We start from the raw sequence: 55535 nt of genomic DNA, 5'->3' as shown, positions 1-55535 counted from the left end.
CAGCGTGTCGACCGACAAGCTCGACGGCATCGAGTCCAAGACCACCACGACGGTGGCCATGGACTTCGGCCGGATCACGCTCGACCGGAGCCATGTGCTCTATCTGTTCGGCACACCCGGCCAGGAGCGCTTCTGGTTCATGTGGGACGAGCTCTCCCAGGGCGCCCTCGGAGCCGTTGTGCTCGCCGACACCCGCCGACTCGAGGACTCCTTCTCGGCCGTGGACTTCTTCGAGCGGCGCGGCATCCGATTCGTCGTCGCCGTCAACGAGTTCGACGGCGCCTACCGCTATGAACCGGAAGAGGTACGGGCCGCGATCGACCTCAAGCCGGAGGTGCCGGTCGTCCTGTGCGACGCACGTATCGCCAGCTCGGGGATAAGGACACTGGTCACCCTCGTCCAGCATCTGCTCACCACCGTCCCGGCGCCGGCCGCGCCGGCCCCGAGCTACGGAGCACATACATGACGTACGACCCAACCGGCCATCTGCTGCTGACCCCCATCGACCGCGAGGCGCCCGTCCGCGTGCAGCGGCTGCGCCAGCTCGGCTTCGGGGACCGGCCGGACCCCGCGTTCGACGAGTTCGCGCACAAGCTCGCGGAGGTGACCGGGGCGCCGTACTCGATGGTCAACTTCATTGACGAGAACCAGCAGTTTTTCGCCGGTCTGCACACCCCCTCCGGGACGCACGCCGGCAGCGATCCGGGCGCGGCGGCCGGGGGAGGGGACGGCGGGGTCAGCCGTTTCATGGCCCGCGACCACGGCTACTGCCCGCATGTGGTCGTACGGCGCAAAGCCCTCGTCCTCGAGGACGTCTGCGACTATCCGAGGTTCGCGGGCAATCCGGTCGTCGACGAGATCGGCATCCGCTCCTATCTCGGGGCGCCGCTGATAGACCGGACAGGGATCGCCCTGGGCACGATCTGTGTTGTGGACACGGAGCCGCGGCCGTGGGGGCGCGCGGGTCTGGAGACGATCAAGTCGCTGGCGGCGGAGCTGATAGAACAGATCCACCGCCGGGAGGACGGCAGGATCTAGGCACTTCCTAGGAACCCAGGCGCTGGGTACGTCCTTCGGGCGGGACCTGGAGCGCCGGACGGGGGCTTGAATTTCTGCCTGGTGGGCGGAAATTCAAGCCCCCGTCGGCGTCTGAGGCGCGGGGTCCGGGGCGGGAACCAAGGGGTCAGACCGCCGGTTCCAGTCTCACTGCCTCGGACAGCCGGTCCGACCAATCGCCCTTCTCCGTACCCAGCGCCACCTCCGCGAGGCGCAGGAGCTGGATGTCGGAGGTGCCCGCGGGGGCGAACATATGGAGCGCGTCCCGCAGATACCGTTCGATGGGACGGTCGGTGAAGAGCCCGGCCGCGGCATGCACCTCCATGGCGCTGCGCGCGGTGTCGATCGCCGACTCGACATTGACGAGCTTCGCGTTCATCAGCTCGGCGTCGCACGGCAGACCCCGGTCGAGCAGATTCACGGCGTGATACGCGGCGAGCCGGGCAGTCATCAGCCGCGACTGCATTTTCCCCAGCTTCAGCTTGATCGTGGGCAGATGGTGCAAGGGGTTGCCGTAGCGGTGGCGCTCGGCGCAGAAGCGCGAGGTCTCCTCAAGGATCGCCTGATGGATGCCGAGTGAGACGGCGGTGAGGTTGGCCCGTCCGTACAGGACGCTGGAGGAGTACGCCACGGCCAGGCCGTCACCCTCCTCGCCGAGCCGGTTCGGCGCAGGCACGCGGCAGTTGTTGAAGTGAAGTTCGCCGAAACTGAAGCCGTGCAGCCCCATGGTGGGCCGCTGCTCGCCGACGGCGAACCCGGGCCGGTCCGATTCCACGAGAAAGGCCGTCAGCCCCTTGGAACCGGGAGCGGTCCGCACCACGACTCCGTGCAGATCGCCGACGTGGCTATTGCCCACATACACCTTTCGGCCATTGAGAATGTAGTCGTCGCCGTCCCGTACGGCCGTGGCGCTCATGCCCAGCACGTGGCCGCCGGACTCGGGTTCGGTGACGGCGATCGTCGGCAGACAGTCGCCTGAGGCGATGGCGGGGAGCCATGTCTTCTTCTGCTCGTCGCTGCCGAAGTGGACAATTTTGGCGACGCCGAGCTGCGAGGCCTGCACCATCGCGCCCATCGCCCCACTGACCCTGGACAATTCCTCGATGATGATGGTCTTGGCCAGATGCCCGACCCCCATGCCTCCGTGTTCCTTGCTGATCGTGGCGCCGAGCCAGCCCTGCCGGGCTATCAGCCGGGACAGTTCGCGGTGGACCGACCGAGCGGTCTCCATCGCCGGGATCCTCGGACGTACCTCGGTCTCGGCGAACTCGCGCACACGATCGCGTAATTGGTGATGAAGTCGACTGGCGAAATATCCGTCCATCGCGAGTCCTCCTCTGCGAAACGCCTGCTCGGGCAGTTGTTCGAGCAGGTGGTGCATCGGCAGTGGTCTCGTCCCGAACAGGCCGACCACATCATGGTGTTGATCGTTTTTCGGCGGCACAAGATCGATACCAACTTTGGCTGAAACGAAGGCCGTTGACGTTTGGTTGAGGATGTGTATCGCGTGGTACGGGCTTGTCCGGTCCTGTCGTACGGCATTCCCCCTGTACCTCTTTCTGCCACATGCCAACGGCAAAGGTTTGGTGGGCACATGGCACTGAGGGACAGGTGTGAGTCCGAGATATGCGCATCTGGGACATCCTGGCGCACCGGAAGAACCTATACGGCACGGACTTGGGCCGAAAAGAACGCATGTGGGCACCGTGGGCGGGCGCGGGGGTCCGCAGTGCCAGCGTACTGGGGCGCTGACCGGCGCACGAGGCATGTAAGGGGGCGCACGGGCGCACGCCCTGCGCCCTCGTGGCGTGGGGCGCCGTTTCGGACGGTGCTCCAGTCGGGGCGCGGGGGTGCCTGCGGTGCTTTCCCCTGCCCGGCCTCCCTTCTACGGCCTGGCGGCCGTGGGAGGTGCCCCCACGCAGTGGTCCGACCGCGAGCCCGCCACGCCCCCTTGCGCAGCGCATCCGCCTCGTCCGGGTGGCGGGGCACATGGGCCGTCCAGCCGTCGAGGGTGTCGAGTGCAGCCACGTCACCGGCGGCATATGGGTGAGACCGCCGCCGCTCAGAGGTCGGGCTTCACCTGGTCGAAGGGTCGCCCGACCGGCACCATCAGCCGGTGCAGGTTCTGGACGTCGTGGTCGGAGGTGACCACTGTGTTTGTCATGTCACTCACCGTGCGGCCTCGACTCTGATCGAGGTCGAGCCCGCCCAGGTGAAAGCGGTTCGTGACCACCGGTCGAAGTGCGGTATTGTTCTCATGCGCGTTCGGCCGGGGGAAACCCCAGGTCAGACGGGCACCGGGACGTGGCGCAGCTTGGTAGCGCACTTGACTGGGGGTCAAGGGGTCGCAGGTTCAAATCCTGTCGTCCCGACCAGCGTTTATGCAGGTCAGAGGTCGTATCGGAGTCTTCCGGTACGGCCTCTCCGGTTTTCCGGGCAAGCCCCCTTCCTGGCATGGGCATCGCCATCGGCCGGGAACCGGCCTCGCCTCGCCCCGCAACGGCCCTCGTGGCGCCTCAGACGATCGCCGGCGGCGCGATCACGATCATCCTCGCGATCCTCGCGGACCGTACTGACCGAGGGGCGACCGAGGGACCCTTTCGGGCATGGCAGGGCTGGGGCACGATGGCCGGACGAACAAGCGTGCCCACCGCCCAGATCCCTCCCGACCCGGAGTCACCCGGAGGCGCCGCATGCCGAGCAAAGATCACGCCAGGCTCGACGGGCTGCAACGCGATCCCTATGCGCTCTACGCGCAGGCACGCCGGACCGAGGGCCTGACCTTTGTTCCCGAGCTCGACGCCTGGCTCGTCGCCCGGGACGCGGATGTACGTGAAGTCCTGCGGCGGTCCGAGGAGTTCTCGTCCGTACGCGCCCTGCTCCCCGATGTGATGCCCTCGCCCGCCGCCCTGGAAGTGCTGTCCAAGGGCTTCGGCAAACGGCCCACCGTCGTCTCGACGGACGGTCCGGCCCATCAGCGCCACCGTGCCCCGCTCAACCGCGGCCTGTCCGCCGGGCGGATCGCCGCGCTCGTCCCGTACGCAGCCGAGTGCGCCGGGGCGCTCGTCGACGGTTTCGCAGGCGTCGACGGCTTCGAGGCGAACGGCCGGGTCGAGCTGATCGCGGCGTACGCGCGTCAGTTACCCGGCCAGGTCATAGGCCGCCTCATCGGCTTCGACCCGGTGGATGTTCCGCTCGCGGTGCACGGCGGCTACCGCGCCGAAGAACTGCTGTTCCGGCCGATGGACCCAGACAGGCAGATCGCCGCAGCCGAGGACATCGTCGCCCTCCAGAAGATGCTGGACCACTACATACGCGAGCGCCGGCAGGGCCCGCGCGACGATCTGCTGACCGGGATGGTCACCGCGCTCGCGCCCGGAAGTGGCGAGCTCACTCTCGATCAGCGCCACGAGCTGGTGTCCAACCTCCAGAACTTCCTGATCGCCGGGCATCTGACCACCACGGCCCTCATCGGTTCGACGCTGCTGCATCTGCTGCGCGACCGGCGGCAGTGGGAACTGCTGTGCGCGGAGCCGGAGCTGATCCCTGCCGCGGTCGAGGAAGCGGCGCGGTACGACACCGCGGTCCAGGGCTTCCGGCGTACGACCACCCGGCCTGTCACCATCGCCGGTACCGATCTCCCCGCCGGGGCCACGGTGTTCGTGGCGTACGGATCGGCCAACCGTGACGAGGAGCGCTACGACCGGCCGGAGGTCTTCGACATCACCCGGCCGCTCTCACGGCAGCATGTGGCCTTCGGCCATGGCGCGCACGGCTGCCCCGGATCTCAGCTGGCCCGCGAACAACTGCGCCTGACCCTTGAGTTGTTCGCCCGCCGGCTCCCCGGTCTGCGGCTCGACGAGGACAGGCCGCCGACCGTGATGCGGCCGACGCTCATCCACCGTTCGCCAGAGGCGCTGCATCTCGCCTGGTGAGGTTGCGCGCAACCGCGGCGAGTATTGCTCCGGATCGATGGGTGCTGGGCGCAGTTCAGTGCGCGGCAGGCCTGGTCGCGGGCTGGAGCCTGAACGAGATTGCCTCCATCAGGCCCCTGCGCCGGGTCTTCTGGACGGCGGCGATCCGCCAGCGGCCGTCCTCCCCGCGGACGACGGTGTATGTCGCGAGTTTGCCGAGCCTCTTCGCTTCGCCCTTGTGCACGTCGCCGCGGGTGAGGACAACGGCGGTGTCGGGACCGTAGAGGCGGATGTCGACAATCTCGATGGTCAGCCGGGTTCCTTTGAGGAAGCTGTCGAACAGGGCCTGGTGGGCGCGGCCGATGTCCTGGCCCCCGTGGTAGGCCGTGCCGACGAAGGTCACGTCGGTGGCGTCCGCGGTGAACTGCTCGCCGTAGGCGGTTCCGTCGCCGCGGTTCCAGGCGGCGCGGCTTTGCTCGAGGAGCGCACGGATCGCGCTGTGGTCGCGGTCGTCGCCGCGGCCGTGGTCCACGGGGATGTTCGTGGTCGGGGTGACGGTCGGTCCGGCGGCCTGATCGGACGGCACGGTGCTGACGGCAGTCATGGTTCACCTCTCGTGGTAACTTCTTTGAAGAAGTTTCTTCCTTGAGGATTTCTCTTCCTTGGAGAAGAGATTAGGGAACGGAGGAGCCCGTGTCAACGCCGGCCATGCGACCCGACGCGAGCCAGATCTACCGCCAGTATCTGAGCGCGGTGATGCTGCACGGCCACGCGAGCGCCAGAGCCTGTGACCTCGGGGCCACCGACCTGTACGCGCTCAACATCCTGCAGCTGGCGGGGGCGATGACCCCCGGTGAACTGGGCGCTCGCACCGGACTGACGACAGGGCCGACCACCCGGCTGATCGACCGGCTGGAGCGGGCGGGCTACGTCCGCCGCGCAGCCGATCCCGGCGACCGGCGCAAGGTCATCGTCGAGCCGGTCAGCAGCCCCGCCGACCTCGACCGCGTCATGGCTCCCGCCCGGCAGAAGATCGGCGAGATCCTCGGCGGATACTCGCCCGAGCAGCTCGACGCCCTTTTCGACTACTTCGCCCGCGCCGCCGAGGCCTACCGGGAAGCAGCCGAGCAACTGCGCACCGAGGGCAGCGCCGACAGCTGAACCCCGCGGCGAAGCAGGGCCGGGGACGGGAGTCCGTCAGCCGCGCCGCAGCAGATAGGTGTCCATGATCCAGCCCTTCCGTGCCCGCGCCTCGGCCCGCAGCTCCTCGATCCGCCCGGACACCTCCGCGAGTCTGCCCGAGACCAGGATCTCGTCCTCCGTGCCCACGTAGGCGCCCCAGTAGATGTAGAGGTCCTGGTCGAGATGGCGGGTGAACGCCTGCCGCGCGTCGAGCATCACCACGACGTCGTCCACGCCCTCCGGCCAGCCCTCGGCGAGCCGGCGGCCCGTGGTGATCTGCACCGCGCGGCCCACCCGGTTCAGGCCCGTGCGATGCCGGGCCAGCAGTGACGAGACGCTGCTGACGCCGGGCACCACCTCATGGTCGAAGGTGACCGTGCCCCGCTCCAGGATCTCCTCGAGGACAGCGAGCGTGGAGTCGTACAGCGCGGGATCGCCCCACACCAGAAACGCACCGCACTCCTCATCACCCAGCTCCTCGGCGATGAACCGCTCGTACAGATCGGCACGGCGGCGGCGCCAGTCGTCGACAGCGGGGGAGTAGTCCGATGTTTCCCGGTCCCGCTCCGGGTCGCGCGCCTCGATCAGACGATAGGCGCGGTTCTCGACATGGGCGTCGAGAATGTCCCGCCGCAGCCGGATCAGATCCGACTTCTCCTCGCCCTTGTCGAGGATGAAGAACGCATCCGCCTTGTTCAGGGCCTTGACCGCCTGCAAGGTCAGCTGGTCGGGGTCGCCCGCTCCGATGCCGATCACATAGAGCTTTCTCACCCCACCGATTATGCGGGACACCCCTCGTCCGGCTGATCGCGCAGGCTTCCGAGGGCCGCCGGTCGCGGCATATCCTCCGACCATGCGTGTCGCACTCTTCGTCACCTGCGTCAACGACGCGGTGTATCCGGCCACGGGCATCGCGACCGTCAGACTCCTGGAACGGCTGGGTGTGGAGGTGGACTTCCCGGCCGGGCAGACCTGTTGCGGACAGCCGCAGTACAACACCGGCTACCGGCGGGAGACCGAGCCCCTGGTGCGGCGCACGGCACAGGCCTTCCAGGGTTACGAATATGTCGTCACGCCGTCGGGGTCGTGCGCGGCGATGGTGCGCGAGCACTATCCGAAGTTCGGGGAGACGGCGCTCCCCGCCCGTACGTACGAACTCACCGAGTTCCTGGTCGACGTCCTGGGTGTCACGGATGTCGGCGCCTTCTTCCCGCACACCGTCACCTACCACCCCACCTGCCACGGATTGCGGGCCCTTGGCCTGGGGGACCGGCCGCGCAGACTCCTCGAAGCGGTCAAGGGCCTGGAGCTGCGGGAGCTGCCCGTCGCGGAAGAGTGCTGCGGCTTCGGCGGAACCTTCGCCGTCAAGAACGCCGACGTCTCCGCCGCCATGGGCCAGGACAAGGCCCGCAACGCGCTGGCCACGGGCGCCGATGTGCTGTGCGCCGTCGACAACTCCTGTCTGATGCACATCGGCGGCATTCTGCGCCGTCAGGACGCCCCGCAGCGCGCCCTGCACATCGCCGACATCCTGGCCTGCACCGAGGAGGAGCCCCTTCCGTGAGCGGTACATATCTCGGTATGCCGTCCTTCCCCAGGGCCGCCAGGGACGCCGTCCAGGATGTGACGCTGCGCGCCAATCTGCGCCACGCGACCCACACCATCCGCGACAAGCGGGCAAAAGCCGTGGCGGAGCTGGAGGACTGGGCGCGGCTGCGCGAAGCGGGCAAGCAGATCAAGAACCACACGCTCCGCCATCTCGACCGCTATCTGGAGCAGTTGGAGGCGTCGGTCACCGCGGCCGGGGGCACCGTCCACTGGGCGGCCGATGCCGCCGAGGCCAATCGCATCGTCGCCGATCTGGTCAAGGCGACGGGCCAGAACGAAGTCGTCAAGGTCAAGTCGATGGCCACCCAGGAGATCGGCCTCAACGAAGCGCTGGAGGCCGAGGGCATCGCCGCGTACGAGACCGACCTCGCCGAACTCATCGTGCAGCTCGGCCACGACCGTCCGTCGCACATCCTCGTCCCGGCGATCCACCGCAATCGCGGCGAAATCCGCGACATCTTCCGCAAGGAAATGGGCAGTTGGGGCAGAGCGGCCCCGGAGGGACTGACCGAAGCTCCCGCCGACCTCGCCGAAGCAGCACGCCTGCATCTGCGGGAGAAATTCCTGCGCGCGAAGGTCGGCGTCTCCGGCGCCAATTTCATGGTCGCCGAGACCGGCACCATCGTCGTCTTCGAGTCCGAGGGCAACGGCCGGATGTGCCTGACCCTCCCCGAGACCCTGATCTCCGTCGTCGGCATCGAGAAGGTGGTCCCCACCTGGCGCGATCTGGAGGTCTTCCTGCAGACCCTGCCACGCTCCTCGACCGCTGAGCGCATGAACCCGTACACGTCGATGTGGACGGGAACCGCCGACGCGGACGGACCGGGGACCTTCCATCTGGTCCTGCTCGACAACGGCAGAACCGATTCGCTCGCCGACGAGGTCGGCCGCCAGGCGCTGCGCTGCATCCGCTGCTCGGCCTGCCTGAACGTCTGCCCGGTGTACGAGCGGGCCGGCGGCCATGCCTACGGCTCCGTCTACCCCGGCCCGATCGGCGCCATCCTCTCCCCCCAGCTGCGGGGAATCCAGAGCGAGATCGACGCCTCGCTGCCGTACGCGTCCTCGCTGTGCGGCGCCTGCTACGAGGTGTGCCCGGTCGCCATCGACATCCCCGAAGTCCTTGTCCACCTCCGGGAGAAGGTCGCGGACCAGGGCGGCAAGGGACACCGCGTGGAAAGGGCGGCGATCAAGGCGGCGGGCTGGGTCCTCGACCATCCGGCCGCGCTCGCCGCCGGGGAGAAGGCCGCCGCCAGGACCCGCAGACTGCATCCGAGGACACTCCCGGGCGCAGGCCCGTGGACCGCGGCCAGGGAACTGCCCGAGCTGCCGGCCCAGTCCTTCCGTGACTGGTGGAAGAAGAACCGGACGAACGGGAAGAAGAACCGCACATGAGCGCCTCACGCGAGAGCATCCTCGCCCGGGTCCGTGCGGCCGTGGCCGACGCCCCCGAGACGCCCGAGCCCGCCCGCGACTACCTCACCACCCACACCCCGGACGATCCGGCCGCGATCCTCGATCTGCTGCACGAGAATCTCGCCGACTACCGGGCGATTGTGCACCGTGCCACGGAAGACGAACTGCCCGCCCTCATCGCCGAGTTGCTCGACACGCACGGCGCGAGGTCGGTCGCCGTACCGGAGGGGCTGCCCGCAGCGTGGCTCACGGACACGAGCGCCGAACCGCGCACCGACGAGGGTCCGCTCACTGCGTACGAGCTCGACGCCATCGACGCCGTGGTGACCGGCTGCGCCCTGGCGATCGCCGAGACCGGCACGATCGTCCTGGACGCGGGACCCGCGCAGGGACGCCGGGCGCTGACGCTCGTTGTGGACCTGCACATCTGCGTCGTACGAGCCCCCGGGCAGGTCGTCGCCTCCGTACCGCAGGCCATGCCGCGGATCGACCCGACGCGCCCGCTGACCTGGATCTCCGGTCCCTCGGCCACCAGTGACATCGAGCTCGACCGGGTCGAGGGCGTCCATGGTCCCCGCACGCTCGAGGTCGTGCTGCTACGGGACTGAGGTCAGCCGGGGAGCCTCCGCGACGGCGTCCACCGGTCCGTCGAGCCGGGCCGCGAGCCCCCGAGCCCAGGCCGTCAGACCGGCCACATCGATGGCGTACGGATCGCGATAGCCGGAGATCCGGTCCGCGCCACGCAGCAGCAGCCGCCCGCCGCCCGCCGCATTGCCGCGCGCGGCATGCGTGAGCCCCACCGCCAGCTGCGCGAGTCCGCGCCACAGCTCGCGCTCCGCCTCGGGCCCGGTCTTCCAGGCGTCCTCGAAGACCTCGTGGGCGTGGAAGGGCATGCCCGCGTCGAGCAGCCGCTGCGCATCGGCGAGGCTCTGGCCGGCGGTGCGGACGATGCCTTCAGGCTGACGTTCCACTCCCTCTGCCCCGTACGGGAGGGGGCGCCCCAGCCCGTCGCGAGGCCGTGCGTTGCGGGCGCGCCCTTCGGCGTCGCGGTCCCTGCGTGCCTTGTCCACGTATCGATTGTCCCCCCGCGCGGGAGCGGCAACGGACGGCAGGGAGTGAGTTGGACGTGGCAACCCAGTGGCATGAAGGCACGCACCACCGAGGACCGCACGCTCCCCGCACGCGCCCCGGACTCGCGTGGCCGGCCCTGCTCGATCGCCGCCCGCTCCAGGCCGTCGGCGAGAAGTGGTCGCTCCTCGCGGTGCGGGAGATCAGCTTCGGCAACCGCCGCTTCGCCGCGATCGCACGCGTCACCGGCGCTCCCCGCGATGTCCTCACCGCGCGTCTGCGTCATCTTGAGTCCGTCGGTGTCCTCACCCGGCGGCAGTAAAGCGAGTACCCTCCGCGCTTCGAGTACCACCTCACCGAGCCGGGGAGGGACCTGCTCGTGGTGCTGACCACGCTGCGCGCGTAGGGCGACCGGTGGCTCGTCGACGAGCCACCCGCCGTCTTCGGCCACTCCTGCGGCGACGAGCTGGACCTGGTCCACAGCTGCCGCCACTGCGGCCAGGAGGTCATGCCCGAGGAGCTACGACTCGATGTGCGCACGCCTGGCTGGAATTCGTCCGGACCAGTCGACTCCCCGACGTCCCACTCGGCGGCCGGGAGCGAATGACCGCAGGCCGCGCGTCGGGCGGTCCGGCGCTGTGAGGTAGTGTTCTCCTGCGCGCTCAACCGGGAAACCGGGAGGAATCGCGCAACGGGACGTGGCGCAGCTTGGTAGCGCACTTGACTGGGGGTCAAGGGGTCGCAGGTTCAAATCCTGTCGTCCCGACGGTGCAACAGGGCTTCGAGCCCAGGTCAGGGCCTTGTTTCACTTCGGTGAAACAGGGCCCTCGATCGTTTCCGGGGCCGTCGTCTCAGCGCCTCGCGGGGCAATAAGCCTTGGTCGCACGGCTGGAGGACCGACAGTTGTCTTCTGTGGACGCTGTACGCGAATGACCCGACGAAGGCGTCTCTGCCGGCACCTTCGGCGGCGTTCCCTCGATATCGTGGCGGCGTACCGTGGCAGCGTGGCAAACGAAGATCTGGGACGGACCCTGCGCCGCCTGCGCCGTCTGGCCTCCCTGACGCAAGAGGAACTGGCCGAGCGCTCCAATGTGTCCGTCGATGTGATCCGTCAACTCGAACAAGGGCGGAAGCACTCGGCACGCCTCCCCACGCTGCACGCGTTGGCGAACGGCCTCGGTGTGGAGCTGACCACGCTTCTGGGCGACCCGCCTGCGGTGTCCTCCACAGGCGAGAACGACGGACCGCGCTTCGTAGCGGTGCGCCGCGCCATCATGCCTGTGCTCTGGGGGCCGGAGCCGCAGCCGCCAGGGCCTGACTTCTCGCTGGACCGTCTCCGCGAGCAGATCGCGGACGGCTGGACGCAGTACCACGCCGCCGAGTTCGACACGGTGATGAAGGCGCTGCCGGACTTGCTCTCGGATGCGCGCACTGCCACGGCCTCGGGCAACGACGACGACCGCAGGGCCGGATTCGCAGCCCTGGGCAAGGCGCTTCAGCTCGCCGGACACGTCGCCGTGCGGATGGGCAAGACGGACCTTGCGCTGACGAGCCTGGAGCGCGCCATAGACGCGGCGGGAGAGTCCTCCGATCCACTGCTTCTACCGATGATCGTGAACTCCGCGGCGTGGACCTACCAGCGGCAGGGGCGCCTCGAAGACGCACTGAGCATCGCCCTCCGTGCCGCCGACGACATGGTCGACGCTGGTCGTGACGAGACAGCCGACGGCCTGAAGGTGTGGGGCGCGCTGACCATGAGCGCCGCCACGTCGGCCGCGCGAAGCGGCGACTACGAGCGCGCGGCGGCGATGATGGAGACGGCAGAGAAGGAAGCCGCACGAGTCTCGAAGCTGCCCGAGGGCAGCGACAACCGTATGGTCAGCGTCTTCAGCCCGTCATCGGTCCGCATCGAACGCGTCCGGCTCGCAGTCCAGTACGGGCACCCGCAGGACGCCTTGGCGCTGGCCAAGGGGATGCGGCTGAGCAAGGACACCCCGCCGTCCTGGCGGACGTGGCTGCTGCTGGACGTGGCCCGAGCCCACACGGACATCGGGGACGCGGCCGGAGCAGTGAAGACCCTGGAGTCCCTGCGCCGAGTGGCGCCGACGTGGATGCAGCACCACACATTGGCCGTGGCCATCGTGCGCGATCTGTGGGCGCTCCCCAACCACCCGCCGGGACTCCGGCCGTTGGCCGAGTTCCTGGGGGTTGGCGAATAGCGGGGTGAAAGTGGGACGTTGCGCCCCTGTCAGCGTTCCCGGCATGTCGCTTACATGAACGGACAGCGCCCCGGCGGCCGTGCGACCGGCCCCGGGGCTCGGCCGATCTGAGGAAGCAGACCGACATGCCGCAACCTACAACCCGGGCCCGTCCGACTGGGCACCCCGGGTACAGCGAGACCCTGCCGCGAGAGCCCGAGAGCGCCGCCACCGCCCGGCGCCTGGTGCGCGTCGCCCTGTCCGTCTGGGGACTGGACGACCTGGCCGAGGACGGAGCCCTGATCATCTCCGAGCTGGTGTCCAATGCCGTCCAGCATGCGCGGAGAGAATCCATCCGGGTCGTCATCGACCGCCCGGGGACGGCATGCGTGCGTATCGGCGTCGTGGACCTCTCGAAGGTGTCTCCGGTACGCAGGGAGACGAACACCGGGGACGAGGACGGTCGCGGCTTGGCCCTCGTGGGGACGCTGGCCAGGGACTGGGGAACCGAGCAGCTGCCGTGGGGCAAGCGGGTGTGGGCCGAGCTGGGCGGGGAGGTACGAGGATGAGTACGCGCTCAGTGATCCGGCACGAGGCGTGGACCCTGGAGCCCGACCGTGAGCCGGACGCCGAGCAACGACGTACGCGATGGAGTGCGCGGTGTGCGGGGAGTGCTCGGACGCCACCGAGGAGTTCGCCGACGGGCAGCTCTGGGTGCTGAAGCACTACGGCAGGAACCCCTCGCACCACTCCTTCCGGGAGCGGATCACGCGCCCGTGGCATACCTGGCGGCACGAGTGAGTTGACCGCGACGAGGTCGTGCCGGAGGAATCCGGCACGACCTTATGCGTTGGTTCAGCGGAAGTCAGGGCGTACTCCAGCGCAGCACCGCACCCAGTCCGCCCGCCGGACCGTGCATCCCCTGAGGCACGAGCAGCACCTCTGCGTCGGCCGCCGCGGCCGCCCGCAGCAGCGCGTCGTCCGCGCGTGCCTGTACGGGCTTGGCGACGCCCATCGCCTGTGCCTGGCCGCGCTGTACGGCAACATCGTCCACGCCGGGGCCGATCCAGACGTCGCGAGCCGCGTCCGACGCGTCCTGCGCGAGCAGGAGCGTGGCCACCTGGTGGCTGCGGGCCGCGTCCACCACTGCCGGAACCCCTTCCGCGGCCTCTCCGCGCCCCGTGTCGACCGAGGCTGTGCGGTGCTCGCCCGGGCGGCCGCGGCCGATACGGAAGCGCTCCAGGGCCCTCTGGAGCCGGTCGCGCGCGTACGCCTCGCAGGCCTCGGCGATCTGCCCGTCGAGCACGCTCTTGGAGGCGCCCGGCGACCTGCTGCCGCTCTCGGCCTCCACGGCAGCGGCCCGGATCTGCTCGGGCAGCCGGTTGTGCACGGCCCTGCGCTCGCGGGTGTCTCCGGTCAGGACCAGCAGCCGGGCGTCGCTTTCGCGCCACTGCTTCGCGATCTCGCCCGCGATGATGTCGGCGGTTTCGTTCCAGCTGTTCTCGACCTTGTTCCGGTAGTGCCACTCGTAACGGTCGGCGGGAATGCTGCGATGCCCTCGGCCCCGCCACTCCTTGCCGTTGGCCTGGCCCAGGGTCTCGCGGCGGAGTGCGTCGCGCAGTTCCAGATCGGCGCCGGTCCGGTCGATGTACGCGACCAGGCAAGGGGGTTCGTCGCCACGCAGGCCTGCGAGCGGCGCGACGTGGGGCAGGATCGACCAGCTCGCCTCGGTGTCGGGGGGAGAGACAGCGAGCCGTAGGTCGAGCACGACCTCGGCGCCGGCGGCGAAGATCGCCCGGCCGGGGGGCGCCCAGGACACCGGCTCGTGAGAGAGCCTGTCGATCACCGCCCTGACGGTGTAGGCGTCGGCGCCCGCGTCGATGAGCTGCGCGGCGACATAGCGCTCACGGAGTTTCTGGACCTTCGCGGCCTCCTCGGTCGCGCGCGAGGTGTCGATGTAGACGGAGGCCCAAGGGCCTGGACGGTCGAAGAGCGGCTTGAGGAAAGCGAGTTCCATGATCTCCCCCAGGCTTGGGAGGGTAATTGTTACCAGGTTACGACGATGTGCCCAAAGTGCCCTGCGGAATCGAGCAAGTTGAGGCGCATCCGGGCAGCAACCCGCCCGGGCCGGGCCGGCGAAACGGTGCCGTCCCCGGCGATCGGGCGGTGGTTGCAGTGCGTAATGGTTCGGATTGCGAGCGTGTCGGCGCGCTGCTTCGCTGAGGGCGTGAGCGGCTGACGGCCTGTCCTTGGGGCAGGTCGTCAGCTGCCGCTTTGTACGCCTTCGACTCGGCCGCCCGGTCGGCATGTGTCCGTGCGGACCATGGCTCGCCGCCGAGTTGCGGGTGACCGGCCCGGGGCTTGGCCGGGGATACTCCGCCGGGCTGTGGGAACCCGGCGTCCGAGTCCCCTATGGGCGACGACGCGCGAAAGGACGTGAGCCCCATGAGAGTGGCGTTTCTCATGGCCCCCCAGGGGGTCGAACAGATCGAGCTGACCGAGGCGTGGCAGGCCGTCCTCGAAGCCGGTGGAGAGCCGGAGCTGCTGTCGACGAAGCCCGGGCGGGTGCAGGCCTTCCGTCACCTCGGCAGGGCCGACACCTTTGCCGTCGACCGGACGGTCGCCGAAAGCAGTGCAGAGGACTACGACGGCCTGGTGCTTCCCGGAGGCGTCGCCAATCCTGACGCACTGCGGATGGACGAGGCGGCTGTCGCGTTCGTCAAACGCTGCTTCGGCCTCGCCAAGCCCGTGGCCGCGATATGCCACGCCCCCTGGACGCTGGTGGAGGCGGATGTGGTCCGCCGTCGGACGCTGACCTCGTGGCCCAGCCTGCGGACCGATATCCGCAACGCGGGCGGGATCTGGGTCGACGAGGAGGTCGCGGTCTGCCGCGCCGCCCCGGCAACGCTGATCACGAGCCGCAAACCGGCCGATCTGAAGGCGTTCTGCGCGGCGTTTGTGCCGGAGTTCGGCGGCTGAGCCGTGGAGCAGGTGGCGGAGCGAGCAAGATCCACCAAATTGTCACGCTAAGTGTTCAGTTGCGTACTTTGAGCGATGGGCGCAATGTGGTTACGGCATTCCACGCCACACCCGAAAACCCGAAAGGACATGACATGGGTAAGGCAAAGGCCAAGGCCAAGCAGGTCAAGGGTCGGATGAAGGAAACCACCGGCAAGGCCATGGGCGACCGCGGCATGCAGGCGGAGGGGCGTGGCGAGCAGATCGCCGGCAGGACCCAGGAGGCCGTGCAGAAGGCCGCCGACCAGACGAACAGGCCGTCCACGAACAGGCCGTCCGGACGGTAAGTCCGCGGCCAGGTGGACGGGCTGCCCCGGGGCTACGGTCCCGGGGCAGCCCGCTGTAGGGCCACGCCATGCCTGACCAGGGCATATGGCAGCGCGGGAGGAGGCCTCCCGATCCGGGGCCCCGCGCTCAGGAAACCCGCCTGTCCTCGCGCAGCGCCGGTTGGAGCCTGGTCACCAGATGGAAGAACTCGGCCTCGTTGCCCGCCATGCCGAGAGCGTCCAGCGCCTCGTCCGCCTCGGCGATCGGGGCGGTGAGCAGCGGGAGGGTGAGCAGCGGCTGTTCCGTCTCGGAGAGGACGGCCCGGATGGTCTGCAGCAGTCGTACGTACGCCTGTGCCGCGGCGAGCTCGGATTCGGTCATGTCGGTGCCCCCTTGGAAAGGTGTCGGACCGTCAAGCATCTCGCGAGGCACTGACAATGCCCTCGGGGCAGTTCACGGCATGAGTTCCAGGGGGTCGTACTCGTGGGGCCGGTCGCCCACCCACTCGATCCAGGTCGGGTCGTCGAGCAGACTGTCCGCGTCGGGGAGCCCGGCCCGGCGGAGGAACTCCAGCAGTTGGTCGTCGGAGTGGGCGAGCCCCATGATCTGATCCCGCACCGTGACCCGGCGGCCGCCCGACGGGGAGATCCTGTGTACAACGATCGGTGGGTGTACGGCCATGTCTCCAGCGTCCGTCCATCATGGCCCGGCGGCATCCGGACACCATGCATCCTCGCGCACCCCGGGGGCGCGCCATGCGTCCGCCTGTCGACGACTGCCGGGCGTGGCCGTCGCACTGCACGCCCGCGGGTCTCGCGCAGCCCGCATGGCGGCCCCTCAACGCACTCAACTGCCAGGCCCAGCACCGCCGTTGGGGCACAGGACCCGGCAGGGTGAGATTCCCAGGACATCGCCGGTGTCCGCCGTTCGGTGATGAACCGCGCCGGGCGACGGACCGGTTCGCGCTCTCAGGGCAGCTTCCCGGCGGCAACGAGCGCAGCACTTCTCCGCGTCGAACGTCATGTCCGATTTCCGCCAGCCCCGGCCCCGCACGGTGCCCATACTGGCCGTATGACCAAGGAGGACAGCAGGTACGAGGCGGTGAGCAGCAGGGACGCCCGGTTCGACGGGGTGTTCTTCTTCGCCGTGTCCACCACCGGGATCTACTGCCGCCCCAGCTGTCCCGCGATCACGCCCAAGCGCCAGAACGTGACCTTCTACCGGACGGCCGCAGCCGCCCAGGGTGCCGGATTCCGGGCCTGCCGCCGCTGTCGCCCCGACGCCGTGCCGGGCTCCGCCGAATGGAACGCCCGCGCCGATGTCGTCGGCCGGGCCGTGCGGCTGATCGGCGACGGGATCGTGGACCGGGAGGGCGTCGCGGGCCTGGCCGACCGGCTGGGCTACAGCGCCCGCCAGGTACAGCGCCAGCTGAACGCCGAGCTCGGCGCGGGCCCCATCGCCCTTGCCCGGGCCCAGCGCGGCCACACCGCACGCGTACTGCTCCAGACGACCAACCTGCAGGCGGCGGAGATCGCCTTCGCCTCGGGATTCGCGAGCGTGCGGCAGTTCAACGACACCATCCGCGAGATCTACGCGGCCACCCCCAGCGAACTGCGCTCGACCCGGCCCGGCCGCGGCTCGCGCTTCGGCCCCGTCGCCCCGGCCAACGGCGCCGCCGGAGTGCCACTGCGGCTTGCCTACCGCGGTCCGTACGCCTCGGCGGAGGTCTTCGACTACCTCGCCGCGCGGGCCGTCACCGGTGTCGAGGAGGTCGTCGGCGAGCGCGGCTCCCGAAGCTACCGGCGTACTCTGCGGCTGCCCGGCGGATCCGGAATCGCCGAGGTCGGTGAACAGCCGGGCGCGGGCGGCTGGTTGGAGTGCCGGCTGCACCTCACGGAACTGCGGGATCTGACGACCGCCACCCAGCGGATGCGCTGCCTCTTCGACCTGGACGCCGACCCCTGCTCGGTCGCCGAACGCCTCGGCACAGACCCGGCTCTGGCTCCCCTGGTCGCGGCGCGCCCCGGCCTGCGCGCGCCGGGCACGGCCGATCCGCACGAGCTCGCGGTACGGGCCGTGCTGGGCCGGCGGGAGCTCTGCGACGAGATCGTCGCGGCGTACGGACAGAGGCTGCCCGAGCCGAGCGGCGGGCTGACACATCTCTTCCCCCGCGCCGAGGACTTGGCGGCTGCGGAGCCCAGGGGGTGTCTTTTGGATCAGGCCGGATCAGTGAGCGGGGTCTGGCGTGGTGCATCGCAAGGCGGAGGAAGGAGCCCACGCGGAGCGTCGGCGACTGACGACAACGCAGCGAGGTGCCGTGCCAGGGCACGCGAGCCCGGCAAGATCCGAAAGACACCCCCTAGCGAGCTGCGCAACCTGGCGACCGCCCTCGCCGACGGCTCGCTGATCCTCGACCCGGGTGCCGACAGGGACGAGGCAGAACGGCAGCTGCTCACCCTGCCGGGCATCGGCGCGGGGACGGCGGCCTATATCCGCATGCGGGCGCTGGGGGACCCGGATGTGCTGCTGCCGGACGACGCGGCGGTGCAGGCGCAGACGGGGGATGTTCGGAGCTGGCGGCCGTGGCGCTCGTACGCGATGCACCACCTGTGGGCCGGGGCGGCCGGAAACTGACCCACTGCCCGCTCGGGGACCGAGCAACGGCCGGCGGCGTGCGTCAACGGGGAACGAAGGCGACCCGGAACATCTTGGGCCACCACTTGCCGGTGAGCAGGAACTGGCCGGTGCCGGGAACGGCCGCGATGCCGTTCAGGACATCTGCTCGGTCAGCCTCCTCAGTCGTGAGCAGCCCCGCGGCGTCAATTTCCCCGGTGACCAGTCCGGTGTTCCCATCGATGCGCATGATCCGGTCCGACGGCCAGACGTTGGCGTACACGAGCTCACCGACGCATTCGAGCTCGTTCAGGCTCCCCACGGGGCGCCCACGGGCGGTGACCACAACCTCTCCTGTTTTCGCGAGTGTCCGGGGGTCCCGGAAGGTGAGCCGAGAGGAGCCGTTGCTCGTCACCAGCCGGTCGGGATGCCGCTGGTGGCACAGGCCCCAGCCTTCGTCCCCGTACGAGACCCTGCGCAGCTCGGCCAGCGTCCTCGCGTCCCGTTCCACCGCCAGGCCGTTCCGCCAGGTGAGTTGCCACAGCGTGGGGCCCATGACGGTGATCCCCTCGCCGAACAGCGGCCGGGGCAACGTGGCGCGGACTGCCGGAAACCCGTCGAGGGGACCCGCCCGGACCGAGGACTGTCCGACCACGCCCGTGCTCTCGTACAGCGTGCCGCCTTCGGTCATCTCCAGGCCCTGGGTGAAGGCCTTCGGGTCGTGGGGCAGCGTCTCGACGACCTCGGCCCGCAACTGCTCGGTCCCTGTGGTGGCCCGCCCAGCTGTGCCCCGGCCGACCACCCCGGCTCCGTTTCCCGTCGCACACGAGGCGACGAGCAGTCCACTGACCAGGGCCGCGACCACGTCCACGACGGGGCCCTTCGATGCACGACGCATGAGGCACGCCCGACCGGTTCTACGAACGTGTCTTGGACGGCACCCGCGCTCCGGGCTGTTTGTCGGCCGGCCCTCGGCCGGGGACCACCGCCGCCAACCGCGACGACACCAGCGCGGAGAGCCGGGCTGTCGTGTCCTGCTTGGGCCGGTAGCTGTAGGCGTAGGCGTGTGCGTCGCCCTCCCCGCGGACCGGAGCGGCGTTCAATACGGCTCCCAGCACAGGGACATTGACCCGTTCGAGCATGCGCAGGGCGTCGGTGACCTGACTCCGGTTCGTCCGCCCGGCGCGCGCCACGAGCAGGTAGCCGTCGATGGCGGGTGCCATCGCTGTGGTGTCGGCGAAGGGAAGTACCGGAGCCGTGTCCACCACGACATGGTCGAACTGCCCGGCAAGAGTGCGCAGCAGGGAGGCGAAGTAGGTGCTTCCGAGAAGCTGCGTCGGGTTGGGAGGGATCCTCCCGCTGGCGAGCACCGAGAAGGTGCCGGCCGACTGGAGTACTTCATGCAGTTCGGCCTGGCCCACCAGAACTGTGGTGAGCCCGGCGTCCCTGACCAGGCCGAGGGCCGGAGCGACCGATGGACGGCGCAGGTCGCAGTCGATCAGACATACCTTTGCCCCTTCTTCGGCCAGCGTGGCAGCCAGGTTGACCGACACGCTGCTCTTCCCCTCACGGGGCAGCGGGCTCGTGACAGCGATCACCTTCGGCCGCTTGTCCACCTCCGCGAACTGAAGGTTGACCCGAAGCTTCCGGAAGCCCTCGGCGCGAGGACTGTGCGCGTCGTCGCGCAGGGAGATCGGTTGCCGCGTGGCTCGCGGGTCCTGCACGATGCTGGACAGCACGGCGGGCCCCCCAGCGCCTGCCAGGCACTCGGCGAGGGCCTTGGAGTCACGCATCGACGTGTCCACTGTCTCCAGTGCGACACCCAGCCCCAGCCCGAGCAGCAGGCCCACCGCCAGGCCCAGGGCAACATTGACCGCGGTGTTCGGGGACGACGGCGCCGTCGGCACGGTGGCGGGGTGCGTCACGGTGAGCCGTACCGGGGAGGGCGCGAGCTTGCCCTTCTTCGACTCGGGGCGCTCCAGCTTCCTGATCACGTCGGCAAAGCGGTGAGCGACCGCGTTGCTGATCTGGGCCGCTCGTGCCGCGTGGGTGTCGGTTACGGTCAGGCGGACCAGAACCGTGTTGAGCGGGGCCTCGGCCTCGATCCGGTCGGCGAGCTGGGCCGGGGTCATCTCGAGCCGGAGGGCTTTCACGACCGGTCCTGTCACCTCGGGGCTCTGCGCCACACCGGCATAGGACTGCACTCTGGCCTGGGCGAACGAGTTGCCCTGGTTGAGCTGGGAGGTGTCGGTGTCGGCCTGGAGGGATACGAAGAGCGTGGTCGTGGCCCGGTACTCCGGTGTGACGAGGACACTCGCCAGGACGCCCGCCACCGTCCCCAGCACGGTCACGACGGCGATGACATGCCATCGACGGGAAAGGACTCGTAGGTAGTCGCGCAGATCCAAGGTCATTCCCCAGTCGGAGCAAGTGAGTGAGCAGTCAGCCTAGGAGCAGGCTCAGGGATTTGGGGCGCATGGCATGTGCACTCGACTTTTCGTACCCCAATGGAGTGCACCGGCGGCCTTCAGAGACGCTCAACTGTTTCCACACGGCACCGATTACAAGCGTCGAATACGTAGTCGGCGACACGCTCGACCATGGCGTAGTCGAAGGAGTCGTGGTCGGTGGCAATGACCACGGCATCGGCAGCCGCCACTTGTTCCTCCGTGAGTTCGACGCACAGAATGTCCTCGGGGAGCTGACGAGGGTCTACATACGGTTCCACCGCGAGGACGTGAGCGCCCATGTTCCTCAGTCCGAGAGCCACCGCGACGGAAGGGGACTCCCGGATGTCGCCGGTGTTCCTCTTGTAGGCGAGGCCGAGGACCAGAATCTGGCTTCCGTTGACCGGCTTGCGTCGGGCGTTGAGCCCTCTGGAAACGCGCAACACCACATGGTCGGGCATATGGCTGTTGATGTCGTTGGCCAGTGCCACGAAGCGGAAGTCGTGCCGCAGCGTCTGCTTGACCTGCCACGAGAGGTAGGAGGGGTCGATGGGCAGGCAATGTCCGCCGACCCCGGGACCGGGCAGAAAGCGCATGTAGCCGAAAGGCTTCGTCGACGCCGCGTCGATCACTTCCCAGATGTCGATGCCGAGCGGTTTGCAGAACATCGCGAGCTCGTTGACGAGGGCGATGTTGACATGGCGGAAGGTGTTCTCCAGGAGCTTGGTCAGCTCGGCCGTGCGCGGTGAGCTGACCGGGACAGTACGGTCCACGATGCCGGCGTAGAAGTGCTCGACATGCCGCAGGGAGCCCTCGTCCATACCGGATACCACCTTGGGGGTGTTCTCCAGCCGCCAGGTTGGGTTTCCCGGGTCGATTCTTTCCGGGCTGTATCCGAGGAAGAAGTCTTTGCCCGCCTGAAGTCCGCTGCCCGCCTCAAGAATCGGGCACACCACATGTTCGGTCGTGCAGGGATACGTGGTCGACTCCAGGATCACCGTGGCGTTCGGCCGCAGGTACTGGGAGACTTCCTGTGCGGCGCTCTCCACGAAACTCAGGTCGGGTGCACCGTCCTTCAGGGGCGTGGGCACCGTGATGACACAGACGTCGAAGTCTGCCGCGTCGGCGTAGTCGGTACTCAGGGCATAGCGGCCCGAGTTGAGGGCAGCCAGCAGGCGGGGCGACGTCACGTCCTCGGCGAACGACTCGCCCCCGGCCAGGCGCTTGACGCGCATCTCGTCCACATCGAGACCAACGACGTTGCGCCCGGCTTCCACTGCACGAACGGCGAGTGGAAGACCCACATACCCCTGGCCGACCACCACCACCTTCTCTGTTGCCGTCGACACGATCGGACTCCTCTCTGCCGGCCATGCAGAATGTTTCGATGGGATATGCCCGGTGCCCGCTCGACGCGGCTTTTTGTCCGTCTCCCGAGTGAACACTCGCCAGGCGAATGGGCGCATGCGGGAAGCCACGGAGCGCGAACGGGCTAATTGCGGGATTCAATTCATTCTTTTTGCGTCACCCCTGGCTATGGTTGCCGTGCTTTGCCCGGCACTTGCCCCCGGCACCGCCCGCCCGCAGACATGGAGTGACGGCGTGATGGAACGTCCGAAATACCTGGTCACCGGAGGAGCCGGCTTCATCGGCTCCCATCTCGTCGATGCACTTCTGGCGCACGGTGAGCCGGTCGTCGCACTCGACGACCTCAGTACGGGAAGCCCGGCGAACCTTGCACGAGCGCGCGAGCAGGGTCACTTCCAGTTCGTCCACGGCTCCGTACTGGACACCTCGCTCGTCGACAAGTTGGTCAGTGAATGTGATGTCGTGGTGCATCTGGCGGCGGCTGTCGGTGTGAAACTCATCGTGGAACAGCCACTGAATTCCTTCACCATCAACACCAAGGGCACTGAGACGGTCCTCAGTTCCGCTCACCGGCATGACCGAAGAGTCATCGTTGCCAGCACGTCGGAGATCTACGGCAAGAACTCGTCCGGGCCGCTGAGCGAGACGTCCGACCGCGTCCTGGGCAGCACTTCCGTCCCGCGATGGTCCTACAGCACCGCCAAAGCGGTCGATGAGATCCTTGCCGAGCTCTACCGCAGGGAATACGGACTGCGGTCCACCATCGTGCGGTTCTTCAACACCGTCGGCCCTCGGCAGAGTCCCGCCTACGGCATGGTCATCCCGAGGTTCGCCCGTCAGGCAGTGCGGGGAGAACCGATCACCGTCTACGGCACCGGACAGCAGAGCCGCTGCTTCCTCCATGTCGCAGATGTGGTCCAAGCGCTCTTGTCGCTGATCGACCGTCCGGATGCGGTGGGTGAGACCTTCAACATCGGGAGCGACGAGGAGATCAGCGTTCTGGAGCTGGCACGGCGAATCATCGCCTGCGCCAAGAGCAGTTCGCCGGTGCACCGGCTCTCGTACAGCGAGGTCTACGGACCGGAGTTCGAGGACATGGAACGCCGGGTCCCCGACACCACGAAACTCAGGAACTTCACCGGCTGGAAGCCGCAACGGAACCTCGAGGACGTCCTGGACGACGCCGTCGAAGACGCCCGGAGCGACGTGAGGAGGCAGGCACTCGGGACTGCCGCCGACAGCTCGGCGAAGGGAGGACCACCAGGCGACCCCAAGAGCCGGACGGCGCTGGTGGGTCCATGTCCGGTCTGAGTCCGTGGCTGGTGTCGGCGGGGGCAGGTGTGGGGGCACTCCTGATCGCCGCCCTGCTGACGGAGCCCATGCGACGCCTGGCCCTGCGGCGCGGCTACACCGACCAGCCGAGCGCACGCAAAGCCCATGTCCATCCCACTCCCTATCTCGGCGGCATCGCCGTGGCGATCGCCACCGTCGGCTCGGCGAGTGCTGCGGCACTCGCCGTGAAGGGCACGGACTCCAGGGTCGTCGTCCTGCTGGCAAGCGCCTCGCTCATCGCCCTGCTGGGACTCCGCGACGACCTGCGTCCGCTCAGCATTCGACTGCGTCTGTGTGTCGAGGCGGTGGCAGCCCTTGCGGTGGTGCTGTGGTGCGGCCATCCCGTTCTCTTCGGTTCATGGTTCGACGTGGTGATCGCGATCGGGTGGATCCTCTTCACCACCAACGCGTTCAACCTGCTGGACAACATGGACGGGGTGGTGTCCACCGTGACCGCTGTCACCGCGGGATTCCTGTGCTGTGCCGCCCTCTCCGTCGGGCTGGCCGGCATCGCCCCGGTCATGGCTGCCCTCGCCGGAGCCAGCGCGGGCTTCCTCTTCCACAATTGGCATCCCGCGCGGATCTTTCTCGGTGACGCGGGCTCGCTCTTCGTGGGCTTTCTGGTGTCCTCCGCCACGGTGACCCTGCACAGGGACACAGCGGCCCTCTCCGGGTACACCAGCCTCTTGCTCATCACGCTGGTCGTCACCGCGGACACCGGCCTGGTCATGGTCGCCCGCCGCAGGGAAGGCAGACCGCTGCTGCAGGGCGGTAGGGATCACATCGCCCACCGGCTGCGCAGCCTCGGACTGACCGTCCGTCAGGTGACTGTTGTCATCGGCGGTTTCGCGGCCATGTCGTGCCTGACATCGGTTCTCGTCATGTTCAGAGTGTTCCCGCAGAGTGCCGTGCTGGCCGCCGTAGTGGTGGTGACCGCGGTGACTGCCCTGGCGTGGGGTCTGCTGCTGAGAGTCCCCGTGTACACGTAGAGCGCGCTGACAGAGTTGAGGGGAGCCCCCGCGGCGCGCCGCGGGGGCTCCCCTCAACTCTGTGCTCAGCCCACTTCCACCGTGAGGCGCTCGGCAGGTACCGGAGCCTGGTACTCGGGCAGGGTACGGAACCAGCGCACGGTCTCGGCCAGCCCCTGCTCCAGCGGCACTTGAGCCACATCCGGGAAGAGTTCGCGCAGGAGATCGCCCGAGGCCTGGGAGTGGCGGACGTCTCCAGGCCTCGCCGCCTCGTGCCGGATGTCGGCCGGTGACCCGATGATGTCCGCGAGCTGCCGGGTCAGGTCGACGACGGGCACCCGGGTACCGAAGGCCAGGTTGACCGGACCGGGGCAGGTGACCTTGCGCAGCACGGCGTCGGCCAGCACCCTGACGACGGTTCCGATGTAGGTGAAGTCCCGCGTCTGCAGCCCGTCGCCGAAGATCCGCACGGGCGTGCCGCGCAGAAGGGCGTCGATGAAGGCCGGTACGACGGCGGCATAGGCGTGACCCGCCGACTGCAACGGCCCGTACACATTGAAGAACCGGAACGCCAGGACCGGCAGGCCGAATGAGGCACCGTAGGCGAGGACGTACGACTCGGTGGCGAGCTTGCTCGCGGCGTAGGGGCTCATGGGCCGGGTCGGCAGTTCCTCGTGCTTGGGAAGCACGGGGACGGCTCCGTAGACCGAGGAGGACGAGGCGGCGACCACGGGGACGCGATGCTGCCGGCATGCCTCGAGGACGTACACCGTCCCGTTCGCGTTGACGTTGTGACTGGCGAGGGGGTCCGCCAGAGACCGGGGTACGGACGGGCGGGCCGCGAGGTGGACGACAGCGTCCACTCCCGACACGATGTCGTCGAGGAGATCGGGGTCGAGAATGCTGCCCACGATCAGCTCCGCGTCGACGCCCGCCAGGTTGGCTGCGAAACCTGTGCTCAGGTCATCCAGAGCGATGACCTTGTTCACGTTCGGACGTGACGCGAGCTCTCGGCAGAGGTTGGCACCGATGAATCCGGCACCTCCGGTGACTAGGACGTTCACAGTGCTGACCTTTCGAACGGGGATGCGGTCCACCAGTGGCGGGCGACCGCGATGGAGGTGTAGAGAGCCTGCGTGTCGGCCACCAGACGTTCCTCGCCGAAGCGCTCGGCTGCGAACGTTCGGGCTCGTGCGCCCATGTCCTGGCGCAGTTGTCCGTCGCGCAGAAGCGTCACCGTGTGGCGGGCGAGTTCGGCGGACGACGGCCGTGCCAGGAGCCCCGTCGTACCGTCCTGTACGACCTCCGCGACGCTGCCGACGTTCGTGGCCACCGCAGGCAGCCCCGCCAGGCCGGCCTCGATCAGACTGACGGGCATGCCTTCGTTGTCCGAGGTGAGCAATACCAGGTCGGCGGCGGCGTAGACGGTCTCCACATCCGCGCGCCAGCCCAGCCGGTGGAGCGAGTCACCGAGATCGGCAACCGCCTCCGGATCAGGTTCGAAGTCGCCTTCTCCGCACATCACGAAGTGCGTTGCGGGAACGGCGCGGCGTACTTCGCGGGCCACATCGAGGAAGCGATCGGGCCGCTTGATTCCGGTGATTCGTCCCACGTAGGCGACCACGGGGCAGTCCTGGGGGAGACCGAGCAGTCGCCGGGCTTCCGAAGGCTCTGGTGCGCTCGCGAGCCTGGTTCCGGGCGGAACGACCGTGTACTGCTTCGCCTTTCCGATGCCGGCGGCGAGCAGGTCGTCCCGTACCCGGCTGCCGACGGCGACCAGGCGATCGGTGAAGGCTGCCAGCGAGCGCTCGGCCCGCACCATGGCGCGGGTCTTCGCCGGGGAGAAATAACCGTGCAGGAGATGGCCGTGAAAGGTGTGCACCCGTGAGGGGACACGCGCCATGACGGCAGCCGCCCGACCGAGGGCGCCCGCTTTCGCTGTGTGCGTGTGGACGATATGGGGCCGGAACCGGCGCATGGCTCTGGCGAGTTCGACGACGCAGCGCACGTCGTCGGTGGGCCGCACGGCCCGTCCCAGCCATTGGAGCCGATGGACCGGCAGGTCGGCCGCTCGCTGATCCAGATAGTCCGCCTCACCGGAAGCCACCTGACCGGTGATCAGAAGGTGATCGAATCGGTCGGGATCCAGCCCTCGCATGAGGGTCGAGACCTGAACTGCCGGACCACCGATATTCATTCGCGTGATGACTCTCATCACGCGCAGACGTTGAATGCCGGAACCCGTGCTTCGGTGCGTGGTGGTCGACATGTGCCCGATATTAAGCCGAGTGCACTCCAGTATCCGGCAAGGGCGCGAATTGTGTTTCTGTCGCTTTGCGCAACCCCTCTCGGAAATATTTCGACGGCCAGGGAGTTCGCCGAAGCCAGCTATTCGGTCGATTCTCGTATCCGCCACCGCAGCGTCGACACCCGTCTCGGCCGGCTTCTGATATACCGCGTCAGTACGCGTGTTTCTCGTCGGGTCGAGCACGAGGGGTGGCGCCGGCGCCTGCGGTACATGCCCCCAGAAGGAAGGAGACCTTGAGGTGACCGACTGCACCAGCGAGGTGGAGCAGGGTAAGCGCTTCGCCTTCGGCCAGAATTGGCAGAAGTTCAGCCGGCTGGTCGACGACGACCGTATTGCCACCGCCCGGGAGTCGCTCGTGACGGCCTTGGGTACCGACGATCTTTCAGGGCGCACGTTCTTGGACATCGGCTGCGGCAGCGGGCTTTTCTCGCTGGCCGCGCTTCAACTCGGTGCGAAGGTGCACTCCTTCGACTACGACCCCGACGCCGTGGCGACCACCCAGCAGCTGCGCGAACGGTATGCGCCCGGCAACGACTGGCGGATCGAGCAGGGTTCGGTGCTCGATTCCTCTCTGGTCTCCCGCCTCGGACAGTTCGACATCGTCTACTCCTGGGGAGTGCTGCATCACACGGGCGCCCTGTGGGAGGCGCTGGACACCGCCTGCCGACTGGTTTCCCCCGGCGGGTTGCTCTACGTGTCGATCTACAACGATCAGGGTCTGCGAAGCCGGGCGTGGAGGGGCGTCAAGCGCACGTACAACTCCTCCGGCCCGCTGACGCGGCGCTTGCTGGTCGCAGGGAGCGGGCTGTACCTGCGTACTGCCCCACAAGCGGTCGATCTGCTGAAGTCGGTCGCGGGGCGACGTCCCGCCGGCGGTCAGCCCCGCCGCCAACGCGGGATGTCCGCCCGGTACGACCTCATCGACTGGGTCGGAGGCTACCCGTTCGAAGTCGCGGCTCCGGAAGAGGTGTTCCGTGTGGGGCGCCGCCATGGGATGGAGCTTCGTCATCTGAAGACCTGCAGAGGGGGCCTGGGCTGCAACGAGTATGTTTTCGCCTCGATCGCCGATCACGACGACGCGCAGACGCCGTCCGCCGCTCGCAGTGTGACAGCTGCCGCCTGACCGTCCTCACGAACCGGGCCGCCGCCCGCGCTGGGTTCCCAACCGCCCAGCGCGGGCGGCGCCGCCGTTCCCGGCGGAGGGGTCATCCGCGCTCCAGCAGCCTTCGGTAGAGGCTGACGTGCCGTTCCACCATGGTGTCCGCACTCAGGTGCTCAAGGGCCCACTCCCGGGCGGCCTTCCCCAGTCGCGCGGAGGCAGCGTGGTCCGTGAGCATCCAGTGCAGGCCCTCCGCCAGAGCTTCGGCGTCAGCCGGTGGTACCAGCACCCCACGGTCGCACAGCAGTTCAGGAGTTCCGCCGACTGCGGTGGCCACCACCGGCCGGCCGGCCGCCATGGCCTCCATGACCGCGTTGCTCAAGCCCTCCTGGAGGGAGGGCAGCACGACGACGTCCGCGCGGGCGAGGAATGCGGCCACATCAGTGCGATGGCCCAGAAAGCGTGCATCGATGCCCAGTCGCTCTGCCTGTTGTTCCAGATCAGGTCGCTGCGGACCCTCCCCGATCAACACGAGGGTGCAGGGCTGCTTACGCTGCCCCAAGCGGGAGACGGCGTCCAGCAGGTACTGGTGGCCCTTGTACGTACGCAGGTTGGCAACGCACAGCACCACAGGCAGATCCGTGGTCAGGTGAGCCGGTGAGACCGCCCGGAAATCCCGCTCCTCCATGCCGTTGTGAATGACGGCGATCTTGTCTCGCGGCAGGCCTTCCTGGCGCATGGCGTCCTCGGCGACGGCATGAGCATTCGCCACGACGAGGTGGGTCATACCGGTTGCCACCCGCTCCACGGCCAGCTGCACGCGGCGCCCTTCCTTGAACGTGCCGAGACTGCGCCGCCCGGCCACGCACACGGGAACACGCGCCAGGCGGGCCGCGGGAGCTGCCGCGATGTAGCAGTGGAACAAATAGGCGTGCAGGACCTGCGGTCGTGCGCGTCGCAGGTGTGCCACGAGCCGGACGAACGCCCGCAGGCCGGCAGCGGTGTCGTTGAGGGCGCGCCGGAGATCCACCCATGGCCGGGTGATTCCCCGATAGCCCAGGCTGATGATCGTCACTCCGGAACCGGCCAGTTCTTCCTCGCGCGGCCCCCGGTTGGACAGGAGAAACAATGTGGTCTCAATGCCGCGGGCGACCAGGCCCCGGGCCAGTATCACGATCTGCTTCTCAGCACCGCCAAGCCCCAATTGACCGATCATCAGACACACTCGGGACAGCTCTGGATCGGTCGAGCCGGTCCCGGCGGTCTCCACGGCCTTCGTGTCGCGGCATCCAGTCACTGATCACAGCTCCGTCCAGCCAGCAGTTCCGCACGCACTGGGTGCTTCCTTCCTGATCCAGGCTCTCAGTCGCATTTGTTCTCGGTTCCATCGCGACGCGCCGTCGTCCGGGTGATGGGCCGCAGGGCCCCCGAGGGGCGGAGGCGGGTGTCGGGGCGGCAGTCAGGCGGCGGCCTGCTTGACCGGAATGCAGCGACGCGCGGAGGCGAGAAGTGCGAGCAGATCCGGGGCCGTGGGAAGCAGCTTCCGGGCCTGGATGCCGGTCTTCCTGGTGAACAGTCGCAGCTGAAGGGCAGCCAGCAGTACGTATGCCAGCGAGGATGCCAGTGCGCAGCCCGCAGCGCCCCACACGGGAATCAGCAGCAGGTTCAGTGCCAGGTTGACCACCAGAGCGATCACGGACGGTACGACGACCGTCCGCGCACAGCGCGACCGCAGCAGATAGGTGCTCGGCAGCCGGCTCGCACCCAGGGCCATCACGCCGGGCGCCAGCAGCATCACGAGCGGTACGGCATCGGCGTACGCCGCCCCGTACACGGCGGAGACCAGTAACGGTGCGGCCACCGTCAGCACCAGCGCCGAGCCCATCGCCAGCAGGACCGCGTACCGGGTGATCCGCGCGGTCACGTCGGCGGATTCGGTGTCGCTGGAGTTGAACTGGCGTTTGAGCATCACTTGGGAGACCACGTCCGCCAGCATGCGGCTGTACCCGGCGAGGCCTACAGCCAGCGAGTAGATGCCCAGCTCCCGCGCGCCGGCGAGTGCGCTGAGCAGGTAGATGTCGGCGTTCATCAGTAGATAGACCGAGGCGGGTCCGAGGTGGTACCGGACGCCGGTGGTGACGGTCGTGCGCGCCAGCTTCAGGTCCCGTCGGCGTCCAGCGGCTGCCCCCGCGGCGGCGAACACCAGCAGCGGGACACCTGCGCCGGCGACCCAGACGATCACCGCGGTCGGGACGCTCAACCGCCCGCCGGCCGCCAGGGCGGCCACCGCGGCGCACTGGACGAGCGCACCGGCCAGCATCGACCGGTTCGCCACATCCACTCGCCCCCGCAGCAATACGATGTTCCCGGCGTAGTTCGACGCGATGCCGAGCGGCACGCTCAGGCAGGCCAACGTCACCAGGTACTGCCCCGGCAGGTGCAGGGTTTCCGGGCCGACCACGGCCACGAAGGCGGTCCCCGCCAGTCCGCTGAGCGTGCCGAGCGCGAGAGCGAGGGGCACACTGTTGCCCGCGAGCGCCTCCCGGCGCTCGGCGTCGGGCCACAAGGCGCTCTGCGCCTGCTCCCCGGACAGGTGTCCCAGCATGGTGGCGGTGGTGGCGATCGTGACCGCCATGTAGTAGACACCGCGGCCCTCCGGCTCCAGCGACCGGGCGATGACTGCGCTGGTGAACAAGGAGAGCGCCAGGCATGCGGCGCGGCTGCCCAGTATGCCGAGCACCTGTCGCGCGGTGTCAGCCACAGTGTCCCTGGGCGGCGGGTTCGGGAGCGGCAGTTGCGGTGTCGCACGAGGTCTCGCCGCATGTGCGGTGCCACAGCTCGAACTGCAGCAGTGACCACAGCCGCGTGGAGCGGTCGCGCCCCTCGTCGTGGTCCTGCAGCAGCCCTCGTACGACCTCCGGCCGGAACAGGCCACGAGAGCGCGCGGTGTGGTCGGTGAGCAGATCGAAAGCCAGCGGTCGCAGCTCGCAGCGAAGCCAGTCCGCCAGCGGCACCCCGAAGCCGGCCTTGGGCCGGGTGATCAGCTCGGACGGCAGCCAAGGAGCCATCGCCTTCTTCAGCAGCGCCTTGGTCACCTGGCCGTCGACCTTCCACCGGCCGGGAAGCCCCGCGGCCCACTCCATCAGATGGTGGTCAAGGAAGGGAGATCGGGCTTCCAGCGAGTGAGCCATCGTGGTGATGTCCACCTTCACGAGCAGGTCGCCCGGCAGGTAGGTGTTGACGTCGACGTCCATCAACCGGTTGACGTCCTCGTCCGAACGGGACGTGTCGAACACCTCCCCGATCAGGTCATAGCTGTCGACGTGGGCCAGCTGCTCGTGCATCGCCTTCGTGTAGAGAGCGTCCTTGCTCTCGTTGGTGAAGTAGGACATGAGGCTGGCGTAACGATGCTGTGGCCTCTCCCCCAGCAGCTGCAGCCCCCGTCCGACCCTGCGCAACCGGGGCGCGGTGCCGGACTCCGCCAGTGCCGAGCCGACGCGGTTCAGCAAGCCCTGCAGCCGAGGGGGGGCTTGCCTCCGCCCCACTCTGTTCATGTACGCGTAGCGTCGGTAACCTCCGAAGCTTTCGTCGCCCCCGTCGCCGTTGAGCACCACCGTCACGTGCTGGCGGCTCAGTTCTGCGACGAAGAAGGAGGGGATGGCCGAGGAGTCGGCGAACGGTTCGTCGAAATGCCGCGTCACCGTGGGCAGAACCTCCAGCGCGGACGCACCCGCCACCACGAACTCGTGGTGGTCGGTTCCATAGCGGCGGGCCACGGTCGCCGCGTATTCCCGCTCGTCGAAGCGCTGGTCGTCGAATCCGATGCAGAACGTCTTCACGGGCCGGTCGCTGAGCCGGGCCATGGCGGCGACGACAGCGGAGGAGTCGATGCCGCCGGACAGGAACGCCCCCAGCGGTCGCTCGCTGACCATCCGGACCCGCGTCGCATCCAGCAGCAACTCCCTTGCCCGCTCTGCCGCCTCCCGCTCGGAGCCCACCGGCCGTGGTGTGAAGTCCAGCTTCCAGTAACGCCGCACGCTCACCTCCCCGTCCTGCCAGACCAGCAGGTGCCCGGGGGGCAGCTTCGAGACTCCGCGGTAGATCGACCAGGGTGCCGGTACGTACTGGTAGGTCAGATAGTGATGCAGAGCCACCGGGTCCACTTCACGGGACACTCCCGCATCGGCCATCAGAGCCTTCAGCTCCGACGCGAACGCCAGTGAGGTCCCGGACTGCCGGTAGTAGAGCGGCTTCTTGCCCACCCGGTCCCGTGCGAGCAGCAGCCGACGCCGTGCCATGTCCCAGATCGCGAACGCGAACATCCCGCGCAGATGCGTGACGAGGTCCTCGCCGTGTTCCTCGTACAGGTGGACAAGCACCTCGGTGTCGCCGTCGGTGGCGAATCGGTGCCCGCGCGCGACCAGTTGCTCGCGCAGCTCCACGAAGTTGTAGATCTCTCCGTTGAAGACCGCCGCGACGGTGCGGTCCTCGTTGTATACGGGCTGGTCTCCGCCGACCACGTCGATGATGGCGAGTCGCCGCATCCCCAGCGCTGCGTTGGCGTCGGAGTGGTAGCCCTCTCCGTCCGGCCCCCGATGGGTGATGAGGCGGCACATCGCGCGCACCTGTTGGGGATCGGGAGGGCTGGTGGACACGATTCCAGCTACACCGCACATAAACGCTCTCCATGTGTTGCACCGTCGGATGACTGGTCCGCCAACATCGCGGGCGCCCGCCGCCAGTGCACTGCCTCGCGGGCTGACCGCCGAGGCCCCGAGATACATACCATATATTTCCAGGCATTTCGTCCGGCGTGCCGTGCAATGCCTGCCACTCGCTTCGGGAAACATCGCGGCGTGCTCTGAACCGGTGACGTCTTCCGACACGTACCGTGCCAATGGGCCGATCTCAGGAGTCGGTTGCATGCCTAACTCGTCGTAATATGCGGCAAGAACACGACACGCGAGTGCTTGCCGGTCGCAAAGCGAACGATCAGTTAGCTTGTGATCCATGCACAGGAGATTGGCCGATGGCCTCGCGGAGAAGAATCGAGACGGTTCCTGGTTCGGAACACTTCGGTGTCCGAACTGCCGTGCGCGGCTTCATGGAGATACCACACTGACCTGTGAAAGGTGCAGGCGGGACTATCCGGTGCGTGACGGGATCCCGCGGTTCGTTCCCGAGGACAACTACGGGAAATCGTTCGGCTATCAATGGAATGTGCATCGGCTTACCCAGCTCGACTCGTATGTGGGGATTCCCGTATCCAGAGATCGCCTCCTGCGGGAGAGCGGCTGGACCGCTGATGAACTTCAGGGCAGTGAAGTTCTTGAATGCGGAAGCGGCGCCGGACGCTTCACCGAGGTGCTCTGCGAGACCGGGGCAGCCGTCACCTCCTTCGACATCTCCAACGCGGTGGACGCCAACGCCACGTCCAATGGCCGATTCGCCAATCTGCGGCTGCTTCAGGCCAGCATTTACGATCTTCCCCTGGTGGATGAGTCGTTCGACTACCTCGTCTGCCTCGGGGTCGTCCAGCACACGCCTGACGTCGAGCGGACCTTCAAGACGATTTTGGGTTACCTGCGTCCCGGGGGAAAGTTCTGTATCGACGTGTACGCGGCGATCGTCGCCTATCCGCATCTACGGCAGCTGTTGCGGCCCGTCACCAAGCGAATTCCTCCCGACAAGCTCTACAGCGCTGTCCAATCCTTGACGCCACGACTGCTGCCGGTTTCCATGCGTCTCAGTGCAGTTCCACGGGTGGGTGACTACTTGGCCCGGCTGGTTCCCGTCGCCAATCACCGCCACCTCGGGTTGACCGACACCGAAACCTTGCGGACCTGGTCGATCCTGGACACCTTCGACTGGCTCTCGCCTCAATTCGAGCGGCCCCAGCCGCGCCGCCGACTTGAGCGCTGGTGCAGGGATCTTCGCCTGAGCGAATTCGAGATCGAACGCATTCGCGGGCTCTATGTCGTCCGTGGAACGAAGTAACACAGATCGAAAGAGGCCGGTTGACCATGCGCGCATCGACCGTGCTCAGGAAACCGGTCGGCCCTCATCCTTTCCCGACCGACACCCCGCGAAGTTCCCTCTGGGCGGCTCTGGCGCTGTTCACAGCAGCGGCGGTTCTCCACGTCTGTGTTGTTTTCGTCGTGCACTCGCATACCAACGGCGAGGCCCTCTTCCCCGATGCTCGGGGCTACAGAACGGCAAGCGACATGATTGCCGCGGCCTTGCGCAGCGGGAGCCCCATGGAGGCGAGCAATGTCTCGGGACTCGTCGGCTCCGAGGTGTGGGGCTACCCGGCGATCATGGCGCTGTGCAGGCTGCTGACCGGGGGTGGGTGGCTGGCCGCCAAGACGGTACTGGCTCTTCTCGCGGCCACCGGCGCCGTCGCCGCGTACGGACTGGCTCTCACATCCGGGCGGGGGCGTAAGCGCGCCGTCGCCGCCGGACTGATGGTGGGGGCAAGTCCGTCCCTGTTGTTGTGGGATGCCTGGGGCCTGAAGGACGGGCTGACCACCAGCATCGTCCTGTGGTCCCTGCTCGTACAGACCCGGGCGCGCTTCTCGATCGCCTGTGTCGGCACAATGCTGAGCATCTACGCATGTCTGTACCTGAGGCCCGCGGCGGCCCTCTTCCTCGCGGTCGCCCTGCTCGCCCGGGTGAGATTTCGCCGCGAGTACCTGGCCGGTTTCCTTGTCGTCGTCGGGGCCGCCGCCCTCTTCGTTCTTCCTCGTCTAATGACGCTCGTCGGCATTGTGGACAGCCTGCAGGTCCACGACGGGACCCGTCTCGGCTTCAGCGGGGGATACGGCTCCCAGAACCTGCTCCATCATCCCCAGTATCTGGTGACCTTGCTGCTCGGGCCGTTCCCCTGGGAGTTCGGGCCGGAGACCGCGGTCCCCGAACGTTGGCTCTATCTGGGTACCATCATCTGGATCGCCTCACTCTTCCTCGGCCCCACCGCATTGCGCAGGGCCTGGGCGGACACTGCGGGTGTCGGCCGTGCCGCGGTGATGGGGGCCTCCGCCTATGCCGCCGCATATCTCGCGACCTTCGGCGGAGCCTTCTACCGGCAGCGTTCCCTGCTCGAATGCGTGCTGCTCATCCTGGTGGTGCTCTACCTCCCTCTCTCTCCGGCCAGAGCCATGATGCGGATCCATGTGTGGCTCGCCGCCATCGCTGCCGTGGCCGTCGTGCACAGTCCCCACCTCACACCCACGACGTGGAGCAAGTATCTGGCGGTGTGCGTCATGGGGCTGGCCGTTCCTCTGGCATTCATGTACGGGCTCCGGCATGGTGCGGCCCGTCGATTTCGGGAACGACATACGTAGACACGCCTCCTGAAAGGATTTTCCGGTGCTGGATTCTTCGCCGAATCCCTGCCCTCTTTGCGGCTCGTCATCCTTCCTGACGCTGTCTCACATCCATCTCTCCGATGTCTGGGGGGCATACGCGGAGCAGTGGGCCACCTCGTTTTCGGACGATGTGATCGCCCACTACGGGAACGGACCCGTCGCCCTGCGCCGCTGCGGGCGTTGCGAGCTGGAATGGTTCGACCCCGCGCTCGAAGGCGACGCTGCCTTCTACACCCAGCTCTTCACCGGCGGGATCACATACGAGACATGGCGTTGGGAGTTCGACCGAGCCGCGCAGCGCATCGCGAACGGTGCGCGAGTGGTCGAAGTGGGCTCGGGCGAAGGAGCGTTCCTGCGCTCCGTACTTCCCCGGTGCAGTTCCGTCGAGGCGCTCGAGAAGAACCCTCGCGCCGCGGACCTGCTGCGTGCGGCCGGCATCAAGGTGAGCGAGGACGACGTCCGCGCCGACGCTCTGGTCCGTCCGGCCCGGGCGGATGTTGTCTGCGCTTTCCAGGTGCTGGAACATGTGGCGGACGTACGCGGCTTTCTGTCGGCGCTGGCGGCGATCGTGGTGCCGGACGGTGAGATCCTCCTTTCCGTGCCGAACCGTGAGCGGTTCCGCCGGGGTCTGGAACCGAATGACTGCCCACCGCACCACCTGTCCCGATGGAGTCCCCGGCAGTTCACCGCCGTGGCCGAAGTCCTGGGCATGGAGCTTGTCCTGGTCGAGTACCAGCCGCCTTCTCTGTCTCACGCCAGGGCATCGCGCCAACGATCCGTCCGGACGGCGCTGCGTCCGGTGACTGGTCCACGGGTGGCGCAATGGACGGGCCGTGCCACCGCCCGCTTGCGGATGCCGGAACGTCGTCATGCACGCCTGGCCGCCGAAGGCCGCTTCGCGTCCCGGGGCGAGTACGGGCACACCATGTTCGCGGTGCTCCGCCGTGCGTGAACCGTTCCATGTGCTCGTCGTCTGCACCGGAAACCTGCATCGCTCACCCCTGGCTGAGCGTCTGCTGGCCTTCCGGCTCGCCTCGGCCCGGGGAAGGTTCCGGGTGTCCAGCGCCGGAACCATCGCGGTGAACGGCGCTCCGATGGACCCGGCCGCAGCCTGTCTGCTCACCGAGATGGGCGGGGATCCAACCGGGGCCGCCGCCCGACGGCTCACCGCGCCACTCGTCAGCGAAGCGGAACTGGTGCTGGGCGCCGCGACGGAGCACCGCGAGGCGGCCGTCCGGCTCTCCCCGGTGCATGGACTCGGACGCGCCTTCACCTTGCGGGAGTTCGCACGGCTGCTGCACGTGGACGACGCGGCCGGTCTGACCGATCCGGTCGAGCGGGCCACGGCCCTGACCAGGGGAGCCGCGGCCCGGCGGGGAGCAAGCTGCGGGGGATCGTGGGACGACGACCTGGACGACCCCTATGGCGCGCCCGAGGAAGAAGCAAGGGCGTGCGCCGCCCGGATCGCGGAAGCAGTGGAAGGGATCACCGCAGCAGTGCTGGGCTGACCCGTGGGGTCCCGTCAGGCGCCGCTGCAGCCCGGGGAGGGGTGCACAGTCACTTGCAGCGGGCGCGGCAGTCGCTGGTGCAGCACGGTGGGCGCGGCCTCGGACGGGGGTTCCAGCAGGTGCAGCATCACCGTGCGGCTGCCGCCTGCAGGTACCTCGACGTCGAGCGTGTACACCGGATGCCCTCGCTCAATGCCCGGTGACATGAGGGTGTTGTGCCCGTCAATGGTCGCCTTGATCAGATTCGCCCCTGCGGTCGCGTAGTAGGAGACGAGCAGGCGATTGTCACCCTTGTGCGTTGCATAAAGGGGCTTGTCCATGCGTTCGGTGACGTACGTGGGAAGCCCTGAGGACGGTGCATGGTTGGCGAGTACTGCCTTGACCGTGATCTCGCGGCCGGCAGCGGTGCATCGACCGGGACGCCAGTCCAGGGAGCGGTCGAGGTAGTAGTCCAGCTTGGTGCCGGCGGCATTGTTGAGCACCAACCCTGCGTAGGGCTCCGGGTTCAGCGGCAAGGAGCCGCCGACCGGGCGTGACTCCAGCTCCCGCTGCTCGTCACCATGGGCGCTCCAGACGTTCAACTGCCCATTGCCCAGCACCTCGTACAGCCCAAGAAGGAGCGCCGGCCGCCGCTGGGGATCTTCGGCGGCGGCCAGCAACTGCCCGGCAGCGGCGCGGGCCATGTCGAGCAGGAAAGCCTTGCGCTTGAGCGGGTCCGCATACCTCATGTAGTTGGTGCGCTCGCTGAGATCCACCACGTTGTCGGCGGAGACGACGGTGCCGTCGGTCGTGCGCGTCGGCCCGGCACCCGCGAGCAGCCGGGCCAGCGCACTCGGATCCAGGGAAATGACGCCGTCCACCCGCTCGCCGCTCTTGTCGAGCCAGGCCGCCGACCAGATACGCGCGGCGTAGGGGAAGTGCGGACTCATATTGGAGTTGGGCCAGGTGCTCACCGCGTCGTAGCGTCCGTACATGGCGGCGAACTCGGCACCGAGATCCACCTTGGGGTGGGTGCTCACCATCTCGGCGTCGTGTCCGAAGTGCGTCAGGGCCAGCGCGCCCTTGTCGGCTGTCATCAGGGCATGAGCACCAGGCATTCCGCCGGTTCCACGCGCCTCTGCGGGGTTCTGGAACACCACCAGGTAACGCCGTGGACGGTCGTCCCCCAGCATCAGAGGCAGGAGGCGGGCGCCGGTGGCGGCGTCCTCCACAGCGGGCGCCATCCGGTCCAGCCGGCCGACGAGTTCGTCCCGGACCCGATCCAGGGCGGGCAGCCAGGTCTGGCTGGGCAGCTTGCGGGTCTCCGTACGCGTCACTGCCACCTGGCGTGAGACCTGCTCAAGAGCCGGGGCGGCCCTGCGCAGTTCGGAGAGGTCCAGGTGGCCGCCGCCCGCGCCTGCAACGCCGGCGAGGTTGCCGGCGGTCTGTACGACGGCAGGCAGAACCTCGCCGGTCAGCCGGTCGACGGCCTTGGCAGTACCGCGGACGGTCTCGACAGTGCCGCCGAGCCCCGGCAGGTGCGCGGCGACGGACCAGGCGGGTCCTGTGGTGAGCTGGTGCGCGCGGTCCGCATGCGCCGCGGCGGACCGGGCCGCCGCTTCGGTGCGCGCCCGGCGGCCCGTGGCGTCCTTCGTCGTGGAGACCGACGAGGCGGGCGCCGTCACCGTGTTCCGCAGCGTTTCCAGATCGCCGCGGGCCGCGAGCAGCTCGCTACGTGCGTACAGGCCGGTGACGACCAGCCAGCACGATCCGGCGAGGAGTGTGGCTGCCGTTGCCCACATCAGCGGCCTGGTGCGGCGGTGATTCCGCCGCACCAGGCCGGTGAAGTGGGACACAACCGCGCTGTCCCGGATTTTGCGGGTCGTCCACGGCATCCGTCGGCCTCTCAGCCGCGCTCAGCGTGACTGCGCCGCCGCCGGACGATCACGAGTGACCCGCCACCGAGAAGCACCATCGCGCCTGCCGCACTGAGCAGCGCCACCGTTGCGTCCGAGGAGCCGGTCTTCGCAAGCTCCGAGGGGTCGTTGTCACTGCCGGGGCGCCCGTGGTCGCCCCCGTGGCCGGGCCATCCGTGGTGATGCCCATGGCCGGGACGTCCGTGGTGGTCGCCGGGACCGTCCCCGTCGCCGGTAACGGTCAGCGGCGCGGACAGTGTAATTCCGGATTCCTGTCCCTCGAGCGTGAAGAGGTAGTCGCCGGGACGAGTGCGCTCCGGGATGGTGACCGTGCCGCTCACAGCGCCGGTGCCGTCGGCGGTGAAGGTGCCCAGGTACACGGTTCCACCGTGTCCGCCACCGTCTCCGCCTCGGTCTCCTGTGGGCGACACGATGGGCAGCACGGACGACGGCGATGTCCTGAGTGCGGCCGTGGCCGCGCCACTACGGGTGGTGGCGGCAGCACCTCCGGGAACCAGGCTGACGACGACATCCTCATTCGACTCGAAGCCCGTCGCGGAGAAGGTGAGCTCATCACCGGGGGCCACGGTGTCATCGCTCAGCGTCGGGGGGGCTGGTGGGTACTGTGCGTAGGCCGGCTCGGCAAGCACCATCGGAGCGGCCGCAATCAGGGCTGCGGTGGCGGCGGCCAGGGCGACACGCCGTCTTGAACGTCTGGGCATCGTGTTGGGCTCCTTCGGAAGGCCTGGGGCAGTGATCGTTTGTTGTTCTCGGCGCGGGGCGGACGACTTCTGGGGCCGTGACTCGGACAGCAAGGCATCGACCGAATTAGCACCCCAATCCATAGACACGGGTGTTTCGGGGCAAACAGGCTCGCCATGGTGTTCCACACGTCGGCGCACCGGTTGCACCCGACTGGCTCCTCAGAACTCGCGGCTGGGCCACGCCTCTGGTGAGGTCTCGTCGACGTGCCCGTCCGGTTCGATTGGGGCGTTCGGAGCCACCTGTCTTTGTTGTCCTGGAGACGGTGCTGCCCAGCGTCCTGCGGTCGGTGTTCGGATGGCTGCGTGCAGCCATGGTGCGGCAGCCGGTGGACTCAATTTCACGGTAAGCTGAAACAAGTTTCAGTACGGGGTGAAACTTAGTCGCGGCCAATCGGGCGAGTGGGGAACCGGCAAAGGGATGGCTCGACATGACGGCACGAGCAGGAAGGGGCCCCCGGGGGGAACGTGGCGCGCAGGCGGATCGCATCCTGGCGGCGGCGCGTAAATCCTTCGCCGAACGGGGCTACAGCGGGACCTCGTTGCGGGCCGTGGCGCAGGCCGCCGCCGTGGATCCCACCTTGGTGAACTACTACTTCTCCAACAAGATGGGACTGCTGAAGGCGGCACTGGAGCCGCCGGAAGCCTTCGGGGAGGGTATTGCGGAGGCCACCGCCAAGGCTCCGCTGGAGGAGCGTGGACGGGCCTTTGTGGAGGCAATGCTGTCCATGTGGGACGATCCGGCCACCTCTGAGATCCTGCGCTCGATCATCCTTGTCGCAAGCCATGAGCCCTTCGCCATGGAGCGCCTCCGTGCCGTCTTCTCCGCTCTTGTCCTGCCGACCGTGTCGGCGAGCCTTCCCGACCACGAGGCCGGGCTGCGCTCGGACCTGATCGCCACGCAGATAGTGGGTCTGGCCATGACGCGCTACGTATGGGCCATCGACCGCATCGCCGACATGCCCCGGGAACAGGTCGTCCGCTTGATCGGTCCGGTCGTGCAGCACTATCTCACCGGCACCCTGGGTGACGACGTCTCGGAGGGTGTCTGACCGAGGGAGACCGCCCCGGCGGACCTCCCGTCCGCTTCCTCCCGTCGGTGTATGCCGTCCGACGTGGACGTCCGGGTCGCCGTCACCGACGGCTCGCGCGGCCCGCCCACCCTGGTCCGCGCGGGGGATGAGGGATGAGGATGAGGGTGGGCACGGCCTGACCCTGGTCGCTGCCCTCGCCCTCCGCTGGGGCGCCGTCCCGTTCCGTATGGCGAACGCCCCTGGTTCGAGCTGTAGACCCACCGCGGCGGATGCCGCTCGTTGGGCCAGGGCGGAGCTGCGGCTCTCGGGGCAGCGGTGCGCCGACTACGCCACCGCACCGGGTTCGCGCCTGAAGTGGATCGCCACTTTCCTCACCGGGCGTACTCACCGCCCGCTGTGCCTCGCTGCCTACGCAGGACGTTGCAGCAGGGCACTCCTTCCTTGGTGTGTCGAAGCCGCCCATCCGCCCGTCGGCTCTTTATTTCACGCTGTATGGAAATTCGGGCGGAACCGGACCTGCTGTCGGCGCCGTATTGTCCGTCGTACAGCCGCAGTCCGGACCGCACGTCGGCGGCCCGGGCGGCAAGCAGGCCTGGGGCTGCGCGCCTACGCGGCCGGGTGGGGCCGACGGGCTCTTCAGTCAGGGCCGCTCCAGTCGAAGGGGAAGTGCTTGCTCGACTTCCCGGTGCGTTCCCAGGAGAAGCCGAACGCATCGGCGCGGTCGACGGTTGCCCGCCCCCACGTGGCGACCTGGCCCGGCCCCACCTCGGAGCCCGGGGGGTTGAGGACCTGGACGCGTGCGCCGTCCGGGGTGGTCGGGCCGGTGAGCGCCTCGGCGGCCGCCGTGACACGGCCCGGGATCTCGGCTCGCCACGTGGCGAGATCCTCGTCGATCTCCACGTGGATCGGGGCGACGTCCATGCCCCGCATCTCGGGGTGGAACATCGCCCCGAACTCCGCCGGCCACCCGCCCGCTTCACCGCCGAAGACAGTCCCGAGCGCGGCTCGCTGCTGATCGTCGGCACGCTCGTCCAGGAAGACCGCGGCGTACGGTTCGCTATGCGTGCCGGCCCACGGGTTGCCCTCGAACGACCCGAGCATCAGGACATTGAGGTCGTCGAGCCGCACGTCCCCGAAGTTGCCTTCCTGGATGTGCCAGACCAGTACGCCTTCGCAGTCGCCGTAGGTCGGGGGCTGTGCGAACGTGCACGGGCACGGAATCGCGCACTTGCACACGTCGAACCAGTCGCCGGCCAGATGCCAGCGCGTCCCGGTGGTGGCCTGCTGTGTCATCTCGCTTCCTCCAGCCGAGCTCCGAGAAGCTCACTCAGAGTGGCGAGACCGCGTGTCCCGAGCCCGTTCCCGGGATCGGAGGACGGTCTCCCTTCCAGCTTGCACCTCATGTCCCGGGAGGGGAACCGGCCGACGTCCACGGTGGACGACGGCGCCGAGCCCTGACGCACCGCTGCCGAAGGAATCACCACGTGCGCAGAGGATCACATGCCGTCCATAGATGGCATCGAGCCCTCCAGCCCCGGCAGCATCCAGTCCTGGAACGGTGCGAGCACTGCCAGGACGAGGAAGGCGACGCCCACGACACCGCTGAGGAGGACGCCCCGGGACCACAGCTTCTCTACGAAGATCACCAAGGCCAGTCCGGCCATCGCGGCCAGGTTCATCACGCCGAGCGGTATGAAGACGACCATCAGCCCGGCACAGCAGCCGACGCAGTACGCGCCGTGGTGGACGCCCACCCGCAGGTCGCGGGCCGGTCGCCGGAAGCCGGCGTAACGCACCAAATGACTCAGCGGGTCGCGGCAGTGCCGCAGGCATACGTTCTTGAGGGGACCGAGCTGGTACAGACCGGCGAGCAGGAAGGCGACCGCACCGATCCAGCGTCCGGCGGTGGGATGGCCGTCCACCATGCCGCCGGTGAGGGCCAGGGCCGCATAGGCGAGCAGTCCGACGGCGGTCCAAACGAGCAGGTATCCGCCCACGAACTCGACAGTGCGGGCGGTCCGGGTCCAGCCGGAGGACTGCCGGCCGATCCCGCGTACCCAGGTGATGGCCACCGGCGCCATGGACGGCAGCATCATGGCCGCCATCATCGTCACCCAGAGCAGCAGGAACAGGGGCAGCGCCATCCCCATCGTGCCGGGCTCGACGCCCATGTCCCGGGCCTGTCCGACCGTCAGCACCCAGGCGGGCACCGCGATCAGGACGACGAGCATCCAGGCGGCCGCGAGATCCCGCGTGGGCAGCAACCCCCCGTCGGCTCCGGTCGGGGCGGTCGACCGGGCGGGTATGAAGGCGGAAATCCGGCTGCGAAGCATCGGCGTGCCTTCCTGCGGCTGTTTCCAGAACAGCACACGGGCCCCTGCGGCGCGACCAGGTCCGGCGCGGCAGCGGTTCTCGCGGATAGTCGGATCAGCGAACGCGCAGGTCAGAGCGCTGAGGTCGACATGTCCTGCTCCCTGGCCGCCGTCCGGTCGACCCGGGGTGGTGAAGGTCCTTGTCGCCCTGGATGAGTCCGGCCGCCGCCGGGTCCTCTGTTTTGGATTTTACATGTTTGCGATGACGCATCGCTGATCCCGTAGCTCACGCAGGATGGATCGCCCGGTTCCCGGGGTTTGTATTGCGGAGGCTTGACCTTTCTCGGCATCGTCACCAAGTGGCTGCCGGACGACCGGGCCGACGTGCACCGTTGTGCCGTGATCTCTTCGGGGGCCGAGAGCCGGTTGTGATGGAGCCAAGCCCGGGGCGAAGCCGTCTGTCAGCCTTCCCGGATGAAGCCCTCCCGCACCAGCCAGTCCTTCGCCACCTCGTGCGGGTCCTCCCCGTCCACGTCCACTCGCGCGTTCAGCCGCTGGGCCTCCGGCCCTGTCAGCCGCTTGGTGATCGGGGCGAGGACGTCGGCGATGGCGGGGTACTTCTCCATCGTGGCGCTGTTCATCTCGGGTGCCGCGTTGTAGTTGGGGAAGAAGTGCCGGTCGTCGTCCAGCACCTTCAGCTCGAGTTCCGGGATGCGGCCGTCGGTGGTGGCCGCCACGCCGAGGGTGCAGGCCGCGCCCTTGGCGACCTGGGTGTAGACGACGCCGTCGTCCATCTTTTTGAAGTTCCCGCGCCGGAGGGCGAATCCGTACGTCTTCGCCACGCCCGGCAGGCCGTCCTCGCGCACCGAGAACTCGCTTCCGCCGCAGATCGTCGCCGCGCCCGGGTCCTTCTTCGTCAGACGTGCCACGTCGGAGAGGGTGCGCAGCCGGTACTTCTGCGCATTCGCCCGGTTCGCGACCAGCGCGTAGGTGTTGTTGAGCGGGGCGGCGGGCAGCCAGGTGATGCTGTTGCGGCGGTCCTCGTCGCGTACGGCCTCCCACTGCTCGTACGGGTCGACGACCGGCTTGGTGTGACCGAGGTAGGTGATCCAGGCCGTGCCCGTGTACTCGTACATCCCGTCCGCCGCACCGGACTTGACCGCCTCTCGGGCACCGATCGAGCCCTGGATGTTCGTCCGGTCCAGGACTTCCGCGCCGGCCGCTTTGAAGACCAGCCCCATGATCTGGCCCAGGATGATCTGCTCGGTGAACTCCTTGGAGGTCACGGTCAGTTGGGCGCCCTCCAGCGGTCGCCCCTTCCCGACGGAGCCGGGCTGCACCGAGTCGGCCAGCGGGCTGCCGCTGGTCAGTCCACAGCCGCTCAGCCCTGCGGCGGCGAGCAGCAGGGAGCCCGTGCCCGCGACGGCCGTCCGTACCCGGGTCGGGCGCATCAGTCCACCTCCAGTCCGCGTGGGCGCAGCAGCAACTCGACGAGCATCCCCAGCCAGTCCACGATCAGCGCCATGGCGACTGTCAGTACGGAGCCGAGCACCAGCACCGGCATGCGCTGGTTGGTGATGCCGGAGGAGATCAGGTCCCCGAGTCCTCCTCCGCCGCCGAAGGTGGCCAGCGTCGCGGTGCCGACGTTCAGCACGAGCGCGGTCCGTACGCCCGCCAGGATCAGCGGTACGGCCAGGGGCAGTTCGACCCGGAACAGCACCAGCAGCGGCGACATACCGATGCCGCGCGCCGCCTCCACGAGTGCCGGGTCGGTGGCCCTCAGGCCGGCCACGGTGTTGCTCAGCACCGGCAGCACCGCGAATGCCACGATGCCGACCAGGGCGGCTCGTTGGCCGATGCCGAGCCAGATCACCAGCAGCGCCAGCAGGCCCAGGGCCGGGGTCGCCTGGCCGATGTTGGCCGCCGCGACGAACGGCGGTGCGGCCCGGCGCAGGACCCCGCGCGTCAGCGCGATGCCCAGCGGGATCGCGATGATGAGCACGAAGAAGGTGGAGATCGCGACGAGTTCGGTCTGCTGGAGGAGTGCGGTGCGCACGGCGCCGTCTGCGAGGGCGTTCCTGGCGATCGAGTCCAGTTCGGTGGTGCGGAGATACAGCGCGGTGGCACCGAGGGCGGCCGCGACGAAGGCCGGCAGTGGCACCAGCTTCTGCCAGGTGATACGGGGCGGGACCCGGTCCAGTGCGGCGAGCCGGGTCACGGGCTCGTCATGCCTTGGCCCTGGAGCCGGCCGCGGGGACCCGCAACCGGCCTCGGGAGCGGCTCCACCACCGGCCCCGATACCGACCTCGCTCCGGCTCACGCGGGCTCACCCCGGCCGGTCGGCCGAGCCTCCTCGGCTCCCCGCTCGCCCGGCGCCCCGTGCATCGCGTTCAGTAGTGTCGACATGTCCACCACGCCGGCGTACGCGCCGTCCTGTCCCGTGACCGCGACGCGGCCCGTGCCGTCGGCCAGCAGCGCCTCCAGCGCGTCCCGCAGCGTCGCGTCCACCTCGATCCGGCTCCGTACGGGGGTGCCCGCCGACAACGGCAGCGGCTCTCCGGCGGGTTGCGCACTCCGGGCGCGCGTCAGGTCCTCGCGTCGCAGCCAGGAGTGCGGGCGCCGCTCCCGGTCCAGCAGCAGCAGGTGGTCGGCGGAGGCGGAGCCCGCGTCCAGCAGGTGCAGGGCGATCTCGAGCGGGTCTTCGACGGTGGCGGTCGGGACGTCGGCGAGCTCCACCTCCCGTACGCGCTTGAGGTGCAGCCGTTTCACCCCGGCTCCCGCGCCCACGAAACCGGCGACGAAGTCGTCCGCCGGACTGGCCAGGATCGTTTCCGGGGTGTCGAACTGGGCGATTTTCGACCGCTCGCGCAGCACCGCGATCCGGTCGCCGACCTTGATGGCCTCGTCGAAGTCGTGCGTGACGAAGACAATCGTCTTGCGTAACTCGCGCTGTAGCCGGATGAGTTGGTCCTGCAGGTGCTCGCGGGTGATGGGGTCGACGGCCCCGAACGGCTCGTCCATCAGCAGCACGGGCGGGTCGGCCGCCAGCGCCCGCGCCACCCCGACCCGCTGCTGCTGGCCGCCGGAGAGCCGGCGCGGATAGCGGCCGCGGAACTCCCCGGGATCCAGCCCGACCAGTTCAAGCATCTCCTCGACCCGGTCCCGCACCTTCGCGCGGGGCCAGCCGGCCATCTTCGGTACGAGTGCGATGTTCTCGGCGACGGTCATGTGCGGGAAGAGGCCCGTGGCCTGGATGGCGTAGCCGATGGTGCGGCGCAGCGTCACGGGATTGATGCCGGTGACGTCCTCGCCGCCGATGGTGATCCGCCCCGAGGTCGGCTCGATCAGCCGGTTGATCATCTTGAGGGTGGTGCTCTTGCCGCAGCCAGAGGGCCCCACGAGGATCACGGTTTCGCCGGCCGCGACGTCCAGGGTCACGTCCTCCACGGCCGGGGCTTGGCTGTCCGGATAGCGCTTGGTCAGGTTGTCCAGCCGGATGCTCGCGCCGGCGGCGGCCGGCCGGTCGGGCCCGGCGGATCGGGCGGATCCGCCGGGGCCTGCGGCACCGGACGTCGGGAAGGTCGGTTCGGCGATTTCGGCAGAGTCAGCCACGGATCCCCCGTGAGATGGTGAGCCGTCCGATCAGCACGTACCCGGCGTCGAACAGCAGGGCCAGGACGACGATTCCGAGCGTCCCCGACAGTACTTCGTTGAGCGCGTTCGCACTGCCCAGGCTGGAGATCCCGCGGAAGATCTGGTTGCCGAGCCCGGGCCCCGAGGCGAAGGCCGCGATCGCCGCGATGCCCATCAGCATCTGGGTCGACACCCGGACACCGGTGAGGATCGGCGGCCAGGCGAGGGGCAGTTCGACCCTGAGCAGCTGGGCGAACCGTGACATCCCCATGCCCTTGGCGGCCTCGACGAGGGCCGGGTCGACTCCGCGCAACCCGACGACCGCGTTACGGACCACGGGCAGCAGTCCGTACAGCGTCAGCGCGATGACGGTCGGCGCGACGCCGAGGCCGACGACCGGGACGAGCAGGCCGAGGAGAGCCAGGGAGGGGACGGTGAGGATGCTTGCGGTCGTGGTGATCGCGAGGTTTCCCGCCCACTCGGTGCGGTAGGTGAGGACGCCGATCAGGACCCCCAGCACCGTGGCGACGACCATGCACTGGAAGACGGCGCTGGCGTGCTGATAGGCGTCCACCAGCAGCTGCTGGTAGCGGGTGCCCAGGTACTCCCAGAAACTCACTTCTCGGTCCCTCCCTCAAGCCGGTCCTCCAGCGGTCAGCGGTCCATACGGCGCCCGCCGCGACGCCTGGCGCACCAGTGGAGTGATCCGGAGCGGCACCGGATTCTCCACGCCGTCGACGCCCGCACGATGCCGTCGCATCCCACCATCCGGTTTCGATCACGCGCTGCACGTCGGCATTCGAGCGTGCCACTGAACGGCACGGCATGTCACCACCCCGCCAGCAGCGAGGAGTACTTGGGCCACGCCGGACGGGAGCGGCATATCGATCGGGGCGTCGAACCAGACGTAGAAGACCTTGCCTTCGGCGGCCGGCTCCGGCCAGGTGCCGGCCGGGACGGGCACGCCCCAGTCCAGGTCGCGGCGCCCCTTTGTGGCCCGGCCGGCAGGGTGGCTGGGCTCTCGGTGTGGCGGGGGAGGCGGTTGCGTACGCTGTTGCCGACGTCCGTGTCCGGCAGGGTGGCAGGCACCGAGATGCCTCCGGGAACGCCTGACGCGGCGTCAGGAAGGCGGTTGGTCAGCATGAGTCCTGAAGAACCTGGGGAAAGCTGACCGAACGTGCGACTGGTTGTAGGGTATGGAAACCGCCCTTGACCTGCAAAAACGCAGGCAGGGAGCATAGATCCGGGAGTGCCTCGATGTTGCGTACCATGTTCAAGTCCAAGATCTAACACTTGGCCATTCCCGCAGGTCAGAGGCATGATTGCCGGGCTGAGGTCAGCAAACGGTCAGCATCGGGCGCGGCCGCGTCCTGGCGTTGCTGACCTCCGGGCCGCGAGGGAGTGACCCGGCCCGGCGCCGCCAGAGCGTCCGGCCAGGATGCGGCTGCGTCTCAGCGGACCAAGCCGTTGGTTTCCGTCCACGGGGTTCTCGCGCTCCGGCCGTCGCAGACGGCGTTGCCCGAGCTGGTGGGCACCATGACCCTCGCCCGGTGCGACCTCCCCACCGCGGCCCTGCGTCGCTCAGCCGTGCCCCGCCGTAGGCCGAACCACGCACCCCTCCACTCGAAGACCCTCCGATGGCCCAGGTGCGGTGGTGGTCTGCGGTAGGCGAGGCACATGGTCGACAGGGCGGCCTCTTCCCGGGAACGGAGTGATCCCTTGCAGCGCACCGCACAGATCTCACCCCAGGCCATGGAGTCGATCTCGACTCCCGAGCGGGTCGAGACCCACCTGGGCACTCTGGAATTCCCGCTGGGTGTACCCACCGAGGAGACCGCGAACCGGGTCTACGACCATGTGGGCCACGTGCGCGCGGTGAGCGCGTTCCTCGACGCGTATTCCGGCGTCAGCCTGTGGGCGGCCCGCCGGGGATTCCTGGAGGCTGGAATCCAGGACCACGACGTGCTGCTCTTCTCGGAGTTCATGGATCCCAAGACGCTCGTGCTCACCGGGAACGCGGACACCGTCTACTTCCTGACCTTCCTCGACCTGACCGAGGGGCCGCTGGTGGTGGAAGTGCCGCCCCTGGCCCTCTGTTTCCTCAACGACATGTGGTTCCGCTGGGTCGCGGACCCCGGCATGGCCGGTCCGGATCGCGGAGCAGGCGGCAAGTACCTCTTCGTGCCACCCGGTCATCAGGGCCCTGTTCCCGAGGGCGGGTTCTTCACCCTCCGGACCCGCACCACGCGGCTCATCCTGGGCGGTCGGGCCTTCCTGGAGGGCGATGACCCGAAGCCGGCGGTCGAGCGGATCAAGGAGGGACTGCGCCTCTACCGCTACGTCCCCGGGTTCTACGGGACCAGCATCGGGGAGATCGTCACCGGTGGCACGGCCCCGCCGCTGCCGTGGACCGCCCAGACCTGGACCGCCGCCCTGCACAGGCCCGACCCGCCGCGCTTCGTCGAGGGCTCAGGGCTTCCCGTGAACACGGTTCCGCCCGGGGACGCGACGTACTTCGACTTCGTGAGCGAGCTCGTGCACGACCAGCCGGCCGAGGCGCTCGATCCCGAGATCGCCGGTGCTCTGGCCGCGGTCGGCATTGTCAAGGGCAGGCCCTTCGAGCCGGACGCGCGGATGCGGGAGATCCTCACCGAGGCAGCCGCGGTCGGCAACGCCACGGCTCGCACCCTCGCCTGCCGTCCGCGTCCGGCCGAGGGGGCGCACTACTACGGTGCCTCGTCCCGGTGGCTCAACGGCCTGCTGGTGTCCGGCCACGAGTTCCTGGCCCCGCCCGCGGACATCACCGACAGGGGCGTCGAGCCCCGCCCGAACGACGGCGCCCGGAAACTCAACCTGCGGTCCTGGTGGTGGTACCTGGCCGTGGGCATCAGCCCGGCGTTCACGGCGCCGCTGCCCGGCGTCGGCTCGCAGTACGTGTTCTCCCTGGCGGATCAGGAGGGCCGGGCCCTCGACGGCGGCAGGTACTACCGACTGGTACTTCCGCCGGACATCCCCGCCGCGAAGTTCTGGTCGGTCACCGTCTACGACAACCAGACGCGGTCGATGCTCGACACCCCACAGCGGTTCCCACGGGCCGGCAGCCAGGCATATCCCACCCCGGCAGCGGTCCCCGACGGGGACGGCACGACCACGGTGCACTTCGGGCCCGACCGGCCCGACGGCGTACCGGAGGGCAACTGGATCCAGACCACGCCGGGCCGGGGATGGTTCGTGGTCCTGCGGTTCTACAGTCCGCTGCAGCCGTTCTTCGACAAGACCTGGCGGCCGGGCGAGATCGAGGCGGTGGACTGACCCCGCCCGACATCGATTCGGAGATACGACGGTACGGACGGTGAGGTGCATGGACACGACCCCGCTGGGGAGTTGGAACGACGGTGCCGCGAAGCGGGCGATCGTCGACTTCGTGACGGCCGCGGCCGTGGCAGGCTCGCCGGGCTTCGTCGCGCCGATGGACCGGGTCGCCGTGTTCGACAACGACGGAACCCTGTGGGTCGAGAAGCCCGCGCCGGTGCAGATGGCGTTCGTCCTCGGGAAACTGGCCGCGCGGCTGGAGGCGGACCCGTCGCTGGCCCGCGAGCGGCCCTACCGGGCGCTCGTCGACCGGGACGCGTCGTACTTCCACGCGCTGAACGAACAGGACCCCGACGCGGTGGCATCGATGGTGGATGCCATCGGATCGGCCTGGGAAGGCACCACGCTCGCCCAGTACGAGGCCGAGGCCGCCCGGCACCTGGAGTCCTGGCGGCACGAGCGCTTCGGCGTGCCGTACTCCGGTCTCGTCTACCAGCCGATGCTGGAGCTGTTCGACTACCTCGGGGCGCACGGCTGGCGGCTGTTCGTCTGCTCGGGCGGCGGGCGCGACTTCATGCGGGTGATCTGCGAGGACACCTGGGGCCTGCCCCGGGAGAACGTGATCGGCTCGGCGCCGGAGTTCGCCTGGCGGGACGGCGTGCCGGTCCGCCGGGCGGTCCTGCACGGCCCCGTCGCGATCGGGCCCGGAAAGCCGGAGTACGTCCTCGCCCGCACCGGCCGCCTGCCGCGCTTCGCGGCCGGCAACGACGACGTGGATGTCGAGTTGCTGGCGTCCGCGCAGTTTGCTCTCCTCGTCCTGCACGACGACGACGAGCGGGAGTACGCCTACACCGAGGGGGCCGAGCGGGCACACGCGACCGCGCGGCGGGAGGGCTGGACGACGGTCAGCGTGAAGGACGACTGGAAGACCGTGCTCAAGGAACGGTCCGATGAGGAGGCACCCGAATGACTCAAGTGAGCGACGGCGCCAGCCCCGGCACGTCGGCCGAGACCCTGGCCTCGATCAGCCTCCCGGACCGGTTGGAGACGGTCTTCGGCGAGATGGAGTTCTTCGACGGCCTGCCGCTGCCCGACACGGTCACCCGCAGCTACGACACCCTGGACCTGCTGCGCGGGATCGAGGTGTTCCTCAACTGCGTGCCCGGTGCCTCGATGGTGGCCATGCGGCGCGGCCTCGCCGGCCTCGGTATCGACTCCCGCACCATCGGCTACACCGCCCCGCGCTGTGGCTCGGCACCGCTGATCCTCACGGCGAACACGGAGACGACGTACGGGATGGCCTGCCTGGCGCTCGACCAGGACGGACCCACCGTCATCGAGTCGCCGCCCAACTCGCTGTGCTTCGTCGACGACCTGTGGCAGCACTACGTCACCGACATGGGCATGGCCGGACGGGACAAGGGAGAGGGAGGCAAGTACCTCTTCCTGCCCCCGGGCCACGACGGCGAAGTCCCCGACGGATACCTGGTCGTGCGGCCGAAGACCTTCTCCTCCTGGGTGCTGATGCGTGCCCTGGGCGGAGAGGAGAGCATGCTTCGGACGCGCATCTATCCGCTCTCCGCCGCGGCGGACCCGCCCGAGCAGCGCTTCGTCAACTTCGCGGAGTCGGACTTCAACACCGTCCACGCCAACGACTTCTCGTTCTTCGAGGAGATCGACACCCTCGTCCAGGAGGAGCCACCCGAGGCGCTCGACCCCGAGCGGGCCGGGCAGCTCGCCGCGATCGGCATCGTGCCCGGCAAGCCGTTCCAGCCGGACGACCGGATGCGCTCGATCCTCGACACCGCCGCGAGAATCGCTTCGGGCATCGTACGGACGCTGGCCTTCAAGCCGCGTGACCCGAGCTTCTACCACTACCCCGGCAGCTCGTCGTGGAAGAACCCGTGGCCCTCGCGCAGTTACGAGTTCGTGTCGGCGGAGGGCGCCCGGTTGCTGGACGCTCGGGCGGTGTTCCACTACGTCGGGGCGGGCACCTCGCCGGCGATGGCGGCGGCGGCCGTCGGGGTCGGATCGCAGTACGCCTATACGGCGGAGGACTCCACGGGCGAGTGGCTCGACGGTGGACGGCACTACACGCTCAGACTGCCGAGCGGCATCCCGGTGAAGAACTTCTGGGCCGTCAACGTCTACGACCCGCAAACCCGTTCCCTGCTGCGCACCGACGCGGCGTACCCGAGCGTGAACAGCCTCTCGGACGCCGTCCGGTCCGAGGACAACGGCGACACGATCCTCCACTTCGGCCCGACGGCGCCGCAGGGCAGGGAGGGCAACTGGGTCCAGACGGTCCCCGGCAAGGGATGGTTCACGATCCTCCGGCTCTACGGCCCGCTCGAAAGCTGGTTCGACAAGAGCTGGCGGCCGGGCGAGATCGAACCGGCATGAGGTAGGCGGCCGTGGGTGAGGCGATCGGTCAGATTCTGTCCTACGGCGTCGCCGTGGCGCTGAGCGCGTTCCCGATCATCGGTGTGGTGCTGATGCTCGCCACCCCCAGGGCGCGCTCCAACGGGCCGGCGCTGCTCCTGGGCTGGGTCCTGGGCCTGGCCCTGGTCGGCACGATCGTGCTGCTGGTCTCCGGTGGCGCCGGCCCGGGCGACCAGGGGCAGCCGGCCGGCTGGGTCAGCGCGCTCGACCTGGCGCTCGGCGCGCTGCTGCTGTGGGTGGCGGTGAAGGAGTGGCGCGGCCGGCCGCGCGGCGACGAGGAGGTGACGTTGCCGAAGTGGATGAAGACGGTCGACTCGTTCACTCCTGTCAAGGCGCTGGCACTGGGGATGGCACTGTCCGCCCTCAACCCGAAGAACCTGCTGCTCTCGATCGCCGCGGCGTCGGCGATCGCGCGCACGGACACCTCCGCCGGCGCCCAGGCCGTGGCACTGGCGGTCTACGTGGTGATCGGGGCGCTCGGGCCCGGAACGCCGGTCGTGCTCTACTTCGCCCTCAAGGAGCGCTCGAAGCACATCCTCGACGGTCTCAAGCTCTGGATGGAGCGGAACAACACGGCGATCATGGCCGTGATCTGCCTGCTCTTCGCCGCGAAGCTGGTGGGCAACGCGATAAGTGATCTCTCCTCGTGAGGGCGGACACGCACTGGCTGTTCCCCTCACTGCGGGGTTACCGGCGGCAGTGGCTGGGGCGGGACGCGCTGGCCGGGATGACGGTGTGGGCGGTTCTCGTGCCCGAGGCGCTCGCCTACGCGACGATCGCCGGCGTCTCACCCGTCGTCGGCCTCTACGCCGCGCCGGCGGCCCTGATCCTCTACGCCGCCTTCGGCAGCTCCAGCCACCTGGTCGCCGGGCCCATGGCGGCGACGGCGGCACTCTCGGCGTCGATCGTCGGTGAGGCCGCGGGCGGTTCCGACGCGCACTTCGCCGCGCTGACGGCGGCCCTCGCCGTCACGGTGGGCATCGCGGCGCTCCTCGCCGGACTGCTGCGCCTCGGCTTCCTCGCGAGTTTCATCTCCGAGCCGGTGCTGAAGGGCTTCATCGTGGGCCTGGCACTGACGATCATCGCGGGCCAGCTGCCGAAGCTCTTCGGTGTCGAGGGCGGGTCCGGGAACTTCTTCGAGAAGATCTGGGCCCTGATCGAGGACCTCGGCGGCACCAGCGGCTTCACCGTCCTGGTCGGCGTCGGCAGCCTCGCCCTGATCCTCGTTCTCAAGCGGGTCGCCCCGGGGGTACCCGGCTCGCTGATCGCAGTGGCGCTGGGAATCGCCGTGGCCACGGCCTTCGATCTGGAGGACCACGGTGTCGCTGTCGTCGGCAGCATCGAGGCCGGTCTGCCGTCGTTCGGCTTCCCCGATGTCTCGGCCGACGACCTCGGCGGCCTCGCTGCCGGAAGCGTCGGCGTGACGCTCGTCGCCTTCGCCGAAGGACTCGGCGCGGCGAAGAACTACGCCGCCCGTGACCACTACGAGGTCGACGCCAACCGCGAGCTGATCGGGCTCGGCGCCGCCGGCCTGGGCGCCGGCCTGTCCAGCGGCATGGTCGTCAACGGCAGCCTCTCGAAGACCGCTGTCAACTGGTCGGCGGGCGCACGCACCCAGCTCTCCGGGATCCTCGTGGCCGTCCTGACCGTGATCACGCTCCTCTTCCTCACCGGCCTGTTCGAACAACTCCCCGAGGCGGTGCTCGCCGGGGTGGTGATCGCGGCGGTGGTGGAGCTGGTCGACCCCCACTCGCTGGTCTCCCTCTACCGCGTCTTCACCCGCAGGCTCGGCCAGGCCTACGGCGTCGCCGCGCGGCCGGATTTCCTCGCCGCGGTCGCGGCGATGCTCGGGGTGATGGTCTTCGACACGCTGCCCGGCCTCTTCATCGGCATCGGTGTCTCCCTGCTTCTGCTCCTGTACCGCTCCTCGCGCCCGGTCATCAGCGAACTGGGGCAACTGCCCGGGAACAGACACTTCGCCGCACTCGACAGACACAGCGAGAGCCGCAGGATTCCCGGAGTGATCGTGCTGCGCGTCGAGGCCGGCATCTACTTCGCCAACGCCGAGCGAATCCGGTCCGAGGCCCGAGGGGCCGCCGCCCGTGAAGGGGTGACGGCGGTCGTGATCGATGCCGAAACGGTTCCCTTCGTCGACGTCAGCGCCGTGCGCATGCTCGACAACCTGGCCGAGGAACTCGAGGATCTCGGAGTCCGGCTCCTGCTCGCCCGTGATGTGGGCCAAGTGAGGGACGTCTTGCGCACCGCCGAAGCCAGGACGGAGCTGAGGCGTGTGTATCCCACTGTGCGGGCGGCGGTCGACGCGGCCAGGACCGGCACATGACTCGATCTTTCGATTCGGCGCCTGTCGAGCCGCCGGCGGCGGTCCGCGGGAGGGCGTGACGGCGCCCAGCGGGAGAGCCTCAAGAGAGGCTTCCGTGCGACTCGCCGGGGGATTCAGATGCCCTTCATGCCTTGGTGTACCAGTCGGATTCGGCGAGGGCGTACAGCAGAGCGGTCTCACAGCCGTTCGGGTCGAGTTCCGCGCAGCTGTCGGCGTCTTCTATGAGGGTGGATCGCAGGACCTCAGGATCCGAGGACTCGAGTAAGCGCGTGTCCTTCCTGCGGCGGCTCGCCAGACGGCAGGACGCTTCGAATCCGTACTCCCGGTCCGCATGCCGGCCGCCCTCCAGTGTCTTGGCGTTGGCCTGCAGGCTGAAGCCTTCCTCCCGCAACAGGCCAGCGACGGTGTCGGCACTGACCTTGTGCCCGGCCAGGGTCAGCTCCCCGGGCCAGGGCGCGGGTTGCGTTCTCTTCCTGTCTATGTGTCAGGAAGGTCAGCAACTGGTCAGGGTGAGTCTTGCAACCCCGGGGACAGCTGACCGAGCATGCGAATCGTTGTAGGCTCCAGAAATCGCCCTTGACCTGCGATAAGCAGGCAGGGAGCAGACATTTCGGGAGTTTCTTCATGTTGCGTACCATGTTCAAGTCCAAGATCCACCGGGCCACCGTGACCCAGGCCGACCTGCACTACGTCGGATCCGTCACCGTCGACGCGGCGCTGATGGAGGCCGCCGATCTGCTCCCCGGCGAGCTCGTCCACATCGTCGACATCACCAATGGCGCGCGGCTGGAAACGTATGTCATCGAGGGCGAGCGCGGCTCGGGTGTCATCGGCATCAACGGCGCGGCCGCCCATCTGGTGCACCCCGGTGACCTGGTGATCCTGATCAGCTACGCCCAGGTCGACGACGCGGAGGCGCGCACACTGGTGCCGAGTGTCGTCCATGTGGACGCGCAGAACAGGATCGTCGCGCTGGGCTCGGACGCCTCCGCGCCCGTTCCCGGAAGCGATACGGAACGCAGTCCGCACGCCGTCGTGTGACCCGCCCAGGGCCGGAAGGAGCAAGCCGCC

At 68.6% G+C, this 55535-nt stretch carries 52 protein-coding genes, 2 tRNA genes and 4 pseudogenes (1 of these 58 only partly in view); 32 read left to right on the top strand and 26 right to left on the bottom strand.

The window, feature by feature from the left end; all coding sequences use genetic code 11:
• Both FBY35_RS05075 and FBY35_RS05070 read left to right on the top strand, forming a co-directional pair.
• On the top strand, positions 1-466 hold the 3' portion of the coding sequence (locus tag FBY35_RS05075) for an ATP/GTP-binding protein (RefSeq protein WP_142212628.1). It extends 152 nt beyond the left edge of the window; the window shows 466 of its 618 coding nt (coding positions 153-618); the start codon falls outside the window, past its left edge; the stop codon is at positions 464-466.
• Complete coding sequence (locus FBY35_RS05070; RefSeq protein WP_142212627.1) at positions 463-1038, top strand: GAF domain-containing protein; 576 nt, start codon at positions 463-465, stop codon at positions 1036-1038. Before FBY35_RS05075 ends, FBY35_RS05070 begins: the two co-directional genes overlap by 4 nt.
• Before the next feature lie 145 nt (positions 1039-1183).
• On the opposite strand, the gene FBY35_RS05065 is transcribed toward FBY35_RS05070, so the two are convergent.
• Positions 1184-2380 (bottom strand): acyl-CoA dehydrogenase family protein, encoded by a 1197-nt coding sequence (locus FBY35_RS05065; protein WP_142212626.1) that lies wholly within the window; start codon positions 2378-2380, stop codon positions 1184-1186.
• Between FBY35_RS05065 and FBY35_RS36355 the strand changes: the two genes are divergently transcribed.
• The gene (locus FBY35_RS36355; RefSeq protein ID WP_186357008.1) at positions 2345-2524 is read left to right on the top strand and encodes a hypothetical protein; all 180 of its coding nucleotides are present in this window, start codon (positions 2345-2347) and stop codon (positions 2522-2524) included. The genes FBY35_RS05065 and FBY35_RS36355 overlap by 36 nt on opposite strands.
• Positions 2525-3011: 487 nt before the next feature.
• Here FBY35_RS36355 and FBY35_RS36910 read toward each other — a convergent pair.
• Positions 3012-3113: pseudogene (locus tag FBY35_RS36910) on the bottom strand (transketolase); the annotation flags it as partial.
• A gap of 241 nt (positions 3114-3354) precedes the next feature.
• Between FBY35_RS36910 and FBY35_RS05055 the strand changes: the two are divergent.
• A tRNA-Pro gene (locus tag FBY35_RS05055) sits at positions 3355-3431 on the top strand.
• A 318-nt stretch (positions 3432-3749) separates the two neighbouring features.
• Positions 3750-4991 carry a cytochrome P450 gene (locus tag FBY35_RS05050; RefSeq protein WP_142212625.1) on the top strand — a complete coding sequence of 414 codons (1242 nt, stop codon included), beginning with the start codon at positions 3750-3752 and terminating at the stop codon, positions 4989-4991.
• 55 nt (positions 4992-5046) lie between these two features.
• Here FBY35_RS05050 and FBY35_RS05045 read toward each other — a convergent pair whose 3' ends face one another.
• Entirely contained in the window at positions 5047-5574 is a 528-nt protein-coding gene (locus FBY35_RS05045) for an SgcJ/EcaC family oxidoreductase (protein ID WP_142212624.1), read from the bottom strand.
• A gap of 89 nt (positions 5575-5663) precedes the next feature.
• Here FBY35_RS05045 and FBY35_RS05040 point away from each other — a divergent pair, with 89 nt between their 5' ends.
• Entirely contained in the window at positions 5664-6131 is a 468-nt protein-coding gene (locus FBY35_RS05040; RefSeq protein WP_399208233.1) for a MarR family winged helix-turn-helix transcriptional regulator, read from the top strand.
• Between the two features lie 36 nt (positions 6132-6167).
• Here FBY35_RS05040 and cobF read toward each other — a convergent pair whose 3' ends face one another.
• Complete coding sequence (gene cobF / locus FBY35_RS05035) at positions 6168-6923, bottom strand: precorrin-6A synthase (deacetylating) (protein ID WP_142212623.1); 756 nt, start codon at positions 6921-6923, stop codon at positions 6168-6170.
• 82 nt (positions 6924-7005) lie between these two features.
• Between cobF and FBY35_RS05030 the strand changes: the two genes are divergently transcribed.
• From FBY35_RS05030 to FBY35_RS05020, 3 genes are read left to right on the top strand one after another with little or no spacing between them, the layout of a single operon-like run.
• On the top strand, positions 7006-7716 hold the full coding sequence (locus FBY35_RS05030; protein ID WP_142212622.1) for a (Fe-S)-binding protein: 711 nt from the start codon (positions 7006-7008) through the stop codon (positions 7714-7716).
• Entirely contained in the window at positions 7713-9152 is a 1440-nt protein-coding gene (locus FBY35_RS05025; RefSeq protein WP_142212621.1) for a LutB/LldF family L-lactate oxidation iron-sulfur protein, read from the top strand. Before FBY35_RS05030 ends, FBY35_RS05025 begins: the two co-directional genes overlap by 4 nt.
• Positions 9149-9781, top strand: a complete 633-nt coding sequence (locus tag FBY35_RS05020) for an LUD domain-containing protein (protein WP_142212620.1) — start codon at positions 9149-9151, stop codon at positions 9779-9781. The genes FBY35_RS05025 and FBY35_RS05020 overlap by 4 nt, the downstream gene beginning before the upstream one ends.
• On the opposite strand, the gene FBY35_RS05015 is transcribed toward FBY35_RS05020, so the two are convergent.
• Complete coding sequence (locus FBY35_RS05015) at positions 9770-10243, bottom strand: DUF309 domain-containing protein (RefSeq protein WP_142212619.1); 474 nt, start codon at positions 10241-10243, stop codon at positions 9770-9772. The two genes, FBY35_RS05020 and FBY35_RS05015, sit on opposite strands and share 12 nt — an antisense overlap.
• 56 nt (positions 10244-10299) lie before the next feature.
• Here FBY35_RS05015 and FBY35_RS37700 point away from each other — a divergent pair, with 56 nt between their 5' ends.
• From FBY35_RS37700 to FBY35_RS36905, 5 genes are all read left to right on the top strand, one after another.
• The gene (locus FBY35_RS37700; protein WP_313904645.1) at positions 10300-10563 is read left to right on the top strand and encodes a winged helix-turn-helix transcriptional regulator; all 264 of its coding nucleotides are present in this window, start codon (positions 10300-10302) and stop codon (positions 10561-10563) included.
• A gap of 370 nt (positions 10564-10933) precedes the next feature.
• A tRNA-Pro gene (locus tag FBY35_RS05005) sits at positions 10934-11007 on the top strand.
• Positions 11008-11245: 238 nt separating this feature from the next.
• Positions 11246-12460 (top strand): helix-turn-helix domain-containing protein, encoded by a 1215-nt coding sequence (locus FBY35_RS05000; RefSeq protein WP_160159228.1) that lies wholly within the window; start codon positions 11246-11248, stop codon positions 12458-12460.
• A 125-nt stretch (positions 12461-12585) separates the two neighbouring features.
• Positions 12586-13008 (top strand): ATP-binding protein, encoded by a 423-nt coding sequence (locus FBY35_RS04995; RefSeq protein ID WP_142212617.1) that lies wholly within the window; start codon positions 12586-12588, stop codon positions 13006-13008.
• Positions 13009-13087: 79 nt separating this feature from the next.
• Entirely contained in the window at positions 13088-13240 is a 153-nt protein-coding gene (locus tag FBY35_RS36905; protein WP_260848516.1) for a hypothetical protein, read from the top strand.
• A gap of 64 nt (positions 13241-13304) precedes the next feature.
• Here FBY35_RS36905 and FBY35_RS04985 read toward each other — a convergent pair whose 3' ends face one another.
• Entirely contained in the window at positions 13305-14456 is a 1152-nt protein-coding gene (locus FBY35_RS04985) for a hypothetical protein (protein WP_142212616.1), read from the bottom strand.
• Positions 14457-14884: 428 nt separating this feature from the next.
• Between FBY35_RS04985 and FBY35_RS04980 the strand changes: the two genes are divergently transcribed.
• Together FBY35_RS04980 and FBY35_RS04975 are read left to right on the top strand one after the other, a co-directional pair.
• Positions 14885-15418, top strand: coding sequence for a type 1 glutamine amidotransferase domain-containing protein (locus tag FBY35_RS04980; protein ID WP_142212615.1), 534 nt, complete (start codon positions 14885-14887; stop codon positions 15416-15418).
• Positions 15419-15552: 134 nt separating this feature from the next.
• Positions 15553-15744 carry a CsbD family protein gene (locus FBY35_RS04975; protein ID WP_142212614.1) on the top strand — a complete coding sequence of 64 codons (192 nt, stop codon included), beginning with the start codon at positions 15553-15555 and terminating at the stop codon, positions 15742-15744.
• Between the two features lie 127 nt (positions 15745-15871).
• Here the strand turns inward: FBY35_RS04975 and FBY35_RS04970 are convergent, their stop codons facing one another.
• Positions 15872-16105, bottom strand: coding sequence for a hypothetical protein (locus tag FBY35_RS04970; RefSeq protein WP_142212613.1), 234 nt, complete (start codon positions 16103-16105; stop codon positions 15872-15874).
• A gap of 72 nt (positions 16106-16177) precedes the next feature.
• Positions 16178-16405 (bottom strand): hypothetical protein, encoded by a 228-nt coding sequence (locus FBY35_RS04965; RefSeq protein ID WP_142212612.1) that lies wholly within the window; start codon positions 16403-16405, stop codon positions 16178-16180.
• 390 nt (positions 16406-16795) lie between these two features.
• Between FBY35_RS04965 and FBY35_RS04960 the strand changes: the two genes are divergently transcribed.
• Entirely contained in the window at positions 16796-18358 is a 1563-nt protein-coding gene (locus tag FBY35_RS04960; protein WP_142212611.1) for a DNA-3-methyladenine glycosylase 2 family protein, read from the top strand.
• Positions 18359-18401: 43 nt separating this feature from the next.
• Here the strand turns inward: FBY35_RS04960 and FBY35_RS04955 are convergent, their stop codons facing one another.
• The 3 genes from FBY35_RS04955 to FBY35_RS04945 form a co-directional block, all read right to left on the bottom strand.
• On the bottom strand, positions 18402-19235 hold the full coding sequence (locus FBY35_RS04955) for a glutaminyl-peptide cyclotransferase (RefSeq protein WP_142212610.1): 834 nt from the start codon (positions 19233-19235) through the stop codon (positions 18402-18404).
• Positions 19236-19254: 19 nt separating this feature from the next.
• A complete protein-coding gene (locus FBY35_RS04950; RefSeq protein ID WP_142212609.1) occupies positions 19255-20751 on the bottom strand; it encodes a polysaccharide biosynthesis tyrosine autokinase in 1497 nt (498 codons plus the stop codon).
• Between the two features lie 113 nt (positions 20752-20864).
• On the bottom strand, positions 20865-22136 hold the full coding sequence (locus tag FBY35_RS04945) for a nucleotide sugar dehydrogenase (RefSeq protein WP_399208344.1): 1272 nt from the start codon (positions 22134-22136) through the stop codon (positions 20865-20867).
• Positions 22137-22389: 253 nt separating this feature from the next.
• Here FBY35_RS04945 and FBY35_RS04940 point away from each other — a divergent pair, with 253 nt between their 5' ends.
• On the top strand, positions 22390-23463 hold the full coding sequence (locus FBY35_RS04940; RefSeq protein WP_142212607.1) for an NAD(P)-dependent oxidoreductase: 1074 nt from the start codon (positions 22390-22392) through the stop codon (positions 23461-23463).
• Entirely contained in the window at positions 23451-24473 is a 1023-nt protein-coding gene (locus tag FBY35_RS04935) for an MraY family glycosyltransferase (protein WP_142212606.1), read from the top strand. Before FBY35_RS04940 ends, FBY35_RS04935 begins: the two co-directional genes overlap by 13 nt.
• Positions 24474-24538: 65 nt before the next feature.
• Here the strand turns inward: FBY35_RS04935 and FBY35_RS04930 are convergent, their stop codons facing one another.
• Positions 24539-25516, bottom strand: a complete 978-nt coding sequence (locus tag FBY35_RS04930; RefSeq protein ID WP_142212605.1) for an NAD-dependent epimerase/dehydratase family protein — start codon at positions 25514-25516, stop codon at positions 24539-24541.
• Complete coding sequence (locus FBY35_RS04925) at positions 25513-26649, bottom strand: glycosyltransferase (RefSeq protein WP_260848514.1); 1137 nt, start codon at positions 26647-26649, stop codon at positions 25513-25515. Before FBY35_RS04925 ends, FBY35_RS04930 begins: the two co-directional genes overlap by 4 nt.
• Before the next feature lie 349 nt (positions 26650-26998).
• Between FBY35_RS04925 and FBY35_RS04920 the strand changes: the two genes are divergently transcribed.
• The gene (locus FBY35_RS04920; RefSeq protein WP_142212603.1) at positions 26999-27883 is read left to right on the top strand and encodes a bifunctional 2-polyprenyl-6-hydroxyphenol methylase/3-demethylubiquinol 3-O-methyltransferase UbiG; all 885 of its coding nucleotides are present in this window, start codon (positions 26999-27001) and stop codon (positions 27881-27883) included.
• A gap of 82 nt (positions 27884-27965) precedes the next feature.
• Here FBY35_RS04920 and FBY35_RS04915 read toward each other — a convergent pair whose 3' ends face one another.
• The 3 genes from FBY35_RS04915 to asnB form a co-directional block, all read right to left on the bottom strand.
• Positions 27966-29156, bottom strand: coding sequence for a glycosyltransferase (locus FBY35_RS04915; protein ID WP_142212602.1), 1191 nt, complete (start codon positions 29154-29156; stop codon positions 27966-27968).
• Positions 29157-29318: 162 nt separating this feature from the next.
• On the bottom strand, positions 29319-30620 hold the full coding sequence (locus tag FBY35_RS04910; protein ID WP_160159227.1) for a lipopolysaccharide biosynthesis protein: 1302 nt from the start codon (positions 30618-30620) through the stop codon (positions 29319-29321).
• Positions 30613-32535, bottom strand: a complete 1923-nt coding sequence (gene asnB, locus FBY35_RS04905; RefSeq protein WP_313904644.1) for an asparagine synthase (glutamine-hydrolyzing) — start codon at positions 32533-32535, stop codon at positions 30613-30615. The genes FBY35_RS04910 and asnB overlap by 8 nt, the downstream gene beginning before the upstream one ends.
• 334 nt (positions 32536-32869) lie before the next feature.
• Between asnB and FBY35_RS37945 the strand changes: the two are divergent.
• From FBY35_RS37945 to FBY35_RS04885, 5 genes and pseudogenes are all read left to right on the top strand, one after another.
• A pseudogene (locus FBY35_RS37945) lies at positions 32870-33010 on the top strand (hypothetical protein); the annotation flags it as partial.
• Positions 33011-33856, top strand: coding sequence for a bifunctional 2-polyprenyl-6-hydroxyphenol methylase/3-demethylubiquinol 3-O-methyltransferase UbiG (locus FBY35_RS04900; protein ID WP_160159225.1), 846 nt, complete (start codon positions 33011-33013; stop codon positions 33854-33856).
• A 260-nt stretch (positions 33857-34116) separates the two neighbouring features.
• A complete protein-coding gene (locus tag FBY35_RS04895) occupies positions 34117-35202 on the top strand; it encodes a hypothetical protein (protein ID WP_142212598.1) in 1086 nt (361 codons plus the stop codon).
• 25 nt (positions 35203-35227) lie between these two features.
• Positions 35228-36178: a bifunctional 2-polyprenyl-6-hydroxyphenol methylase/3-demethylubiquinol 3-O-methyltransferase UbiG gene (locus FBY35_RS04890; protein ID WP_142212597.1), complete on the top strand. Its 951-nt coding sequence runs from the start codon at positions 35228-35230 to the stop codon at positions 36176-36178.
• Positions 36171-36734 (top strand): low molecular weight phosphatase family protein, encoded by a 564-nt coding sequence (locus FBY35_RS04885; protein ID WP_142212596.1) that lies wholly within the window; start codon positions 36171-36173, stop codon positions 36732-36734. Before FBY35_RS04890 ends, FBY35_RS04885 begins: the two co-directional genes overlap by 8 nt.
• Before the next feature lie 14 nt (positions 36735-36748).
• On the opposite strand, the gene FBY35_RS04880 is transcribed toward FBY35_RS04885, so the two are convergent.
• Positions 36749-38608: a DUF4012 domain-containing protein gene (locus tag FBY35_RS04880; protein ID WP_142212595.1), complete on the bottom strand. Its 1860-nt coding sequence runs from the start codon at positions 38606-38608 to the stop codon at positions 36749-36751.
• An 11-nt stretch (positions 38609-38619) separates the two neighbouring features.
• A complete protein-coding gene (locus FBY35_RS04875) occupies positions 38620-39351 on the bottom strand; it encodes an LPXTG cell wall anchor domain-containing protein (protein ID WP_160159224.1) in 732 nt (243 codons plus the stop codon).
• 470 nt (positions 39352-39821) lie between these two features.
• Between FBY35_RS04875 and FBY35_RS04870 the strand changes: the two genes are divergently transcribed.
• A complete protein-coding gene (locus FBY35_RS04870) occupies positions 39822-40442 on the top strand; it encodes a TetR/AcrR family transcriptional regulator (RefSeq protein WP_142212593.1) in 621 nt (206 codons plus the stop codon).
• Between the two features lie 618 nt (positions 40443-41060).
• Here FBY35_RS04870 and FBY35_RS04865 read toward each other — a convergent pair.
• The 7 genes and pseudogenes from FBY35_RS04865 to FBY35_RS04835 form a co-directional block, all read right to left on the bottom strand.
• The gene (locus FBY35_RS04865) at positions 41061-41717 is read right to left on the bottom strand and encodes a DUF1326 domain-containing protein (protein WP_142212592.1); all 657 of its coding nucleotides are present in this window, start codon (positions 41715-41717) and stop codon (positions 41061-41063) included.
• Positions 41718-41920: 203 nt separating this feature from the next.
• Positions 41921-42757 carry a DUF2182 domain-containing protein gene (locus FBY35_RS04860; protein WP_142214908.1) on the bottom strand — a complete coding sequence of 279 codons (837 nt, stop codon included), beginning with the start codon at positions 42755-42757 and terminating at the stop codon, positions 41921-41923.
• Positions 42758-43197: 440 nt separating this feature from the next.
• The gene (locus tag FBY35_RS04855) at positions 43198-44187 is read right to left on the bottom strand and encodes a glycine betaine ABC transporter substrate-binding protein (RefSeq protein WP_142212591.1); all 990 of its coding nucleotides are present in this window, start codon (positions 44185-44187) and stop codon (positions 43198-43200) included.
• Positions 44187-44954 carry an ABC transporter permease gene (locus FBY35_RS04850; protein ID WP_260848513.1) on the bottom strand — a complete coding sequence of 256 codons (768 nt, stop codon included), beginning with the start codon at positions 44952-44954 and terminating at the stop codon, positions 44187-44189. The genes FBY35_RS04855 and FBY35_RS04850 overlap by 1 nt, the downstream gene beginning before the upstream one ends.
• Before the next feature lie 98 nt (positions 44955-45052).
• Positions 45053-46348, bottom strand: coding sequence for an ABC transporter ATP-binding protein (locus tag FBY35_RS04845; RefSeq protein ID WP_399208232.1), 1296 nt, complete (start codon positions 46346-46348; stop codon positions 45053-45055).
• The gene (locus tag FBY35_RS04840; RefSeq protein ID WP_108154090.1) at positions 46341-46988 is read right to left on the bottom strand and encodes an ABC transporter permease; all 648 of its coding nucleotides are present in this window, start codon (positions 46986-46988) and stop codon (positions 46341-46343) included. The genes FBY35_RS04845 and FBY35_RS04840 overlap by 8 nt, the downstream gene beginning before the upstream one ends.
• A gap of 264 nt (positions 46989-47252) precedes the next feature.
• Positions 47253-47351 (bottom strand): annotated as a pseudogene (locus FBY35_RS04835) (class I tRNA ligase family protein); the annotation flags it as partial.
• Positions 47352-48088: 737 nt separating this feature from the next.
• On the opposite strand from FBY35_RS04835, the gene FBY35_RS04830 reads away from it, so the two are divergent.
• The 5 genes from FBY35_RS04830 to FBY35_RS04810 are packed head-to-tail and all read left to right on the top strand — an operon-like array spanning position 48089 to position 54464.
• Positions 48089-49681 (top strand): DUF1254 domain-containing protein, encoded by a 1593-nt coding sequence (locus tag FBY35_RS04830; protein WP_260848512.1) that lies wholly within the window; start codon positions 48089-48091, stop codon positions 49679-49681.
• Between the two features lie 49 nt (positions 49682-49730).
• Complete coding sequence (locus tag FBY35_RS04825; RefSeq protein ID WP_142212589.1) at positions 49731-50651, top strand: HAD family phosphatase; 921 nt, start codon at positions 49731-49733, stop codon at positions 50649-50651.
• On the top strand, positions 50648-52084 hold the full coding sequence (locus FBY35_RS04820; RefSeq protein WP_186356861.1) for a DUF1254 domain-containing protein: 1437 nt from the start codon (positions 50648-50650) through the stop codon (positions 52082-52084). The genes FBY35_RS04825 and FBY35_RS04820 overlap by 4 nt, the downstream gene beginning before the upstream one ends.
• Before the next feature lie 11 nt (positions 52085-52095).
• Entirely contained in the window at positions 52096-52773 is a 678-nt protein-coding gene (locus tag FBY35_RS04815; protein ID WP_142212588.1) for a GAP family protein, read from the top strand.
• The gene (locus tag FBY35_RS04810) at positions 52770-54464 is read left to right on the top strand and encodes a SulP family inorganic anion transporter (protein WP_222123104.1); all 1695 of its coding nucleotides are present in this window, start codon (positions 52770-52772) and stop codon (positions 54462-54464) included. Before FBY35_RS04815 ends, FBY35_RS04810 begins: the two co-directional genes overlap by 4 nt.
• 310 nt (positions 54465-54774) lie before the next feature.
• Here FBY35_RS04810 and FBY35_RS37940 read toward each other — a convergent pair.
• A pseudogene (locus FBY35_RS37940) lies at positions 54775-54906 on the bottom strand (ISAzo13 family transposase); the annotation flags it as partial.
• Positions 54907-55088: 182 nt separating this feature from the next.
• Here FBY35_RS37940 and panD point away from each other — a divergent pair.
• Complete coding sequence (gene panD, locus FBY35_RS04800; RefSeq protein WP_142212587.1) at positions 55089-55505, top strand: aspartate 1-decarboxylase; 417 nt, start codon at positions 55089-55091, stop codon at positions 55503-55505.
• Positions 55506-55535: the final 30 nt, after the last annotated feature.

It is taken from the genome of Streptomyces sp. SLBN-118, from assembly GCF_006715635.1.
Lineage (GTDB): Bacteria > Actinomycetota > Actinomycetes > Streptomycetales > Streptomycetaceae > Streptomyces.
Note: the sequence above shows the minus strand (reverse complement) of the source record. Positions and strands in the feature narration are given on the sequence as shown.

Excerpts from the sequence above, each read along its gene's own strand:
- FBY35_RS05070 (WP_142212627.1), top strand. The coding sequence starts at position 463 with ATGACGTACGACCCAACCGGCCATCTGCTGCTGACCCCCATCGACCGC.
- FBY35_RS05065 (WP_142212626.1), bottom strand. The coding sequence starts at position 2,380 with ATGGACGGATATTTCGCCAGTCGACTTCATCACCAATTACGCGATCGT.
- FBY35_RS05050 (WP_142212625.1), top strand. The coding sequence starts at position 3,750 with ATGCCGAGCAAAGATCACGCCAGGCTCGACGGGCTGCAACGCGATCCC.
- FBY35_RS05045 (WP_142212624.1), bottom strand. The coding sequence starts at position 5,574 with ATGACTGCCGTCAGCACCGTGCCGTCCGATCAGGCCGCCGGACCGACC.
- FBY35_RS05030 (WP_142212622.1), top strand. The coding sequence starts at position 7,006 with ATGCGTGTCGCACTCTTCGTCACCTGCGTCAACGACGCGGTGTATCCG.
- FBY35_RS05020 (WP_142212620.1), top strand. The coding sequence starts at position 9,149 with ATGAGCGCCTCACGCGAGAGCATCCTCGCCCGGGTCCGTGCGGCCGTG.
- FBY35_RS04995 (WP_142212617.1), top strand. The coding sequence starts at position 12,586 with ATGCCGCAACCTACAACCCGGGCCCGTCCGACTGGGCACCCCGGGTAC.
- FBY35_RS36905 (WP_260848516.1), top strand. The coding sequence starts at position 13,088 with ATGGAGTGCGCGGTGTGCGGGGAGTGCTCGGACGCCACCGAGGAGTTC.
- FBY35_RS04985 (WP_142212616.1), bottom strand. The coding sequence starts at position 14,456 with ATGGAACTCGCTTTCCTCAAGCCGCTCTTCGACCGTCCAGGCCCTTGG.
- FBY35_RS04980 (WP_142212615.1), top strand. The coding sequence starts at position 14,885 with ATGAGAGTGGCGTTTCTCATGGCCCCCCAGGGGGTCGAACAGATCGAG.
- FBY35_RS04975 (WP_142212614.1), top strand. The coding sequence starts at position 15,553 with ATGGGTAAGGCAAAGGCCAAGGCCAAGCAGGTCAAGGGTCGGATGAAG.
- FBY35_RS04970 (WP_142212613.1), bottom strand. The coding sequence starts at position 16,105 with ATGACCGAATCCGAGCTCGCCGCGGCACAGGCGTACGTACGACTGCTG.
- FBY35_RS04965 (WP_142212612.1), bottom strand. The coding sequence starts at position 16,405 with ATGGCCGTACACCCACCGATCGTTGTACACAGGATCTCCCCGTCGGGC.
- FBY35_RS04960 (WP_142212611.1), top strand. The coding sequence starts at position 16,796 with ATGACCAAGGAGGACAGCAGGTACGAGGCGGTGAGCAGCAGGGACGCC.
- FBY35_RS04955 (WP_142212610.1), bottom strand. The coding sequence starts at position 19,235 with ATGCGTCGTGCATCGAAGGGCCCCGTCGTGGACGTGGTCGCGGCCCTG.
- FBY35_RS04950 (WP_142212609.1), bottom strand. The coding sequence starts at position 20,751 with ATGACCTTGGATCTGCGCGACTACCTACGAGTCCTTTCCCGTCGATGG.
- FBY35_RS04940 (WP_142212607.1), top strand. The coding sequence starts at position 22,390 with ATGGAACGTCCGAAATACCTGGTCACCGGAGGAGCCGGCTTCATCGGC.
- FBY35_RS04935 (WP_142212606.1), top strand. The coding sequence starts at position 23,451 with ATGTCCGGTCTGAGTCCGTGGCTGGTGTCGGCGGGGGCAGGTGTGGGG.
- FBY35_RS04925 (WP_260848514.1), bottom strand. The coding sequence starts at position 26,649 with ATGAATATCGGTGGTCCGGCAGTTCAGGTCTCGACCCTCATGCGAGGG.
- asnB (WP_313904644.1), bottom strand. The coding sequence starts at position 32,535 with ATGTGCGGTGTAGCTGGAATCGTGTCCACCAGCCCTCCCGATCCCCAA.
- FBY35_RS04895 (WP_142212598.1), top strand. The coding sequence starts at position 34,117 with ATGGAGGCGAGCAATGTCTCGGGACTCGTCGGCTCCGAGGTGTGGGGC.
- FBY35_RS04880 (WP_142212595.1), bottom strand. The coding sequence starts at position 38,608 with ATGCCGTGGACGACCCGCAAAATCCGGGACAGCGCGGTTGTGTCCCAC.
- FBY35_RS04875 (WP_160159224.1), bottom strand. The coding sequence starts at position 39,351 with ATGCCCAGACGTTCAAGACGGCGTGTCGCCCTGGCCGCCGCCACCGCA.
- FBY35_RS04870 (WP_142212593.1), top strand. The coding sequence starts at position 39,822 with ATGACGGCACGAGCAGGAAGGGGCCCCCGGGGGGAACGTGGCGCGCAG.
- FBY35_RS04865 (WP_142212592.1), bottom strand. The coding sequence starts at position 41,717 with ATGACACAGCAGGCCACCACCGGGACGCGCTGGCATCTGGCCGGCGAC.
- FBY35_RS04860 (WP_142214908.1), bottom strand. The coding sequence starts at position 42,757 with ATGCTTCGCAGCCGGATTTCCGCCTTCATACCCGCCCGGTCGACCGCC.
- FBY35_RS04855 (WP_142212591.1), bottom strand. The coding sequence starts at position 44,187 with ATGCGCCCGACCCGGGTACGGACGGCCGTCGCGGGCACGGGCTCCCTG.
- FBY35_RS04825 (WP_142212589.1), top strand. The coding sequence starts at position 49,731 with ATGGACACGACCCCGCTGGGGAGTTGGAACGACGGTGCCGCGAAGCGG.
- FBY35_RS04820 (WP_186356861.1), top strand. The coding sequence starts at position 50,648 with ATGACTCAAGTGAGCGACGGCGCCAGCCCCGGCACGTCGGCCGAGACC.
- panD (WP_142212587.1), top strand. The coding sequence starts at position 55,089 with ATGTTGCGTACCATGTTCAAGTCCAAGATCCACCGGGCCACCGTGACC.